The organism is Aliivibrio sp. S4MY1 (genome assembly GCF_028765545.1).
Taxonomy (GTDB): Bacteria; Pseudomonadota; Gammaproteobacteria; order Enterobacterales; family Vibrionaceae; genus Aliivibrio.
The window spans coordinates 1-54,703 of sequence record NZ_JARACP010000021.1 but is presented as its reverse complement, the minus strand read 5'-3'; the positions used below and the strand labels follow the sequence as shown (position 1 = coordinate 54,703).

Below are 54,703 nucleotides of genomic sequence, written 5' to 3'. Positions count from 1 at the left end.
TTGCCTTAATCACTGAAATTAAAGGCAAACTGACAACGCCGAGTGTAGCAAATCGTGTTGATGCAATTGTTATGCGAATGAACTAGCAGTTTTTCACTTAAGTACAGTTCCTAGTTCCATTTGATTTTCTGAATTTAAAAGTTAAGTAAATAGTAAATATAATAATAAAGCTATACGCCAGGCTAAAAAATAGCGAAAGAAATGTAATACCCAAAACGAAAATTGAAAAGCATCTCATTGTAATTTTCTTTCGTAGTCGTAATTCTTTTGCTGAGCGCCAAATACCTAAGAATACAAAGAAGCAATAAAACCCAATAAAGATGAATACAGTTTTTACCGCCCCTAGATATTTACCACTATCGACGGCACCTTGATATTCCACATAAGCTTTTGATAAAAAAATCAAAAGGCTTATCATAAATACCCCAAAAAACCAAAATGTTTTACCTACACCTAATTGACCCTTTGTCATTTTTGATTGATACATTGGAACAAATAACAAACCACAAATAACTGCAACAACAAACCCCATAATAACTCCAAAATGAGATAAATACTTAAATATTAAAACTTAAGATTAAGTCTCAATCTTTACATAATCGCATAGATTTTCATCAACCAAAGTTTATTACACCCAAAAAAATTCGCATAACGCCTGCATAACACGTTTGCTACTATGCAGATTAAACTGAATTTTACCGCCATAAACACAAAAACCAAAGACAAACCTACAATGCCGAATGTAGCAAATCGTGTTGATGCATTTGTTATGTAACAATTACCTCCAAAACATCAAAATAAATATTTTCCCGGACATTCAAGCATTTAACTTTAGCTCCTGTACCTAAAAGCACCTCCAATTCATAGCCTAAGGCTTGATTTGATGCATTACTGAAAACATATGCAGGTAACTTGCATGACTCAGAAATAGTGATAATCCACAAATGACGAGAATGATGCGTATCTGCATTTGAAGCTGCAATCATAGAGCAAAAAGATGTTGATAATGGTTTTGATAATACAAATTCAGTATCTAAAATTGGCTCACCATTAATATCTGTAAGAGGAAAAATTCCACCATGAAATAATTTTTGGCCTTGTGATAATTGCTGTCCATTATTCCGAAGTTCTTTTTCTACAGCGTCGAGACAACAATTTTCAGGATCATTTCTATATTTATTTATACTTGGAACATCCTTTAAATACAGCATTTGTCGCTTACACTGTTTATAGGATTTTGCCAAACTAAGTTCATCCGCAACAGCTTCTTGTATACCTCCGTGTGAGCGCCTATAAGCGATAAAATCGGCATAATCATCCGCGGATTCTATTATAGAGTGCAGATAACCTGTTCCTTCAAATCCAGATTCACTAACCGGATAAATATCTATAAGTGGTAAAATAGAATTAGCCATAAAACCTCAAAATTATATAAGAACCTGATTTTGTTACATAACATTTAATTATACCCATCACATTCGTAATCTCTACCGAATATATTCCACCACCACAATAACACCATATTCTACTTTAAAACCAACTACCTAACAGCCAAAATTCCATAAAATAAACAAACAATATACGATAATGGTTCGTATATCCCACTTTTTGATCTTGCTCCATGTAATTGATTAAAATAACAATTCCAACAAAATTCTATATGCCTTACAAATATGCGAACCCACATTGCAGGCCAAATTTCAGCAACTACAATTCAATCATCATCTATTCACCAATAAAGTTACAATCATGGACATCCCACTAGATCTTAAACCAGACTCACAACGCTTCACTGACCAAATACGAATTTTCATACGTAGCCGTGCAATGGCCTACAATACCGAAAAACAATACATCTACTGGATAAGCTGTTTTATTCGGCACAATAATTACACATCAAAAGATGCTATTGATGCTTTTGATATTCCTGAATATCTTGATCATCTTGTTGTAAAACAAAATGTATCTCCCAATACTCAAAAAACAGCATTAAATGCTCTAGTTTTCTTATGCCGAGAGTTTTTACAACAATCTGTTGATAGCTTAGATTTTAAGCGCTCAAAAAAAGCGACTAAGCTGCCAACAGTGTTTACTCACAATGAAGCAATGGCTGTAATAAACGAACTAAAGCATCCGACAAAGCTCATTGCACAACTTATGTATGGTAGTGGGCTACGAATTAATGAGGCTTTGCGCTTAAGAGTTGATGACATTGACTTAATACACAAAACACTCACTGTACGTAGCGGAAAAGGTAACAAAGACAGAACAACCGTACTTCCTGAAAGTATAATAAAAGAACTTAAAATACAATTATCCTTTGTAAAACAACAACATCAAATGGATGCTATTAATGGTGATGATGAAGTTTACCTTCCTTTTGCTATTGCAGATAAATACCCACATAGAGCCAAAAGCTATGGGTGGCAGTATGTATTTCCATCAAAACAAATCAGTAAAGATCCCCGTTCAGGAAAGCGGCGACGACATCACATACTAGATCGAAGTGTACAAAAACAAGTAACAACAGCGATCAGAACTGTAAAAATAGACAAAAAAGCCAGCAGTCATACGTTTAGACACAGCTTTGCTACAAGGATTTTAGAGCGTGGAGGTGACTTAAGAACAATACAAGAATTATTGGGTCATTCTGATATCAAAACGACCCAAATTTATACGCATGTAATTGGTTTGCACTTTTCAGGGACAAAGAGTCCACTCGATTTTGACTAAATAATTTCTAAAAACTACATATCATATTGGCGATGCTTTAATGAGTAAAAAATAGCTTTTACTGCTTTCGCCAAAAAAATCACTGAGATAATAACCAAAACTTTACTAACAATAAAATCAGGGGCTAAATATGAAACAATGGCAAAAAAAGCACCAATCAGTGCCGATAACATCCACTCTTTTTGCATGTTTACATTACCAATCTAACCATTTCAATGCCCGAACCTTTCACTGCATCGACTTTTTCAGTAATAGTTCCATCAACAGACAGAATATCCGCTTCAATTTGCTCAGAAAGCCAAACCGATTTTGCATCCATAGTAACAAGCTCATCCCAATGACGGTTAATTGCATTGGCTAAACGTACTGTTGCAGCTAAAGGTGAATAAATATTATCAATTTTTGGTTCATATTGCTCAGAAATAGCAAATACCAACTCGTCAGAAAAAGACCAACTCTCAGCCAATTTTGAACCAAGAATGGCACTATCTGTACCAATGGTTGAGCGTTGCGCTGACACTTTAGAACTGCCCGTTTCCATTTTTTCAAAAATAGCCGGAACTTGATCTGCCATCACCGTGTAAATCATTAAATCACCGATATTATGCAGCATACCAGCCGTAAAAGCAGCATTAGGGTTTACATCACAACTTTGAGCAATAGCCTTACTTAATATAGCAACTTCAAATGTCTCTTGCCAAAATTCTTCTAAATCTATCACTTCAACATAAGGAAATGCACTGACTAATGACGATGCAATAATTAGTGTTTTTAATGGTTCAAGTCCAAGACGAACAACCGCTTGGTCAACTGATGACACACTTTTACCACGAGAAAAATGTGCAGAGTTCGCTAAACGAATAACACGAGCACTAACCACTTGTTCCATTGAAATAGTACGAGATAACTCTTGAAGTTCTACTTCTGGGTCATTCACAAGTTCCATCATCTCACGGATCACTTTAGGGATCTTTGGTAGCTCATGAGCATGACTTAAAATTTCATTTTGTTCCATTTTCTTCTCCACAACAGTCGCTACTTTTTCTTTTTCATCACAGCAACCGTAAAGCGGCTGGTGCAAACTAAGCGTTCTCGTTGATCTTTAATTTCAATTAGCCAAACTTGAGTGGTTGCACCTAAATGCACCGGTTTTGCTTTAGCGTAAACAGTGCCTTCTCGGACTGCTCGAATATGATTGGCATTAATATCCAACCCTACACAATATTTTGTTTCATCGATACACCAGTTAGCAGCAATAGATGCAACAGACTCAGCTAACGCAACAGAAGCTCCCCCATGTAGCATTCCTAACGGTTGATGCACCACGGAATTTACAGGCATTGATGCTGTAATAGAATCTGCATCGTAATGGCAATATTCGATATTTAATACTTCCATTAATGTATTACGAGATGTGGCGTTTAATATAGCCAAATCCATCGGACGCTTCCAAATACTCATAACTTAGCCTCTAGTGCATGTGCTTATTGTGTCTTGTGCCATTTTACACTCAACAATCCAGATCAAAAACACATTTTCACTTGTTGTCAGCTTTTAGTAGCTGATAAACTTCACAAAATTTTCTTCTTCTATCTACATAGGCTTTATATGTTAAATAAAAGCATGATCACTAATTTAATCTCACTACTCTTGTTAGCAATCGGTTACTACATGCAACAAAATACTCTGTACTATATTGGCTTATTTGCCTTCTCTGGTGCGCTTACTAACTGGCTTGCCATTCATATGTTGTTTGAGAAGGTACCGGGATTATACGGCTCTGGTGTTATTCCTGCACGATTCGAAGAATTTAAAGCCAGTATTAAACGTTTAATGATGGAGCAATTTTTCACTAAAACTAACGTAGATAAGTTTTTATCAAAAGAAATGGCATCGGCGACTAACATTAATCTAGAGCCTGTGATTGAAAAAATTGACTTATCGCCGGCGTTTGATTCTCTGGTCGAAGTCATTATGAACTCTCAATTTGGCGGCATGCTAGCAATGATGGGGGGTAGCGAAGCAATTCAACCGATGCGTGAACCTTTCATCGAGAAAATGAAGTTTTCAATTACAGAAATAAGTCAGCAAGATCAATTTAAGCAGGCTTTAAAAGAAGAACTGGAAAGCCCAGCAATGATGGATGACATCCAAATTACGATTGAAGAGATTATTGATCAAAGATTAAATGAACTGACACCAAAATTAGTGAAAGAAATGGTGCAGGATATGATTAAGAAGCACCTAGGCTGGCTTGTTGTTTGGGGCGGGATCTTTGGTGGCGTGATTGGTTTACTCTCAACGCTTATCTAATCTTCATTTCATCGAATACAAAAATGCCAGCACGAATGCTGGCATTTTATTAGGTATCGGATAACAACAGATCACTTCTATTAATTAGTGAAGCGGAGCTTGTGTTGCGTTAAACTTGCCAAAGTGCGCTTCTAACGCTTCAGGAGTTAGTTCTCCTGCTTCTTCAAGACGCTTTAGCTCTGCAACAATCGCTTTTTGCTCTTCGATTGAGGGCAATGCCACTTCAGGTTTATCCGATTCTTGCTGAATCATATCTTGCAGTTCTTTTTCAAAATCACTCATGATTATTTTCTCAATTCATATAAAACAACTGATGTTATTCTACAAGAAATCGCATAAAAAGGTAAACCTAAGCGAGCGCTTATACTTTAAATGCACCAACTAATTGATCTAATCGTTGTGAAAGCGCATTTAATTGCTGACTTGAATCGGCAAGTTCTTGAGCTGTTGCCGTGGTTAACTCATTAATACCATTAATCTCTTCGATATTTTGATTAATCGTATACACCACGGTTGATTGCTCTTCTGTTGCAGTGGCAACTTGCGTATTCATATCTGAAATATCGGTGATACTTAACGCAATTCCTGCTAAAACATCTGTTGCAGTATCTGCTGATTGAACACCACGCGCGGTTACTGCATGGCTTGCTTCCATTGCTGTTACAGCATTCTGTGCTTCAGTTTGCAACTGATCAATCATCTTCTGAATTTCATCGGTAGATTCTGAAGTGCGGCTTGCTAGTTGACGGACTTCATCAGCAACCACGGCAAATCCACGTCCATGTTCACCAGCGCGTGCGGCTTCAATGGCTGCATTCAATGCTAATAGATTGGTTTGATCTGAAATACCACGAATTACATCTAGGATTGAGCCAATGTCTTGTGTGGTTCCTGCAAGTTGTTCCACCACATGGCTCACTTGAACTAAATCACCTTCAAGTTGCGTAATTGCATCACGAGATTCAATAACGGTTTGACGACCCTCTTGCGTGCTTACTTCTGCCTTACTTGCTGATTGCGCTGCGCTTGCGGCATTAGAGGCGATCTCATGAATTGTTGACCCCATTTGGTTAATAGCGGTTACTACTTGCAGGGTTTGATCGCGCTGCATTTCACTGTTATCACGTGTTGATGTTGCTTTAAGTGCAACATTTTCAGCAGTGGTATGCAGTACATGCCCAGTTTCAACAACTTCAGAAACCGTTGCATGAATTTTCTCAACAAATCCATTAAAGCCTTTTGATAGCTCAGCAATCTCATCGTTACCTTTGACTTCGATACGATGAGTTAAATCTCCTTCACCTTCGCCAAGTTCACAGAAACGGCGTGCTAGCTCTTTAATCTTATTAGTAATTGAGCCTGCGCCCCAAATTGCCAACGTTATAAATACCGCAATGATGCCCACAATCCACATAATAATGTCTTGAGTTGAGGCATAAAGGCTTTCAAATACTTCATCAACGGGCACTTCGGCTACAATAAACCACTCCATTGATGGGATATAATGAGAGGCTATAAAGATCTCTTTTCCATTTTTGTTGATACGGCTTAAATTGAAGCTCTGTTTGGTAAGTAAAACTGAGGCTTCTTGAGAACCAACCACATCACTAATCGATTGTTTCCCCATAATGCTATTACTTTTATGGATCTTAATGTCACCATTACCATCCATTAAATAAACAAACCCGGTTTTTTCTATTGTGAATCCATTAAGCAGCGCTACCATGTCATCGAGTGATTTTGAAAAACCAGCCATAGATACGCCATTCAATTGTTGAAAGTTAACAAAGAGTTTAACCTCACCGTTTTGCTCTGTGAATACATTTAGCATTCGCTCAGGGCCACCTTGAGTAAACCCAAAGAACCAACCATCTTGCTGTTGATTTAATTGACGTAAAAATCCATCTTGGTTCCAATAATACGCATTATTACGGTTAGCGACCGAAGCGTCATTCAATTGATACTGCTGCTTTAATTGATTCAATTGCTTAATAAGAATGGTTTGGTTTTCAGGAGAAGTTGTTGGATCAGAAATGGCATCAATAATGAAACTGTTATTGGCCATTTGCTCTGCCGCAGAAGAGATCACCGCGACTTCTTTATCCACCTCTCCGCCTATTTGGTTGAGAATGGTTGGTAGTTCGAGAGTGGTTAAACGCTCATCTAGTGTTTCGAATGCTTTTTTTTGGGCAACAATACCCACAAGTGAAGTCGATGCAATAATCGCGATTACGATACCGGTTACGAGTTTCTGTTTTATTGTTAGATTAATCATAATTTTTCCACAGCTAAAATAGACCTTTTATATAACGACTACCAACCACATTTCTTTAATAAATAGTTACAATTTAATTCATTCGCTAAATAGTTGAATAATCATAATTAAACCTCATATTATTAGGAACTAATGTGATTTTCATCGGTCACAAAGAAATAATTACTACGTAATCCAGAAAATGGGTGATATATGCCAGCGTTAAAAATTCAACAATTACAAACTTATCTTGAATCTCAAGTCATTGGTCAGCCTGCATTAGTGAAGCAGTTATTAATAGCCCTTCTTGCTGATGGCCACATTTTAGTTGAAGGTCCTCCTGGCCTTGCTAAGACGCGTGCCGTGAAAATTTTGGCCGATTCTATTGAAGGGGATTTCCACCGTATTCAATTTACCCCAGATCTCTTGCCTTCAGATTTAACGGGGACGGATATTTATCGCCAAGAGACCGGAGAGTTTACCTTCCAACCGGGTCCTATCTTTAATTCATTGGTGTTAGCCGATGAGATCAACCGTGCCCCTGCTAAAGTGCAAGCGGCAATGTTAGAAGCAATGGCTGAAAAACAGATCACTGCAGGTCGTAATACGTATCAATTACCAGAGCTATTTTTGGTAATGGCGACACAGAACCCAATTGAACAAGAAGGGACATACCCTCTTCCAGAAGCGCAACTTGACCGTTTCTTAATGCATTTGGATGTTGATTATCCGGGCGCTGAAGACGAATTGGCGATTCTGCGTTTAAACCGTGGTGAAGCCTTAGGTGAACAAGCTGAGAAACCACAGCCTTTAGCGCAAAGTGAAATATTTAAAGCGCGTAAAGAAGTGTTGTCGATTTATATGGCGCCTGAGATTGAGCAATACATTATCCGTATTACGATGGCGACTCGTAAGCCAGAACAATACTGCCAAGACTTAGCGAAACAATTAGAGATGGGCGTGAGTCCTCGTGCAACGTTAGCGCTTGATCGCTGTGCACGTGCACATGCGTGGTTAGCAGGTCGTGATTTTGTTAGCCCTGAAGATGTGCAAGCGATGGCTTACCCTGTGTTACGTCACCGTCTGTTGTTAAGCTTCCAAGCACAAGCGGAAGGGACAACTGCAAATAAAGTGGTTGAACGATTATTACAAATGGTTGCGGCTTCTTAACGTCGTAAAGTAATTATATGAAAAAGACTACTCTATCGCTGCCACCACACAGTAATGGCGTTACCTTGTCACTTAATGAATTGGTTCACTACAAAAACCATTCATTACAGTGGCTACCGCCGTCTCAATCTGTGTGGTCAAAAATGAATGGCAGTCACCAAAGCCGACAAAAAGGCCGCGGCATGGATTTCTCAGAAGTACGTCAATACCAACCGGGCGATGATATTCGCTCGATTGATTGGCGCGTGACCGCACGTACCGGGAAACCTCACACCAAGCTCTACAGTGAAGAGCGTGAACAACCAATCATGCTGTTTATTGATGTCAGTGACACTATGCGTTTTGGCTCTCAACTGCTATTTAAATCTGTACAAGCTGCGCATTTTGCTAGTTTATTAAGTTGGATAACGTTAGCAGCAAAAGATCGCGTCGGTGGGATCATCTTTGATGGCATTTCAACGCTCGATTGCAAGCCCTCTTCTCGTCAGAAGGTCGTGTTACAGTTTCTTCAAAAAATCATTGAGAAACATAACACCAATAGTAACTCTGAACCTCAGGATACAGCGCAACAAGTCAGCTCATTTGTTAAAGGGTTAAGCCAGTTGCAACGTTTATGTCCTAAAGGCAGTGAGATTGTGATTATCAGCGATTTTTATGCCCTGACCAATGAGTGTAAGGCAATATTCAGCCAACTAAGTAAACATAATCGTATTCAGTTTGTGATGATAAGTGATCCTTTAGAACAAGGCTCAACGCGTTTTAATGGCACAGAATATGTCTCTGATAACAAACGTTCTGCATGGCTTGATTTCTCTTCATCGTCGACGAAAAAGGCATTAGAACAACAAGCTAATCTTCATAAAGCCTATGTTCAAAATATGGCGATGCAATTGGGTATTAAATTACACAGCTTGTCTTCAGGCTTGCCGTTATTATCGCAACTGACGTCTTCACAAGATCCATCACAACAAGATAAAGGAGTCATGTAATGTCTTTATCTTCAACCCAACAAGCACCAGCAAGCAATGTATTGCCATTGGCGGATATTCATTTACCTGCTGCGCCATCGTGGGGGTTATCTCTCACGGGGCATGGGCTTATCGTCTGTATGTTATTACTGGTTATTGCCGTAGTTTGGTTTATACGTCGTCAACGTCAAAAAAGCGTATTAAAACGACTTGCCTTACAACAGTTATCGCAGCTAACACCACAACAAACCAGTGACATTGCGCGTTTATTAAAACAAGCCGCGTTAAGTCACTTTCCTCGTGAGCGCATTGCATCACTGCATGGGCTAGCGTGGTGGCATTTTGTTGAGCAGCAACTCCCCGTGAAAAAACAAGCCAATGTTCATTTCTCATCTCGTGCAGAAATGTTAGAACTAGCTTTATACGGACAACAGCCTTTATCAGAAACTAATCAACAACGTTTCTATGATGATGTGCGTTATTGGCTATCTCATGCTTTACCGGTAAAAAAAGTAATAGCGACAACATCAACAAAAGGACATCAACATGCTTGAATTCGTTTGGTGGTGGGCATGGTTTTTATTACCTATTCCCTTCCTGTTTTACTTTTTTGTGCCTGAAAAAGACGTAGGTACTGCTATTCATCTTCCTCGACTGCCAGAGCAAGGGGAATATAAGCAACCGAATAAACGCATTAATATCGGTTTATTGTCTGTCGCTTGGCTGTTATTGATTACCGCGTTAGCTCGTCCGGTATGGTATGGCGATCCGGTTGATATTCAGCCAGAACACCGTGACATGATGTTAGTGGTCGATTTGTCTGGCTCAATGGCGGAAGAAGATATGCAAACTGAGAGCGGTGATTTTGTAGATCGCTTAACCGCAGTTAAAAAAGTCGTGTCTGATTTTATTGATGAGCGTAAAGGCGACCGTCTTGGGTTAGTACTGTTTGGCGATCACGCTTATCTACAAACCCCACTCACCTTTGATAGAAAAACAGTCGAAGAACAACTGGATCGTACAGTTCTTGGTTTAGTCGGACAAATGACTGCAATGGGTGAAGGCTTAGGGCTCGCGACCAAAACCTTTATTGAAAGCAATGCTCCGCAACGCACGATTATTCTACTCAGTGATGGTGGAAATACTGCCGGTGTATTAGAGCCATTAGAAGCAGCGCAACTTGCCAAAGACAATAACGCCAAGATTTATACTATTGGCATTGGTGCCGGTGAAATGCAAGTTCGTGGTTTCTTTGGTAAACAAACCGTCAATACTGCGCGTGATTTGGATGAGAAAACCTTGACTGAAATCGCAACCATGACGGGCGGGCAATATTTCCGTGCACGTAATGCCGATGAGCTAGCACAGATCTACCAAACCATCGACAAACTAGAGCCCATTACTCAAGCAACACAAACCTGGCGACCACATGAAGAGTGGTTCCGCTACCCGTTAATGGGCTATCTATTTTTCTTCTTTATTATTGTGGGAATAAGAAAGCGTCATGGCTAATTTTACTTTTCTCTATCCACTGTGGTTTTTAGCCCTTATCCCTCTTGCGGTATTGGTTTTAATCCAACGTAAAAACAAAAACACCACAGGGTTGATTGCTCCGCACATTGCCAAGCAATTGGGAATGACTCAAAAGACACAAGGCAATGGCTTTACGCTTGGCTTAGTTCTCGCGTGGTTATGTGTGACTACCGCCCTCGCGGGGCCAAGTTTTGGTTATAAAGACTCGCCGAGTTTTCAGCTCTCTGGTGCGCGAGTACTCGTGATGGATATGTCTCGCTCTATGTATGCGACCGACGTAAAACCGAATCGCCTAACCCAAGAGAAATACAAAGCAAAAGATCTACTGCCCTATTGGAAAGAAGGCATGACAGGGTTAGTCGCTTATGGTGCAGACAGTTACTTAGTGAGCCCACTAACTGAAGATAGCCAAACGCTTAATAACTTAATCACGAATCTATCGCCAGAGATCATGCCTTATAAAGGTAAAGGCAGTAACTTGTTAGCCGCGGTTGAACAAAGTATTGAAATGATGACCAAATCAGGCCATCAACAAGGTGACATCATTGTTTTGACTGATGGGATCTCAAACCAACAGCTCGATAAAGTGATGAGTCGCGTTAAAGGCACCAAATGGCGCATCAGTTTATTAGGTATAGGAACTAAAAATGGCGCGCCAATTGAATTACCTTCTGGTCAGTTGCTCACCGATGCTTCAGGTAAAACGGTTGTCGCTACACTGGATTCCGACCCACTAGTAACACTGGCGCAAGCAACCAATGGTGTAGCGCAGCTTATTCAGTCGGATAACAGTGATATTGAAACCATTGCACGCTTAACCAAAACGCCTTTAGAGCAAGTAACACAAAACAGTGAGACTCAAGTGAACAGCCGTGCTAATCATGGTTATTGGCTGCTTTTCCCATTGGTACTGTTCTCACTGCTTTGTTTTAGAAAAGGAATGTTCTTAGCGCTTCTATTTGTGTTGTTGCCAGTTGATAAATCCATGGCAAGTACTGAACTATCAACTACATTGCTTTCTGATGATTACACTGCACATCAACAATTTGAGCAAAAGAATTATCAAGCAGCAAGTGAGCAGTTCAAATCCAAACAATGGAAAGGAGCCGCTCAATATAAGGCTGGAGATTATAAAGGCGCGATTGAGAGCCTAACGGGTCTTGAAGATACTCAATCTCAATATAATCTTGCTAATGCTTTAGCGCAAAATGGTCAACTGGAAGAAGCAAAAGAGAAGTACGAGTCTTTATTAAAAACTGCCCCTGATATGAAAGATGCGAAGAAGAATCTTGATATCGTCAATAAAGCGCTAGAGCAAAAACAGCAACAGCAAGACGATAAAAATAAACAATCGGATCAAAATAAAGACGACAAGCAAGATAAAAAACAAGATAAACAAAACCAAGAGAATAAAGACAGCAAAGAAGGCTCTGAGCAATCTTCAGACTCATCTCAAGATTCACAGCAGAATCAGCAGAATCAGCAGAATCAGCAGAATCAGCAGAAAAATGAATCTGAATCGGATGATAAATCACAGTCTGATAAACAAGATAAGTCAGATGCTTCTTCTCAAGAGCAGCAACAAAAAGATCAAGCTAAAAAGGAACAAGAGAAGAAAGACAAAGAGCAAGCCGCACAAGCTCGTGATAAAGAAGATAAACAACCTAAATCGGACGAAGAAAAAGAGCGACAAGCTCAAATGCAATCACAACAAGCAAAAGCCGACAGTGACGCCATTAAAACCGATCCTCGTCTACAAAAATTAGAGCAATCTGGCGCAAAAGAAGATGAACTGCTGCGCGCCCTATTGTATCTGCAAGCAAAACAACAAGAAGCACCACAAGCTTCTGAGAATGAATGGTAATAAAAATGAGTATAAGACAAATCAGTCCCTACTCTACTGTAAAGAGTTCGACAATGAAGGCTTCTATGAAAAAGACAACGCTAATCAAAAAAGTGATCTTATTTACGACCTTATGCGTTAGTGGTATTTCGGCAAGTTACGCTCAAGCCATTGCGACGGTGAGTAAAAATCAAATCACTGAAAACGAAGTAATTCAATTAATGGTGTCTATTGATAAAAGTGTAGATCAAAGTACATTTGACCCTAGCCAACTTGCACCAGATTTTCGCAGTGGCCAAATTGGTTTTAAAGAATCCTATTTGAATAATAATGGTAATACAAGTAAGTACAGTCAATGGACTGTTTCTATCATTCCAACCAAAATGGGCTCGTTAACCATTCCGAGTATGAATGTCGCTGGTGAGCAAACTAATCCAATAACGATTCGTGTAACTAAAGACGCCACAGCTCCAAAGAGCAGTGACGTAATTAAAGTAAGCGGTGAGCTAACAAAAGATGAATTGTATGAAGGTGAGACTGCTCAATTTGATGCCAAGATTGCTATCTTTGCCGATATTCGTCGTTTAAAAGATCCTAACATCATTACTCCACAAGGGAATGGTATCGAGTTCTCTCCTATTGGTGAAAGCAAACAATATCAAACCGTGATTGATGGCCTGCAAGCAACCGTGGTTGAACAAGCGTTTAGTGTTAGTGCAAATCAAGCTGGTCAATTAAGCTTTGATGGCTTAGCTTTTACGGGTGGATTAGTTCAAACCGAACGTTATGGTCGTAGCACCAAATTAATCCCACTAAACATTACCCCTAAACAGTATCAATTAACCGTATTAGCAAAACCTGCTGATTTCACTGGCACTTGGTTACCGACTACGGATTTAAAATTAGGGCAACAATGGTTAGTTGATGGTAAACCATTATCAAATACCACAATAGAAGCAGGCACTGCTATTACTCGTCAAATAACCCTAATGATGGAAGATGTCCCACCAGAGAAATTACCAAAGCTTGATATTGATTATCCTAAATCGGTTCGCATGTACGATGAGAAACCCCTAATAGGTAAAGACAGCCAAGGCAATAGTGTGATGACCATTAAGCAAGTAATCATCCCTCATACAGGTGGCACGGTTAAATTACCTGCAGTTTCGATTCAGTGGTGGAACAGCACTACACGAAAATCTGAGACAGCAACACTCGATTCACTGACGTTAACAGTAACACCAAGTACTCAAGTTAATGAGCAAAAGATCGAGAGCCAAACAAATGCTCAACCAGAAACCACAATAAAGCGTGAAGTTGATCATGGTTTTTGGCCATATACTACACTCGCTTTTGCTCTTTTATGGATATTAACGGCAATTGGTTGGGCAATAAGCCGAACAAAAGTAAAGGCAATAAACACATCTACCAATCAAAAAAGTATAGTGATAGGTAATGGCAGTAAAGCACTTATCTCTGCTTTAAAACAAAATAATACAATTCTTGCTCATCAGATCCTTGCAGACCACAATGACCAGTGGGCTAAACAAGGGATTGACGTTGCTGTTATTAAAGAACTCATCACACAATTAAGCCAACAACAATATGCAAGAAATACGAGCAATAGCTCTACAAAACAAATAATTAGCGATATCGAAAAGAAATTATCATCGACAAGTCAGTCATCAAACCCAATATCTGAACTTGAAAGATTATAACGAATTTTAATTTCCTTATTTTAAGGCGGAACAGCATTTAATTGTCCGCCTTTTTTTCACCTTTGATTCTGACGCTTTATGTACCCTTAATCTTTCTGTACCCCTTATCTGCTCTCACTTCTTTATTTATAGTGCAAATTAATCTATTACCTGAGGCTTTGCTTCTTTGCGCAAACGATCTCCCTCAAATATTCACATAATAATCTATGTATTCTCGCACTATCTTTCATTTACCATTGACATCTGAGTCAGAAAACACAATTATCAACCTATCAAATGTTCACTACCATCGCATTTGCTCATAAAAATTAGCATGATGGCAGCGAGACGGACTTTCAAAGAAGATGCTAAATAGCATGTGATCAGTAAGGGTAAGTAGTATGACAACTAAATTAGAACAACTTCGTAAACTAACAACAGTAGTAGCAGACACCGGTGATATTGAAGCAATCGCAAAATACACGCCAGAAGATGCAACCACTAACCCTTCTCTAATTTTAAAAGCAGCTCAAATCGCAGAATATGCTCCGCTGATTGACGCTTCAATCGCTTATGCAAAAGCACAAAGCAACGATAAAGCACAACAGGTACAAGATACATGTGACATGCTTGCGGTTAGCATCGGTAAAGAAATCCTAAAAGTAGTTCCAGGTCGTATCTCTACTGAAGTAGACGCTTGTCTTTCTTACGACACTGAAGGCAGCATTGCAAAAGCGCGCCAACTGATCAAAATGTACAACGATGCAGGCATCACTAACGATCGCATTCTTATTAAACTGGCTTCAACGTGGGAAGGTATCCGTGCGGCTGAAGTTCTAGAAAAAGAAGGCATCAACTGTAACCTAACGCTTCTTTTCTCTTTCGCTCAAGCGCGCGCATGTGCTGAAGCTGGCGTGTTCTTAATCTCTCCTTTTGTTGGTCGCATCATGGACTGGTACAAAGCAAAAGAAGGCCGTGATTTCGAAGCATCTGAAGATCCAGGCGTTATCTCTGTTGCTGGTATCTACAACTACTACAAAGAACACGGCTACAACACAGTAGTAATGGGCGCAAGCTTCCGTAACATTGGTGAGATCCTTGAGCTTGCGGGTTGTGACCGTCTAACTATCAGCCCTGACTTACTTCAACAGCTTGAAGAAGCAACTGGCGAAGTGGTTGAGAAACTGATTGATACTAACGGCAACAAAGAACGCCCAGCAGCAATGACTCACGCTGAATTCTTATGGGATCACAACCAAGACGCAATGGCTGTTGAGAAACTGGCTGAAGGCATCCGTAACTTTGCGGTTGACCAAGGTAAGCTAGAAGACATGATCGCTGCTAAGCTATAAAACTAGAAACTAGAAACTAGAAACTAGAACGCTTCGCTACTATAAGAGCAAAAGCAATCACGTTATAAGTAACACTCTCAACGTGCGTATTCCATGCTCTTATTAGTTTCTAAAAGCGAAGCTCTATAGTTTCTAGCTCATCACCCTATTCAAATCGGGTTGAACCTCTCAATCCTTCATTTTAAAATATTCGAGTTAATCATTATGAACCGACCTTCTCTAACAAATAAGTATTTAGCTAATGCTATTCGTGCTCTAAGCATGGACGGCGTACAACAAGCAAACTCTGGTCACCCTGGCGCACCAATGGGCATGGCTGACATCGCTGAAGTTCTTTGGCGCTCACACCTAAACCATAACCCTGCAAACCCTGAATGGGCTGATCGCGACCGTTTTATTCTTTCTAACGGCCATGGCTCTATGCTAATTTATTCTCTGCTTCACCTAGCAGGTTATGAGCTACCAATTGAAGAGCTTAGAAACTTCCGTCAACTGCATTCAAAAACACCAGGGCACCCTGAGTATGGCTATGCACCAGGAATAGAAACAACAACAGGTCCTCTAGGCCAAGGCATCACCAATGCGGTTGGCATGGCAATGGCTGAAAAAGCATTAGCAGCACAATTCAATAAAGAAGGCCACGATATCGTTGACCACTTCACTTATGCATTCATGGGTGATGGCTGTCTGATGGAAGGTATCTCTCACGAAGCGTGTTCTCTAGCGGGTACATTAGGTCTTGGTAAGCTGGTTGCTTTCTGGGATGACAACGGTATCTCTATCGATGGTGAAGTTGAAGGTTGGTTCTCTGACGACACACCTAAACGTTTTGAAGCGTATGGTTGGCATGTAATTCCTGCTGTCGATGGTCACGATGCTGACGCAATCAACGCAGCAATCGTAGCTGCTAAAGCTGATCCTCGCCCTACTCTGATTTGCACTAAAACTATCATCGGTTTTGGTTCTCCAAACAAGCAAGGTACACACGACTGTCACGGTGCTCCACTAGGCGCTGAAGAAATTAAAGCAGCGAAAGCACAATTAGGTTGGGAGCACGGCGCATTTGAAATTCCGCAAGAAGTTTACGCAGAATGGGACGCGAAAGAAGCAGGCGCAGCTAAGGAAGCGTCGTGGAACGAGAAATTTGCAGCTTATGAAGCAGCATACCCAGAGCTTGCAGCCGAGTTTACTCGCCGCGTAAACGGTGATTTACCTGCTGAGTGGGAAGAGAAAGCATCGGCAATCATTGCTGATCTTCAAGCTAATCCTGCAAACATCGCATCACGTAAAGCGTCTCAAAATGCACTAGAAGCGTTTGGTGCTATGTTACCTGAATTCATGGGTGGCTCTGCTGACCTTGCACCATCTAACCTAACTATGTGGTCTGGTTCTAAGTCACTAACTGCTGAAGATTTCTCTGGTAACTACATTCACTACGGTGTGCGTGAGTTTGGTATGACGGCTATCATGAACGGTATTGCTCTGCACGGTGGTTTCGTACCATACGGCGCAACGTTCCTAATGTTCATGGAATACGCTCGTAACGCAATGCGTATGGCTGCACTGATGAAAGTGCAAAATATCCAAGTATACACACACGATTCTATCGGTCTTGGCGAAGATGGTCCTACTCACCAACCGGTTGAGCAAATCGCTTCTCTACGTCTGACTCCAAACATGAGCACATGGCGTCCATGTGACCAAGTTGAATCTGCAGTAGCTTGGAAACTAGCGATTGAACGTCGTGATGGTCCATCTGCACTTATCTTCTCTCGTCAAAATCTTGCACAACAAAATCGTGATGCAGAGCAAGTGGCTAACATCGCTAAAGGTGGCTACATTCTTAAAGATTGTGAAGGCCAACCTGAGCTAATCTTTATCGCTACAGGCTCTGAAGTCCAGCTTGCGGTTGAAGCAGCAGCTCAGCTAACAGCGGAAGGCAAAGCGGTACGTGTTGTATCAATGCCAGCAACAGATGCATTTGATAAGCAAGATGAAGATTACCGTGAATCAGTACTTCCATCAGCAGTAACAAAACGTGTTGCTATTGAAGCGGGTATTGCTGACTTCTGGTTCAAATACGTTGGTTTAAACGGCAAGATCATCGGTATGACAACGTTTGGCGAATCAGCACCTGCTGAACAATTATTTGAAATGTTTGGTTTCACTACTGAAAATGCAGTGAAAACAGCAAAAGAGTTGTTAGCTTAATCAGTAATATTTAGGTTGATAACAGCCTGAAGAAAAAAGCCTCATATTTCTATGAAAGAAAATGAGGCTTTTTATATGAACTCTTTTATTAATTATTTTTTTAACTTTCATTAAATAGTGATGTTCGTCGAATATTTTTAATTATTTTTCACTACTATCATTTATAGTTTCATACAATTCTTTTAATAGTCCAGAATCTATATTAACTAGCCCATTAGAAAGATAAATATAATTACCTTCTGTTACACTTAGTAATATATTTCTCCTTATCATTTCACTGTCTTTTGATTCTTTATTTTGAAAATGAAAGTGTTGTATTTTTTCGTAAACCATTTCAGATATTTGATCTATCTGCTCTTGCGTTAAACAAACACGAGACATCCCAACTTCAGGCCTTGATTCTTTTGACAACACTTCTAATCTTAGTTTTTCAGTGAACAGTTTATCAAGCTTAGAACCTTCAAAAAAAGTGTAATATGGTGGCGTAAGAAAGGCCGGATCCCCGTCAGAACGAAGCTCTATTAAACCCATAATTTCTAATGATCTTAAATAGATATAAACACTTTGCTCTGTTAAACCATTTTCTTTTGCAACATCATCAACCGGACGCCCTTTAACATGAATTTCATAAAAGAAGTCGTAAATATATGGGTGATTAAAGAATACTTCATCTAAGACTTCGGTTCTCGTCCCTTCTTCTCGGTTATGGATATCTCGAGCTATTTGAGATAACTCTTCAATATTAGTATTTAATACGGTTGCATATTCCATCAATTTATCAATACCAATAGAGTTACTATGAAAATGACGTTTTAATGTTGAAATCGGCACATTAACCTTTAATGACAGTTCATTATAAGTAAGATCATTTTCTTTTAACTTAACCCGTAATGCATTAAGTAATAAGCTTGCACAAAACCCCATAACTACTTCCTTAATGTTATTTAACTATTAAAATTAACGTTACTTTATATTGTTTAAAAATACCAGTTCAGTTTCATTTTTTGACCTTACCAAACTCAAAAACTAAACCATAAGTCTTATATAACTATTAAATATTGCGGTTTCTACTGGTAAAAGGTTACAAATATGTTGCACCGTCAAGTTTATGACGGACTAATTATAATAATGTCAGTTCCTGCTTAGATAAGCATTTTTTATACACGGAAGTCATTTATGCGGACAAATCGTACAAGGATGTCAATGCTATCTCGCTTCATAGGTTGTACTCTTATACTAGCTCAACCAACGTTTGCAGAAGAAGCAAAAGACTCTACATCTGAAAATGAAATTATAACATCAGAAGAGACTATTACGGACAACTCAGCAACTGCATGGGGAGGATCACTCTCTTTAGGTTATGACAGCAATTTCTTTCAAGCCTCTGATTACCGCTCAAGCAGAGCTTTATCATTTCACGGCTCGTTATATTTTGGTTTTTGGAAAAGTTACTCACTTTATACCAGCAGTGGTGGTTATCGAACTCTTCAAGGCGCAGAAGGTTTTTACTCAACAGATACTGTCGTCGGCTTATCCAAGTCATCAATACTGACTTTTGGAGAAAGTGGTAATGTTTCAATTAGTGGCCAGTTCTCGATACCAACGTCTCAATCTTCACAAGATAACTTTTTAAATACGGCTTTTCGGGTTCAAACACCGATTTCATTCAAACTTGCTGATGTCGGCATAACCGTAGCGCCAAGAATACGGAAAAATTTTCATCAATACACAACGTCACCCAGTGGAAATGTCAATATTTCATGGGCTTTAGGCCTATTACTTGCCGCAAATTACACCTATGGAGATGCTTTCTTCTCTGCATCTGCATTGGGCGGCACCTCAATTAACTACAACGGGCGCTGGGCGGATGGCTACAGTTACGGAGGCAGCCTAACTACAGGTTATAACTTACGTGATGATTTATCTCTATCTCTAACACTGGCCTCCTCTGGCGTATATACCGATGCTGCACAAGGAACACTAGGCAGCTTTGATATTTTTGATGAAGCAAAAGCAACCTACTCTTTAGGACTGACTTACTCCTTTTAAGGAAGAAAAAAATAATAACAGGATGTGAACATTATGATATTTAGAAAACTTTCATTAGCCGCGGCCATTACCGCAACTCTGACTGGGTGTGCTCCAGAAGAGCAAGAATATGATGCATTAGAAAAAGATGTTACAGAAGTTCAGGTTCAAGATCTTCGTCTTGATGGACGCTGGTTTTATGCGCCAACTACGGGTGCTGCACCTCGCTTTGCCGTAACTCAATTTCCTTTTTTACAAGGTATGGGCCGTTATGTAGAGCTTTGTTTTTCTGACGAAGGTTTAGAAGTTCGTGGGTACGACAATAACAACCCAGATCTTTTATTACCTAAAGATAAGAATGGCTACTGTTTACCACAAGATCAAAATAACATTGGTTCAGACGACCAAGTTAACTTCCCTCACGTTATGACCATCCCTGGTAGCTATGCAAAGTATCAATGTCGAGAAGACAGCTACGGTGATTGTACTAACACGGAAGAGAAGGATTCAGATCCAAACCTTGGCAACACCACCTTTAGAAACAATACTCACTTTACGCCAAGCCCAGAATCGACACTAGTTAGTGACTTAAACTGGGACGAGTTATATGGAACCAAAGACGGCTTAGCACCTCAAGGTTCACCAGAAGTGATCTCGTGGGAGTTTGATCCAAAGAAAGGGGTATTAAACTTCGAGCTTGAGCAAACATTTAAGATCAATTTTGACAAACTATCTCGCTATATGGATTGGTCAGCAATGGAAGAAGAGATGGCAAAAGGCTCATTCAAATCTCGCTTCTATTACTCTCTTGTTCATGAAAGTCACTTAGCGTCTGAAGATTACACCCCTATTGTTTACCCTGGTGGAGATGATGATGACTTTGGTTTCTTTACAACAACAACATTAAAACTCGACCCTATTACTAATAAATACAACGATATAACCTATCTAAATCGCTTTAATCCATCAAAAAGCAGCATCGACTATTACCTTTCTGACAATTTCTTTGAAGATAAAAACAAGATTTACCTTGATGCTACCATTGAAACTATCAATAAAATGAACTTAACACTGAATGTGCTTGAGCCTAACAGTGGAAAGCCACACATTAAGATTGTTAATAAAACAGAAGGTATGGGTATTCATGCAGGAGATTTGCGTTATAACGTGATCAACCTTGTTGATGAGCCTCTTGATAATGGCTTATTAGGTTATGGTCCATCCATTGCTAACCCAAGAACCGGTGAAATTATTAAAGCGCATGTAAACCAATACTCGGGCGTAGCTCGTACTGGATCATCATACTACTGGAATAATTTAGTCCGTTTATACAACAATAAACAATTAGCAAATGTGGATTATTTTGTGCCTGCAGAAAAACCCGTCGTTCCTGATGAAGCACCTGAAGAAGAAGCAGACGTTGAAAATCAGCAAGTTAAACAAGCAATGAATAATCAAGTTGTTAGGCAACTTGAAGCAAATCGAATTGTAAATGAAGATCCTTATGGCTCTCAACTAGCTCAATATATTGAACCAATTCAGGATAATTATTCTCTTCCTCCTATTCAACTTAATCACCTTAATCCAGTTCATGACCACTCTAGTTTTGAAGATGTAGCTAAAGCGGACATGCAACGACTTCAACTTTGGTCAGAAAATAGCGTATACCCTGTTGAAGCAATGTGGATTTCAGCTACACAAAAAACCATGCTTGAAAATCTGAATTTATCAGACACTTATTTCACAGAAATTTATGATGGTGATCATCTACAAGCCAAAGTATTAAAAAAATGGAAGCAACTATCTCCAGATCTACAAAGAAAAGCGGCAGATATGCTTACTATCACCACTTACACTAATACCTTAGTGCATGAAATAGGACATAACCTTGGGTTGCGTCATAACTTCAAAGGATCTAACGATTCGAAAAACTATTTATCGCCAGAGCAAGCTGAAGCATTAGGTATCAATGGTATTCCGGCATATAGCTCAACAATGGATTACGCACCAAGCATGTTTGATGAGATCCCTACGTGGGGACTTTATGATGTCGCTGCATTTAAATTTGCTTACGGCCGTAAAGTAGATGTAATCGACTTTTCACCATCACCGCAAGTAGACAAACCAGAAGATCTTATTGAGCAAGCACCTGAGTTCATCGCTCCTGATGATCGTGAATTAACAGAAGAAGAACAAGCACAATTAAGTGCATGGGAAAATACTCAAGAAATCCTTGCTCAATACGAAACATGGGACAATTATTTAGCAATTCACAATGCACAAACAATGCAGTATAGAAGCTATCAAAACTTTACCTCTAGTGGAGTTATATCTCATTTAAATGTCAGTAACCCTTATATAACATGTACAGAAGTTAAACAGCTTGGAGATATCAATAGTGATGGCTCTGATATGTCTAAGTATACTTGTGATTTAACTAAATTTGACCAACTGGCATTACAAGAACATCAAGCGGACGCTGTTAAATATGGTGTTATGCATTATTTTAAACAAGTTGAAGATCAAAATGTTAATAGCAAATTTGAACGTGTTGATTTTGACTTCTGTACCGATGGAAATGTAAGCCTGAACAGTGACTGTAACCGTTTTGATGAAGGTACCAACTTAGAAGAAATCGTTCTTTATAAATGGCAGCGTTACCTTGATAACTACGAAAATACGAACGCAGGGATCTTAAGTGACTCAGGGTTGACAACAAATAATTATATCCGATACATTCAAAGCCGTTTTTCATTCATGAACGAAATTCGAGAAGTAATCGAAGATACTGAACTTCAAGATAACTTTTTTTCTAAATTAGGATATACAAGGCCAACAGATAAACCCCTTGATTTTTTTGGTTTCATTTCTGAATCAGATTGTCGAATTGGTAAGACAAACGACTTATGGTATTGTGAATACGGAAATGCAACAAAACAAGCCGCAAGTTTCTTTTTAAGTGTATTAAAAACACCAGAGCATCAATGTATTATCGAAACAAAAGAAAGCACAGATCCTGAAGCCGCTGTTATCGAGAGCCAACTTGTTTCTTTTGGTGATTATTTATCATTAAAATTAAGACGTCACATCCCTGAAGATTATGATATTTCTTCAGCCTCTTGTTTTGATGATGTCATTCAAGAAGCAATCGCAATAGTAAATAATGATCGCGACACAGGAAACTTCACGCAAGCAACACTGGAGACCAAAGGTGGCAAATTTTTAAACTCGGTAAGTAGCTTTTCTCCAGATAATAACTACTCTAACTCAGTATCAACATTAGGCATCTGGCCAGATAAAGCTTTATCTTCATACTTCTTAGCCCGTCGTTATACTTTACGCTACACTGATGAGCCAAGCTTTGCTGCACTAATGGATTGGCCAGGAGTTAAGCAAGAGTTTGATAATATAATGGAGCACTTGGTTGCAGGCACCCCACTTGCTTCACCAGTTGAAATGATTAACAGCAAAGGTGAAACAATCATTCCTGAAATACCAGTAAATCTCCACTTTACTGATAAGTTGGAAGCTTTACCTCCTATGCCATGTGGTATTACCGATTTTTTAAATATATCGTGCTCTGCTCGTGCAGACATACCTACGATGCTGATCGCAATGGCAGCAAACAATATTCAATCTACTGATTATGACGTTCGTGAGCGTTCACTTAACCAATTTAACAGTTGGGTAAAAGAGACAGATAACTATTATCTACCAGACGAAAATATAACTTTCGTATTAAATAATAAAAAATACGCAGCGACTCAAGAAAATACGCTTGCTTGGAAATACGCTCATCAACTAGATACACTTTCACCAAGTGAGTTAACAACAACTTTTGCTGCATACACAAGGGCTGAATTACAAACGGTTCTTAATTCATGGGATAAATTCCTAAATATGACACCAGTATATCAAACTGTTATTGCGTTCAAAAATCATGAGTTAATTCGTTCAATGTCAAACGAAGTGAAACCTGTTGTAGATCAACTCCATGGTTGGGGTTTCGAAACATTAACAAATGATGCGCTAAACTATGGTATTAATACCGTGCTTGGTATATTAATCGAGAATGGCGCTCTAACTCAGTTAGATAATGGGGATTTTAAAGAAGAAGCAACAGGCAAAGAATATCCTATTAATGACATTATTGATATAACTGTTTACCTTCAACTTATTTACCATAGAGACCTTGATAATTTTGATTTGATTCAAACCGTTGCCCAAAATTATCAAGAGCAAATAGAGTCAGCGATAGAACCTCGAGAAGTTACTTTATGGGAACAAGATCCTTTGTTAATAAAGGCCTACTTAGATAATGATTTCCGTGTAATTGACAGTAATTATCAAAAAATCAAAGAGACTCTAAATAGACTTCCTACAGTAGTGATACGCTACTAGGAGCTTTTAACACAAACAAAAGCCAGCATAATTGCTGGCTTTCTTCATCTCAAATAATAAAAATATAACCTAAGAGTTAATCTGCCCTTGTTACTCTATTCCTGCCATTTTCTTTAGATAAATATAACGTTCAATCTGCAAGCTTATACGCTTCATAAAATGAAATATCAAATTCAGCAATTCTTATTTTTTCCGCTTTCGCTTCTAATTGCTGATAACTGTACGACTTGAATAACCTCATCACCTTTTTTATGCCCGTAAGTATCATTAATACATTTAAAGTGATCAATATCGATAATCAACAAAGCATGAGCTCTCATTATTTTTAAACATTTTTCATAAAAATCAATATGATATAATCCTATCATACGATCACATTGCAATAAATGCTTACGTCGATTGTAGTTCATCCACAAAAAGAAAATACTCAGTGAAAATAACAACGATGGTAGTAACAGCACCTTTAATCATATCAATGATAGAATTTTATAAAGTGAGACCTTATCTCAATTTAAAAAATTAAAGTGAATATAAGCAGAAATAGCATTCAGCAAGTAAATTCATCAAACCATCACAATGACCACGCAAATATATTCCGTTAAAACAAACAACACTTTAAATCTTTGATAAATAATCAATTAATTATCAATTGTTATTTTTATGAGGGATAAGTTTACCTTCTGTTAAAAAAACATGTTATGGTTTAGGGGAATGAAGTTGAAAGGAGAAGGATTACCATGAAACCTGAATTTATATATAAGGTACCCGCTGAGCTAGGAACAGAAGGCCAAGCAACTGCAGAAAGAGAAGCAGAAACACTTTACTCTGAACTATTGGGGAAAGGTGCTCGAAACATGACCGAAATTAAGGTAGAGCTAAGAGACTCTAACGTTGTTTCAAGTTGGGTAATTGATGGCGAAAGATACTATAATAACTAATTATTTTATCGCTATCCCAAATGGAAAGAGGCCACTTATTTGTGGCCCTTTTCCTTTTTAGATTATTCAGAAACTGTAGCTGATGCTAATATATTCAGTACATTTGATACCTTATCAAGGGCAATATCACACCCTTCAATACCATGACGTTCTTTTAAATACCTAGGGTTATTATAAACTAACCACACTTTTTGATTTTCATCTTGTGTAACAAGTACTTTCTGTGGCAAATCAATTGCAACCTCTTGTTCACATTGCATCAAAAGAGTCCCTACTTTCGGATTGCCAAAAATAATAACTTCTGTTGGCCTTAAATCCATATTTACACTTTTTGCATTTTTCTGGTGATCTACTCTTAAAAATAAAGTAAAGCCCTTACTTTTTGCAATAGACTCAAATCTATCTGCTGTTTCTTTTACAGAATATGTACTTTCATATTTAATAAGGCTCTCTTCTGCACTTACTGAAAAAGAAGTAACAAAAACAGCTACAACAAACGAAATATATTTAATCATTATTATTCCTTTAAATTTTTATCATCTTTAATTGAAGTACCGCATGAAGCATTTTCATGAATATGAAAACCATGTAAACCTTGTGGCAAGCCTAATAAAGATGGAGTAAATACTACACCATAGTCATTTTTCTCTGCTGATATATAACCTACTGTATTTCCAGACTCTAAATCTTTCATTTCAATAGATAGAGCCGCTGAATTAGCTCCTGCAGATACAGCTAATAATGTAGTTAGTAACAGTTTATTAAACATGAAATTATCCTTAATTTATCACTTATCAATCGATTTTTTCGATTAACCTATTACCTATATTTTCGTCCCACCAAACTACAAAAGAGCTAATTTTAGCGTCCTTTGGTATTCCATCTAGATTAACTCGCTTACTCTTCTCATCCCACCAATGACTAAAAAGATGTTGTTTATTAATACCAATAATTAATGATTCTTTACTATCTAGCGTAACAGCAATTGCTTCGATATCAGGTGAAACGTTAATATCTGGATAATGTGCTTGGACCTCACCATAGGAAGACCCTAATCCTATATTAGATATGGTTTTAAGCTTACTACTTGCAATAAGAACCCTCTCAACATTACTATCTAAATTGTTGTTAACCTTAGGTGTCACTGTCAAAATATGCTCACCTGATAAATCGTATATTTCATAATCATCAAATTCGTCTTCTAAAAACTCACCATAATTTGTCACCATTTTTATCTGATTTGACGGTATTAACTCCATTATGTCATTAATTGACATGCCTTTTTTAATAGGGCAAACAGAATAATCAGTGATTAAAAAATTATCAAATTCATAATCTTTTGCGATGGTATGAAACGAAAATATAAAAAGTAAAAAGCAACTCAATTTACTAAGCCATTTCATAAAATATCCTTTATAGAAATCTAGATTCAAAAGCAGGTAGCAAACTCTGTTGCTAATTTTTACTTAAAATTTGAATAGAACTGATTTTTTTATCAAATCCTTGCGCGTTCCCCTTACCATTTTTACGAGTATAGTATCCACCTTCATAATTTTTATTTTCATAAAAACGAACAGTCCAACCAACTGGTATCAGAAAAGATGACATAGAATCGTTAAAATTATGTCGAGTTAAATCTGATTCATTTCCAGTAATATTTAATGCTATCCCTCTCTGAAATTTATCACTATAAATAGTTAAAGATTTATAGCTTTCGCTCATACCCGTTAAGTAAGATACGCTACAACTAGCATCCTTCGGTTTACAGAAAATACTATTTCCACCTTGCTTTATTTCACAACGCTTACCTACTTTATAACGAGCTATATCTTCTGTAATCCCAACATCAGCAAAAATATCATTGAATGGCTGAAGCGTGCAAACATACACTTCTTGTCCATTATTTGAATTAAAAGCGGCATTAGATATAGAGGAGAAACTGAGAAGAGTAATAAGCATATATATTTTTTTCATAAATATTCTTCTTATAGCAAATCATTTACTATTTTTAAGGTATTAATGATAAATGTTAACCTTTGGTAGCGTTTATCACTAGAATTACACTTAATTGTGCTCATTGATAATAATTTACTCTTTCAATTTTGAAAAGAAATAAATCTAAATGATTCGTATTTATATGCGTTAGTTAATAAAAATTTTCCTTCAGAACCTCCCTTATTAACAACTACTACCTAAGTATAGGCTCATTTATATCTGGAAAATAAAAACTTGGATCTGCGTAGTCATTTTGTAGTCATTAGCCTTTTTTAGGCCAAAAAAAAGGCCGCTAAATGCGACCTTTCATTATTCGTTATTTCCGAAGTATCGAGCTATCACTCTTTACCGTAAACGTTGTTCTCTTGCTCTTGTACTCGGATGAAAGTAGTACGCTTAGTTAGCTCTTTAAGCTGCGCTGCGCCTACGTATGTACAAGTTGAACGTACACCGCCAAGGATGTCAGAAATCGTATTATGAACAGTACCACGGTATGGTAATAGTACGGTTTTTCCTTCAGCTGCACGGTACTTAGCAACACCACCTGAGTGCTTGTCCATAGCGCTTTGTGAAGACATTCCATAGAATTTCATGAACTGCTTACCATCTTGCTCGATAACTTCACCGCCTGACTCTTCGTGGCCTGCTAGCATACCACCGAGCATTACGAAATCAGCACCACCACCGAACGCTTTAGACACATCACCAGCACAAGAACAACCGCCGTCACCAATAATACGACCACCAAGGCCGTGTGCTGCGTCAGCACATTCAATGATTGCAGAAAGTTGCGGGTAACCCACACCTGTTTTAACACGAGTAGTACATACAGAGCCAGGGCCAATACCTACTTTAACAATATCTGCACCAGCTAGGATAAGTTCTTCAACCATATCACCAGTTACAACATTACCAGCAGAGATCACTTTGTCTGGGAATTGTGCACGTACTTTCTCTACGTATTGAACTAAATGCTCAGAGTAACCGTTTGCGATATCGATACAAATAAAGATCAAGTCATCTGTTAATGCCATGATATCTTTTGTCTTTTGGAAATCAGCTTCAGATGTACCCGTAGAAACCATTGAATTTTTAAGAACAGATGCATCGTTCTCTTTTACAAAACCAGCCCAATCTTCAACAGTGTAGTGTTTATGTATCGCCGTCATTACGCCGTGCTCAGAAAGTGCTTTAGCCATAGCGAAACTACCAACAGAATCCATATTAGCTGCAATTACCGGCGTACCAGACCATTGACGTCCACTATGTTTGAATGTAAACTCGCGGGTTAATTCGACTTGAGAGCGACTTTTCAGTGTTGAACGCTTAGGACGAAACAGTACATCTTTGAAGCCTAACTTTAATTCTTGTTCGATACGCATGATAAATTCCTCGTATTATCGATAGTGGCTCTACTATCTCTTGTTGCCTTTGGCAGAAGGCAGTTAACAAACCAAGATAGCAGGCACAAAAAAACCGGGGCGCTGGCAGGCGCTCCGGTTTTCAGTATTATAGGGCCCGAAACTTATTCTGCAAGTCTGATAATTCAATTTTTTTTGTGATACTATTGACAAATCTGCAAACAAAAGCCACCAAACAGCACATACCACCCATAGCTAACAAAGATTCAGAATATAACTCTAATTAGTTTTGCACAAACGGCAGTTTATTCGGAGCGACATTCCCGTGAAGATTAACGATCCCCTTCAAAAGTAAACGTTTGCGGCAATCGTTAAAAAAACCAAAGTGATCTATATCGCACTTTTTTAATCGATTGATGAGCGTTAATGAAAAAACTTGTGATATAATCTCGGAAAATTCACTTATTAACTGATCTTTAATTCATGAAGTTTCCTGGCCAACGTAAGTCTAAACACTATTTTCCTGTTCACACTCGCGATCCATTAGTGAATCAAATCAAACAAACGCCTAAACTTGAACGCACCCACCTTATTGGTGTAGGTCAAACCATCGTAGATATTGAAGCTAAAGTCGATGATGATTTCTTAGCACGTCACCAGTTAAGTAAAGGTCATTCACTGGTTCTTGAAGAATCAAAAGCAGAAGCTTTATATAAAGAACTGTTTGAAAGAAACTTGATCAGTCATGAGTATCCTGGCGATACCATTGGTAACACCCTTCATAACTACTCTGTTCTCGCAGACAGCAAGTCTATTCTGCTTGGTGTAATGAGTGAAAATATCAAAATCGGTTCTTACGCTTATCGTTACTTATGTAACACAACAAGCCGAATGGACTTAGACCATCTACAACCAGTTCAAGGCCCTATCGGTCGTTGTTACACCTTGATTTCTGAAGATGGCGAACGTACGTTTGCGATCAATGAAGGTGATATGAACCAGCTTTGCCCTGCTCACGTTCCAGAGCATATCTTTGAAAAAGCCTCTGCTTTAGTGATTTCTTCTTATCTAGTTCGTGGTAAAGAAGGCGATCCTATGATGGATGCAGTGCGTAAGGCAATTGACTGTGCAAAATCTCATAACGTTCCTGTTGTCCTAACGTTAGGCACTAAATACGTTATTGAAGGCAAAGCAGAGTGGTGGCAAGCTTTCTTAAAAGAAAATGTAACGGTTGTTGCGATGAATGAAGAAGAAGCAGAAGCCCTTACTGGTGAGAAAGATCCCCTACTAGCCGCAGATAAAGCGTTAGAATGGGTTGATTTAGTACTTTGTACTGCTGGCCCTGTTGGTTTATACATGGCAGGCTTTACAGAAGAAAGCATTAAACGCGAAACGGATAAGCCACTTCTTCCTGGTAACATCCCTGAATTCAACCGTTTTGAATACAGCCGTCCAATGATGAAAACACAATGTACTAAGCCTATTAAAGTGTCTTCTCACATAGCCCCTTACATGGGTGGCCCAATGGAGATTAAAAACACTAATGGTGCAGGCGATGCAGCATTATCTGCTTTACTTCATGACATGGCAGCAAATTACTACCATAAAGAGAATGTGCCAAACTCAAGCAAGCATGACGCAGAGTATTTAACCTACTCTTCTTTCTCTCAAATTTGTAAGTACTCAAACCGTGCAAGCTACGAAGTATTAACTCAACACTCACCACGTTTGTCTAAATCAATGCCTGAACGTGAAGATTGTTTAGAAGAAGCCTACTGGGAACGTTAATTTTCTCAAGCTTACGTTGAACAGGTAATAAAAAATCCGACATAATAAGTCGGATTTTTTTATGTCTCTTAGAGGCAATTACTTATGTACGGTATAGAACCTTTGCATTATGCACATTATGATACAGTTAGGCCATGGAGAAAATCATCCTCAAGTCTTCTGAAGAGCTTGAAGTCAATTTATGCTCTGGAACACCCGCTCTTACAAGCTTATGATGCGTTTCAGTAACGGCATCAATGTCGTTATCCAAATCTATGTAATTGAAATTTTTCCATTCTGCATTTGGATATGCATTCAAGATACACTGAAAATATGGCAAGTCGATATCATTTACTGAGTGTCCTATGACAAAGATATCAGTCACAGAACCATAGCCTTCCAATTGAGCTCGATTGCGCTCTAAGATTGCATCTACTGGTTTATGAAACACTCCAGATACAGAAGAAGCACTTCTTTGAGACTCTTCGAACCATGGCTCATCACGTGAGGAAGTGTTTACTGTAGAACTAGCACCACGACCATGCCCAAAAATTATGTTTCTGCGTACTTTTCCATGGATATGTAAGATATCATCGTCATGAATTCCATAGACATCTTGTAGCGTGGTTGTGTAGTTGAAGTTGACAAACTTAAAGTCACTTGGGAACTCAATCAACCTTGTTGCTACACTAACGTCAACGGAACCAATCCATTCTTTAAATGCGTTTGTAATGTCATCAACCAACTCTTCTCTCTTGTTCGAGATCTCATCCTCAAACCCATACAAAAGAGTATGATCATCAGCCATTTCTTCTAAAGAAGGCTGCCATGCGGCATTGTCATGAAAGTTATCATGATTAAATGAACCTAAAGATTCTTCAAAATTTGTCCACTCTGCATCTTCATCACAAAAGTCATCAAAATACTGAATATGATCTTCCAAAGAACGATTGTATTGATCATAAAAATACCAATAGCTAGTCGGTAGGCGGTTCCATATATCAAACCCATTACCAATGATAACTAACGTGCTCATAAATTATCCCACAATAAATTTTAATTTAATCATGCTGCTACATACTCTCTATGTGAGTAACCCTAAAAATACTTAGTGATTGCACTCATGGAAGTAATTGTGTCCATGCTTGTTGAACTGTTTAACCGCTTCTCTAACAACCCTTGGAGCGGGTTCAGCTGTACACCCTTCAAATGTACATTTAAATTGCAATATTTTTCCTGAGCCAACAACTACTTCATGTGCATCTTGTGGGTTACACAATGCTTCGACAACACTAGGAGCTAATGCTGCTAAGCTATTTTTCTCTGTAACCACTTGTCCTGCACAAGCAGGACAACCGGTAGGCTTTTTACCAGCTCTTCTTGCAACGGAAATAGCCCAACGGTGGTCACATACAGAACACTTCCAGTTGATAATGGCATTGCTACCAGCTGATAACTTAGACAAATCTAAACTGCATTTAGAAACGTCTACTTCTTGTAATAATTTAGGGTGAGTAGCAGCTACACTTTCGGAAAACGATACTTTTCGAGTCTCGACATAAAATTTATTCGTAGCATCCAAACAAGATAATTCTTCAATTTTGTCTCGCCCCAAATAACTAAGAACACTGTTGATTACCTGCAATACAACTTTATGTTTCCCATTCAATACATCTTTTTGAGATGTACCTTTTTTGGCGAATGGAATGTATAGATCCATGTTAGGAATCTCTTCTAACCCCTCTTCTCGTACACGAATAACTCTATAACCCTCGCTCTTAAATACTGCACCTTTTTCCGTATCGCTTTTCGCTTTGTCCTCACCTTTGTGGTAATGATAACCATCTACTTCCAAAGCAATTGGAGAATCCAGATTCAATATTATGTCTGACTCTTTATCGAGAATTTTTCCTCTAAATTCAACAATCTCACTCCCAAGTATTGCTTCAAGCTCTTTATATAGAAGTACTTCTATAAATGACGATTGGCTACTACATCGCGAACAAATAACTCCTTTGTTACGCAAGTACACCGGAGACTTGGAAAAGTGCCCTTTCTCACAACGCCAATGCACCGAGGTTGTGTAATTTAGTGGTATATCTTCAGGAGGATGCGGGTTTTTCTTATTATCAGGAACATCAACTTGTGCGTAACAATATTGATCAAGAAGTGATGGATTGTCTGCAACTGATCCATTTATTGCTGCTGAGTTGACTCTGCGTGTCTTGGTGGATTTTTCATTTTGACAATGACTACACCCAGTAACCATATCTAAGAATACTCTAGGGTATCTCATGTCAAGCTTCCCACAGCTTCTACATTTATGAAGGAGCTTTAGCTTTTTGTGACCAAGAATTATCTCTTTTGCTTTTTCGTGCTCAGATTCATCTAAGTATTCCAGCAATCCTTGATCTTCTAGCTTCGTGTAATAGCTATCTTTGATATGAACACGCTGCCCAGTACAACAAGGACAGTTTGGGTGAGTTACACGCCCATCTACAGTCTGTTCCCAAACATGATAATCAACATCACCGCATTGCCATTGCACTAAAATATCGGAACGGCGAGATACAGTTTCAGGTGAGTACGGAAACTCATATTCATCTACTGTTTTCACCCATGTTTTGGCTATTTCAGGCTCCAATGTAGCTAAAGAGCCATTCTTGCGAATTCGCCCTTGTAACTTTAAAAAATCAATATGTTCTTTACAGCGCTTTTGGCAAGGTTCTGAATCACAATAAACAACCTGATGTACCCCTTTCATCTTCGATGGAGAGGATAAAAAGATTTCACCGCATTTAGGATTAGAGCATTCAAACAGATATTGAGAACTCTCCGTTGGTAATACTTCTGTTACAGGTTTTTCGTTTTGCTCTGAGTACCATTTAGCAATGTCAGGTCTCTTTACCAGCAAGTTATCTGTTGGAGTCGCTTTAGTTTTTGCCATATCAGTTTCTTATCGTTAGTCAGGTTTAGTTCAATGGAACTCTATCTTTCTCTTTTAGTCGCTGCTGTAGTCTAGGGTTAAGTGGTCCCATGAACTTACACGACTTATCTTCATCACCACGAAATGAGCTACATGCTACGAAGAGTCTCTTGTTTTTGCTATTTGCTCGCACAACTTTCGGGGCTTTGCAGTTAGGACAAAGTTGAAATCTAGATTTACAACTAATGCACTCACCGTACTTGTCTTTTTTGATAGCAATACCACCACAATCATCACAATCAACTGCTTCAGTAAGACACCCAAGACCAGTAGAGCACTCATACACTCCCCATGCTCCCCACTTCGGTTTCATGTATCCTGTTTTACACTTAGGACATTTTCTGGCAGCAAGCTTCTCTGGGGTAAAGTGCTCTGACACAATGTTCAATTCATATTCAGGGCTAAGAAGCTCTAAAACAAACTCTGAGGGTTCTTTAGGATCAGCTATCAGATAGCATCGTTTTTTTGCTCTGGTAATGGCTACGTAGAATAGACGACGTTCTTCAGCATGTGGATAAACATCGATCGTCGGCATCAATGCGCTGACTATTTCGTTTTCTTTTCTTTCAGTTGGAAATCCAAAAAATCCCTGATTTAAATCCAAGATAAAACAATAATCAGCTTCAAGACCTTTGGAGCCATGTAATGTCCAAAAATCCATGTTGTTGAAGCCACGATATTTGCTAAACCTTTCCTTGGCAGCATTCTTCGTCTTGTTGTATCTAGACAGAATGCCAATAGAAGCTTGTGGGTCTTCTTTGTAGATTTCAAGTATGGTTCTTTCAACTACATTCAACGTGGCTTGTAACGGATCTTTCTCATCGTCTTGATTGTCCATTAGATAGACTTCTGAACTAGTAACTTGAGTATGAGTAACAATATCCTTTTCGTACTGCTCTGGGTTCTTCATTACAAACCCACCAGCAGTATCCGCAATACTGTTGTTGTAGCGAAATGTCTTTTGCAGCATAGCTAGTGCGTGATTGCCTAGCTTTTCTTTAAACCTAGTCGTGTACTCTAGCTTACCACCAGTAAATGCATAGATTGCCTGCCAGTCATCTCCAACAACCGTTAAACTGCTGTCTTTTGCTTTGAGCAATTCATGTAAGAAGTTCCAGCGTGATACGGAGATATCTTGGAACTCGTCAACTAATATGTACTTCCACTTAGGCTCGAACATGCCATCACGAAGATAATCCGTCGCTAATAGAATCATATCGTCGTAATCAATCTGGTTTCTACTTCTAAGCTCGGCAACATATGCTTGACGTAAACTCTCAATCAACAACATATGACTTTTAGTGTTTTGAACTCCAGCTTTTTCGAGACGAGATTGAATTTCATAGCCTTCGATAGCTTCTGAACGAACAGCAGACAACGTAGCACTTAACTCATTAACTGCATTCTTGATAAAATCCTGTTGCGTAACAGCAGCGATGATTTGATCTTTCGAAATTGGATTCAACTCAACTTCATAATCAACAAGTTGTCTTTCTAGCTCTGACTCCAGCTCACCATCACACCAATTGTAATGGAATGTTTTAACCAACCTTGTCCCCATTTCTTCATGGAGTGCAATCTTCTCTTCAATCTGTTGGTTATACTTGATTTTGTTGATGCCAGCTCTGGTATTACCGTCTTTGTCGATACCAAAGTGTTCAATGAAAACATTCGTATCCCTAACTTGGAAATCAGGATGGTACGGAAAGCCAATGTCCTTACCAATCTCATTTCCATAATTTGGTTCATATTTGTAGTTAACACCGTTTTTGAACAGCCAGTTACCAACTAGTACTTCTTGATAACCTTTAACTTCTACACCATTAAGCGTGATGTATTTCTTGCCTTTTAGAGCTTCCTGATGAGCTTCTTCAGACTCGGCTAAGAATGGGTTATATGCATAGTAAACAGTTTCGATAAATGCATTTAGGTTATCCTCGCTGTCTTCTATGAACGTCACCAACCAATTGTTGATGAACTCCTTTCGAGCCCCATCTTTTCTTAATCGACTCATTCTGAGCTTTTTGAATTCCTCAACAGACATTTTCTGGGCTTTTGCGATTATCTGATAACCACGACTGTGGAATGTTGAGATTTGTTTATCTAAGTCATATGAGATGTTTGCTTTTTTGAGCCTTTCTTTGGAGCGGGCTTTTAGTTCTTTTGCTGCTTCACTCCCATATGCTAAAACCATCACTTCGTCAGGCTTTGCTAAACCACGCTCCAAGATATCTGTTGTTTTAGCGACCATAACTGATGTTTTACCAGTACCCGCTGCCGCAAGCACCATGTTGTAATCATCATGCTGTACAACTGACAAACGTTGTTCTGGGGTTAATGGATTGCTCTCAATGCTGTCGTAAAACGCTTCACGACCTTTTAGTACTCTGCTGGTATGAATAGCTCTTAACGATTCAGCAGACTTCGATACTGGGCTGAGTTCAGCCAGCTTTTTCATTCTATCGAAATATTCTTGCGATATGTGAGAATTCCAAGATTCACTGTTCTTGTTAAACAAGCGAACCATTGGCTCAATGATAGACTGAACTTCGGAGATTTTTGATTCACGAAGATACTGACCAACAGCTGCTTTTGAAAACTTACTGTATGTATCTATGATCTTCGTCTCTATAAATGACTTGATGGTGAAATTGATAGTGTTGAACTGCGGGATTGCTTTTAGATGACTAAGACCACTGACATTAATAACCCCACTATCCGTAGTTATCTCCAACTTATGTCCAAGTAATGAACGCTCTATCGTACAAAAACCGAGTATTTCTGAGTAATTCACCCTTTGAGTACCGGACTTGTAAACAATCTTGAGAGAGTGCTTTCCAAGCACAATTCCTTTGCAACTACCCAGTAAATTAACTCTCGATTTGACGATCTGCTGTGCCATTCAAAATTCCTGTGTCTATGAACAGGTTAATCATGCCATAGATCACACACTCAATGAACAGGAATTCATATATTTCACAGTTATGATTGCTGAATTTTCAGTTAGTTATCAATCTATCAACAACCCATCTAGAATTTGCTGGTCAATATCTCTGATAAGACTTTTAACCAACTCTATTAGATCGATTACATCCTGCTGAGATACATCAACAGAGAACCCATCTGATTTTTTTCCATTGCGATGCACAATGTCATGTCTAACGAAAACAGACGGTCTTAGTTGATCCAATTTATCCTCTGGAAAATCACAGGCCAGAACTTTTTGGTACAGGTCTTTTACGGTATCAATGTTATGGAATGAGATTTTATCGATTTCCGTATTTAGCGTCTTATCAAGTGTGTCCAAAAACGCAAACACGTCTTTCTTAGCTAATTTCTCTTTGAAAACCTGATGTGATTCAACAAACCGACGTTTAACTGCACTTCGGTTTAACACATGGCTTTTCATTGTGTCAGATAGATACGCTTCCATCGCAGTTATCACACTGGCAAACACCATTCTTTGTAGTGTCGCATTTTCTGTTGTTTCATTTAGAACAGCTAGCTCACCCAAAGAAGTACAAAAGTTCTGATGAAACTTTGTTTCTCCTGCCTGGACTTCAGCAATATCATCAAAATCGGTAACCCATCCACCGTTAACTATATCGGTGATATCAAGCACACACTCTGATTCATCATCGCAATGTTCCAACAAAACCACAGCATAAGTTTCAACATACTTACATGGGAATATAGTACCAGCAAACCCTTGATTTTTATCATAAACACTATGAAATACAGATAACATGAATGACAGTAGTGGCTCACCATCAATAATCACTTTAGGATTAAAGTAATCGGTATCGAAATCTGCATTCAACTTATCAAATGCTTTGGGAAGTGTTTGCAGCCAATCTTGAAAACTATGACTCTCAACAATTTTTAAGTCAGCTGAAATTTGTTCAACATCATCAACATAGATGCTATCGGGGTTATTTTTACATAACTCCAAGGTTTCTTTCATTTCCAAGATCCAAGAACTTTTAACTTCATTGAAATCTTGTTCAGCGGATCTCAAATCGTATCCAGCCAGTTGCAAACGTCTTTTCAGCGTTTTTGCATCGATCTTGTATCCGATGAAATCTTGTTGATCTTCATCATCGTTAACTTCTCGTACCCTATCTTGCTTAGTGAAAAACCATTCGTCATATGTGTTTTTCCAAGATAGAAGCTCTTGGTTGTTGATGTTTATGTCTGCAAAACTTCCCATAAATTAAACCTCGAATTACATCACTACTTTGATCTGAGCAATTTCAGCTTCATAATCATCCGACTTAATTACTGGAAAATTATGTTCTCGCTCCATCACGGACATTGGATTCGATTCTTTAAGTATCAGATAGCTCTTTGCTAATTTATATGAATCTTCCGTTATGTAAGGAAATCCAACATCGTTATACTCGTAGGCATCTCTAGGGTCATTGAGCTGGGTCGGACTCGACAAATATTTTGACAGATTTGCTTTCAGCTCATCTACGTTATCATACAACTTATTCCATGCTATTGTTTTTAAACCAATTCCAGACGAGACTGTCATTAGTTTTACTTTATTAGATAAGAAATAAGCTCTTAAAATACGCTCATCGACAACTGGCACATTTGCAAACTGATGACCTACAAAAATGCTACTACTGTTTAATATGCACTGAGCAAATTTGTAGTCTTTGTTCTTATCGTAAGTCCAATCTAAACGTTCAAAAATCTCTTCAATGTTGTCTTGTAAGAACGCTGTTTTCCTAATCACTTGTTCACCAGCATGCTGCAAAATTTCTGAAGTACGATACTTCGAAATTTCTGAATCTGTTGTAACAATAGACTTAGCCTCGCCTACTATGATCAGGTCGTCAATTCTTGCCAACAAATCAAACTCTTCTTCTTTGCCCGCACCTAGTTTTATTCGTCTCGACAACCCTTTATCGTAGTCGTCGATAAACTCATTACTATCAAGAGCATCATTAAGTTCTTCTATGATTGTTTCTTCATAGGTGTAACCTTTTTCACGAAGATCAATGCCAAACTCATCAGCCCACCTCTCAACAAGCCTAAACACTGATGGAGCACCTAATGCGCTTGTCATTAATGCGTACTCACCTTTGCTAGTTTTAACTAGTGGTTGGCACCATAGGTCGCTAGTTGGGGATGGCTTTATGGTTAGAAAATCTACGATCTTTTCAACTTTTAGTGCATCTACACCCGTAGAGTCAGTCAGCGCACGCTTCAAAGAAAACGCTTGCACTGTTGGACAAAACTCACACAACTTGTTTATGTTGAAAGCACTATCATCATCTGGAAACTTACGCTGAGCATCATTTGCCATAAGCATTAATGATCGCATTACTTCAAGTGCTTCGGATATAGAAAAGCCTTTTCCATAATCATCAGTTAACCACTTTTCTGGATAGTGAGATTGCAGATCAAACTCTCTAATTCTCCATTGAGTATTCCACGTAATGAGATCGTCTCCACCATCTTTAATGGACATTACTGAAGCAATCCGTTTCTTATTCTGTCTTCTAATCACGGGGAACTTATCGTCAAGAAACTTAGCTTTATTACCGCCTTGCATAGCCATCAATGTGCTATGACCAGATAATCTAGCTTTTCGATTAGCACTATTTAAAAACGCAAGCTCATATGCCGAGGATGGTTGTTTAATCGAGAAGAACTTCTGCTCTTTGTCCATCTCGACTAAATCAAAATCTGACCAAATAACACATTGCCATAAGTGTGTATAAGTCCAGTACAACTGGGACAACCAAGATTCTTGCATCACAAAACTGATTTCATCTAGGGGTGCTTCAGAAATATCTAATTTCTTTCTTTTAGAAATGTTATATAGACAGTTTCGTATAGCAAGCTGAGCACCATCTACAGCACCATGTGCTAACTCTGCTAACTCATGCTTGTTACCCGTGATATTTGCGTCTAGTAGAACTGATTGGGTGTTAGTTATGTTCTGCTGTTTTGCCAATTTGAGTGCCACAGCAATTGTTCTGTTAGCATTAGCAACATATGACAGCATTAATCGTTCATAAGATGTTTTCGGAGCCTTTAAGTATAAGTCATCTAATGTTGAACGAACTTCACTTAAGACGCTGTCAATAATGACACCGGCTTTATAAACTCTTTTGTCTCGCTCTGATGCATCTGCTTCTACTTTTGCCCACTCTTGATTCCACTTGTCTAACTTAAAGTCATTTCTAGTTGGCGGTTTAATTTTGTTCTTGATTATTTTTTCAACAAACAGGTCTTTTACTTCATCAGCCATTGGATCAATTCCTTATTTTTATGATGCATATGATACCAGTGTATTAACCTGCTTCATATCAGATAGTTACGTAAACAGACTTTCAGTCATGATATGCATCTTTTGGTATTTCATTGATACAAGCCAGAGATTCACATTCTATTTAATGGCATGATTTAGAAGATATTATGGGAGGGATTATGGCGGACTTATACACTAACAGCAGTTCGAAACAGGACTTCATTCGACATGGACTCATCACCAGCGTTGAAGACGGTATGGACGTGTTTATAGCTTCTGCTTTCTTTACTGAATCAAGTGTTATCGACGAGCTGGTACAAAAAGGATGTCATATCAGGATCGTTGTTCGACTTGGTTTTCCAACGCTACCAGCAGCCCTAGAAAAGCTGCTCAGTCACGACAAACTAGAAGCTCGATTTTTCACCAGTAATTCGTTTCATCCTAAGTTCTACATCTTTGGTGACAAGAAAGTACTGCTTGGATCAGCTAACCTTACCCGCTCAGCACTTTTATCAAACCAAGAAGTAATGGTTAGTCTTCAATCTGACGATCATAGATTTGACGAACTAAAATCATTGTTCTCTGATTACTGGGAAGAAGCATCTGTTCTAACCAAAGATGCGATTAAAGACTATCGAAGCATCTACAACAAATTCGGGAAATTGGAGTCCTTGGTAAAGCAACTAGACGACAGCGTTACTGACACTCTCGGCGACAAAAACTTTTCAAATATTAGCCGTGGAAAGAAAAAAACCAACAAAAAATCAATCTTCCAAGACACTTACTACAAGTCTTATCAAGAGTCCGTTTATGCGTTTCGCTGTATCGAAGAAGTCTACAACACGTTTGAACGGAAAGTCGATGAAAGCAACATCCCATTGAGACTTGAAATCGATTCATTCTTTAGCTTTGTTCGAGATAAACATGCGTCTACAGATATTTGGAAAAGACAGCCCGTTGGTTGGACGGAGAATCAAAAATCTCATATCAAATCTCTTATAGATGAGTGGCTAACCATACATTGGAAACACTTTGAAGACACGATTGTACCTACGAACTATCCACTGATTCTTCGAGTATTTGGTTCAGTACAATCTATTAAAACTGCGTCAATGCATGACATTGTGGAAGCACTATGTGTTCTGCACTCTTTCCATGACAGATTTAGATTCTACAAAGGTGGTCTACCCACTTTGAAGACGGCTTTCATTGAAGCGAATGAAGAGACACAAGTTAAGAAAACCCTTTGTTACCTGCTCTATGGTACTGGCGATATAGTCACTCGCATGTCGAACTGCACCCACGATTCAGAGTATGAGTTAAACGAGTTTGGACCAGCAAATGTACAAGAACTGATAGGTTGGATAAACAAAGAAAATCTTCCTGTCATCAACGGTCGAACGACCAAAGTACTGAGATACTTTGGTTTCGAAGTTAAGCAGCTTGGTGAATAGAAGATGACTATTTGATAGTTATTAGCAAGTTACACACCTTTCAGTGGTACATAATGCATATGAACTGTACAATACACGGTTCATATGCCTAGATGTTGAGATATAAATGGAAATCTTTGCTACCCCACCTTTTGTTGCTATCGCTTGGATCTGCACTGTTGTTAGCTGTGTTTATGCTTTTGTTCAAAAAAGCAATGTAACCAAGATTACGCAGAAATTCGATAATCTAAACACTACTAACAATGAGCTAAAAGTTGAAAACAGTACGCTACAACAAAAGTTCGAATCTTTGGAAGTTTCATACAATTCATTGCAAGTTCAAAACACTTCTTTAGAACAGAAAATCGTCGAAATCGAAAAGAACGATATCCACGATAACTATCAAGAAGTGCACCAAAACGGCCAGAACAACTTTAACCAAGGCGTAATCAAAGGCGACTTTGTTTACAACAAATAAGAGTTCTAGGCTTGTCTATGTGTGAAACAAGATTTGATATTCAAAACATTGAAGGTGACTTCTACAATGTAGAGTCTCCAGAAAATAACGTTGACTCCATTATTAACGTTATCATTGGTGATATTGCATCTGCCAACGTGAGAATAGATCGAACTGATCGGTCGTTTCCCGCAAATGTTACGACGAAGATAAACCACAACATGCTCAAGACTAAGCGTCGTATTGTCTTGCAGTACAAATCGTATTCATCCCATATTGAAAAAGCCTACACTCTTGCAGAACAAAACATAATCAATGGAAAACAAACTGCAATGGAATTGCTTAATGAAATGTACTGCAATTCATTAGATAAGTATGGCATTGACTCATTTGAACCCGACATAGAGCAAGTACGGCAGCACGCAGACGACATCATAAGCGATGTTATCAAGCAGCTCAGAAAGTTTGTGTATAGCTCAGCCAATGTAACTCAATACAAAGAACAAGTAGAAATTGGGCTAAACGTTGTTGTTGCACATGGTTTTGTTGAATGCTGCGTACTGGAGAATCCTAACAATGCTACCAACTAAAGGCTCTCACCCAGAGATGAATGTGCTCTACATTGGTGGCTTTATCTTGAAAAAGCTTCATGAGCGCAAAAGAAAGCGTATGACGATCACACAGCTAATGAAAGTCGGCACTAAAGAGCTTTCTGTGTCCGTAGACCACATAATTCTAGCGTTGGATTGGCTGTATATCATTTCTGCTATTGGCTACGATAGCAAAGAGGTTTTTATCAATGAAGCTACTTAGATTTCTCTTAGATATCGACGGTGTAGAAACACGAGAGATACCGTTTTTAGACAACTTAAATATCATCACGAGTAAAAAGAAATCTGACGCACCTGGTAACAGCGTTGGTAAGTCAACTTTAGGTCGAATTCTCGACTACTTGTTTGATGGCTCAATTAGCCCAATCTACATTGATGATGAGTTTCAAACTCCAAAGCAAGAGATTGAACAGCTTTTCACAAACAGTGAAGTATACGTATCGCTTGAGTACCTTGGTCTAAACAATCAGTACAGTGTTATTAAGCGCAGACTATCTACTGATACTACACTGCAAAACTACATTTTGAACGGGCAAGAAGTAACAAGCAAAGAATACATCGCGCACATTATGGGTAGTATTTTTAACGTCTACTCTGCTAAACCAACGATCAGAAAACTTGCTCCGAAGTTCTTTAGAACAACGCAACACCGTATGACAAAGACTGTTAACTTTGACAACGGTAGGAACGTTAGTAAATCCGATATCAACACGGTTTTTCTGTATCTGTTCAACTTTGATGACACTGAGATACTCAGTAAAATCCACAGACTAAAGACCACCATCAAGGGTTATGATAAAAATCTGAAAGCCTTTAATAGTGTCATTTCTCAAGACAAGATTGTCGGCTCAGTCTCTAAAATAAAGAAAGAAATCGCTAAGTTAGAAAAGTCTTTATTATCGTCTGAAAAAGGCATTGATAAGCTAGAAATCGTATCAAAAATCAACACGATAGATGACGAGCAGAACTCACTTTCTTACCAGATTCTTTCTTTAGATTTAAAAATCAAGAACATAATTAAGACCAATGAAATACTAAAGACTAGTGAACAGCATCATTTGCTCGATGAACTGCGAACTATCTACGAGTATGCGTCTGTAAAGATAGAATCTACTCTTGAAGATTATCAACAAGCACTCGCTTTCCATGATCATCTGTTGAGCACCAAACGAGAGTTTGTGTCGCATGGACTAGATAAACTGCAACAGCAGCATGAAAAAGCAACTATCAAATTCGGCCAGTTAAAAAATCAGAAGCAAAGCCTATTCGATGAACTAAAGTCGAAAAAGAAAATAGAAGAGATATCTGACACGATGAAGGAAATTGGTAAGCTCGATAAAGAGTTAGCCAAACTAACAGCCATTATCGACAAAAAGGATGATATCGACTCAAAGCTAATACTTGAGCAACAAAGCTTAACTGAATTAGCTGGCGAGCTTGAAACTGAGCTCAACAACGTAACCTCTTTTGAAGAAAAGTATATTGAAAACTTCAAAGACTACACACGCGATTTCTACGGAGTTGAGTACAACTTCAGTCTTCATTTAGATCAAGAAAAGGGTGAATGCTCGCCACATGTCGACGACGTAGAATCAAACAACGAGGGTGGATTAAAAAGACTGGAAGTTGTTACATTTGATTTAGCATACATCAAGACTGTTTGTGACCAACAAGCATTAAGACCTAACTTTGTCTTACATGATTCGATTGATGAAATCGATATACAGCACGTTCGTAAAATGTTTGATGAATCAATTCAACTATCAGGACAACACATTGTTTCTATGTTGTCAGATAAGCTTGTTGAGCAAGATTACACCAAATACAAAGAGTTCATCATCCTTGAGCTATCTCAGGACAACAAATTCTTCAAGATATAACATTCGAGGCTGCCAAAACAGGCAGCCTACTCTCTTCCCCTTCAATGCACCTATGGTGCACTCTAGTATCATCTTCACGCAAACATGAAGATTCCATAATCAACTAACAGAATATTACACAGATTGATGTATGGTGTTGATTTCAAGCCAATTTGTAGCGTTCATACTTGCTTTGTTGAGTTCAGGTATAGATGATTTGAAAGTGCATTAAATATCTCTCCAATGGGAGAATTTCTCACATGGCAAATCAATGGGATTTCTGAGCTTGAAAGCTGAAATGAGCTGTGCCACTAAACAGATAGCGAACTTGGTGAGAATTGTGATATTGCGGACTTGGAACTAATCATGGAAAAACGCCATCTATATCGTAAGAAGCTAGAAATAGTTTGCCAAATCCCACGCGCACGCAAATAGATGTTCTAACAATGTTTGGGTCTTTTTCTGGTTTTTCAACCAAGTTATAGATACCCTAAAAAGGAACCACACGGTTCCTTTTAGATCTCGTACTTAGCAACGATATATTCGATTTTTTCATCGAATTCTTTTTTCGCAGCATCGATTTCACTGAAAGCGCCAATCAAATTCAACTTACCGCAAACGTAATCACCAAAGGTTTCGAGCTCTTCGATTTTAGACTCTAGCAACTTTTCAAAACGGTCTGTAGGCGTGTGTGTAATGTTATCTAAACTACAGATTGTATTTTCAATGGCAATGTGCTCATTCGATAGTTCATCTAACACATATAATAGATATTCAATGAAAGCTTGTTCGTTATATTTTGATGGAAAATTAATTTCAATTTCTTGTTTATAATTATGGTACATGGTTTTCCTTATTTGATTTTCCGTAGAGTTGATACAAAAATTTCTTCTATGTCGTCTGGCGTTAGTACTTCTAACAGTTTACGACGCCAGACTATGTTGTTTTCAACTGGTGTGATATTGTATTTAAAACACACCGCACGGAACTGTCTATAATTTAACTTACTTAAAAAATGGTCTATCGACTTATAATCGGTCATATAATTTCTCTCTCAGTTATCTTTGATTTATTATAAAATACATCTGTGTATCTTAAACAAATTAGCTAATTGTATGGTATACAGATAACTTCGAACTATTTAAAATAGATGGGGCTAAGTTGTCCCAATCAAGATCCATATATCCAGTTTGGTCACTATTCATTGGAGCCGCAGTGATTGCAGCACGTGAAATAACACCGACAATTGGATGTAGTGATTTTGAATCCACTGAATTTACTTGATAAGCCAAACCATCTACACCTTTTTCGAAATCATAAGGGCTATAAACTAAACTACTAATTTCTACATCACCCAACTGCTTCTTAGCACCAATGACGATATAGTCTTCAATCGCGTTTTTATCATGAACCAAAATAACACCAGATATTAGCTTGTATTTGTGCTCGTCGATTTTAGTAGCAAAACTAGACGACAGAAGCAGATTAAACGCTCGCCCACCTGCGACTACATAAGATCCAGTGATACCAGTATTTTTCTCAATATCTGCGATAGCAGTATGAACTTCACCATACAAACTACGACCTTGTTCAAATTTAGATACACTATCATCGATAATAATGTCATATCCGATCGAAGAGATTTTAATTAAACGATCTACGATATCTTTGTTAATATCTTCAGCAATTTGGTCTGCTAGATTATCAGTCACTACGGTTTCTGGTAGACCTAACGAAGCCATATCTTGTAGTGTTTCAGTCGCTACTTCTGTTTTTAGTTTTTTTGATTTAACCTCACTCTGCCAACGGTCGAACGTAAATTGGAATTGTCTCCAACCACTACCATCATCAGGTTGTTCATCTGTCAGTTTAAATCCATATGCTGTAGCAATTGGCTGAGTCGTCGGCTGATACGAAACAATGTCTGTAAACAAAAGTGGATAAACTCTCTTCTGGACACTAACAATATCGGGTAATCCGGTTACAATACTCATTTATTTTTCTCCTTTTTAGATGGTAAAACATTCTTTTTCTGTTCTGCTGGTTTATTCTTTTCATACAATTTCTTCATTAATGTTCTTTCAAAAAAGTTCATACAAACTCCATAAAAATAAGGCGGCACCGGACGTAGTAACCGCCTGCTAAGGAACGGTAATGCAAATACCGTTTTATTTGTTCATTAGATTAGAAATAAACTCTAAATCGTCTTTATCATCAACGCGAAGCTTTCGACCAAATCCAGTATCTAAGAAACGTTTTTTAGATTCTTTACGACGACGCTTTAAAAACTGACTCATCGTTTCTTTTGGTTTCTCGTATGTTGATTCGGATAACGTACTATTCCAAGTATGTTTAAATTCGTTTAGTGATTTCACTACTTCACCATACTGGATTCTACAATGGCAACTAGGTTGTCAAAATCGGAATTAAATTTATTAATGCTTTCTTCAACTTCAATTAAAATATCTAGCTCAGTAATCATTTGATCGAATTGCTCAAGATACTGAAGTGTGATTTCTTTGTGTTTCTTCAGCGTGTCTAAACATGCTTTATATGGACACAATGGATTTTCAAAATCAACTAACGAAATGTTTATTTGATACGCTTGATTAGATTTTTCCAACAACGTTGTTAGCTCAATTTTCTTACTTTGTAGATGCTGTTTTTGTTCCACTAATTCCATTTTTCCATTCCTTGTATGTTTTAATTCGTTTCTTTTTACCAACCACATCTGGACCTTTGTTTGTAATAGAACCACTTCTTTTTCCAGCAGCAATATCGGTTGGTTCACCCGCAGCATCACCCGCGACCATTGCTTCGAGCACATCTTCTAAATGTTTATTTTTAACAACTGGTACTGTTGTAGTTGTTTCAATAATTGTTGCTTCTGACAATTCCATCATCCAGCCTTACTGCTTAAATCAGCAGAAGTACCACCAACAATGACAGCCATTACAGCTGCTAAAGCATCGATTATTTGATTAACTTCGCCTGATGCTCGAGCTTTGCGGAGCATTGTAACTGCGCGCATGTTATCTAAATCAGATGAGTTATCTCGAATTACTTTGGTTAACGAAACTAGTGTTTTGTTAATCTGTTTCAAATCACTCATGATTTTGGTTGCTGCACCAACTAACGCAACATCAGTTGAAGTTTCATGAATGTGTGCAGCTTCGTATAATGTGTTAAACAAAGCGATTTGTGCCCATTGGTCTGATACGTATTTTGTCTCCAACATAGCTACAAACTTTGCTTGTTTTGCTAATGGAGTGTTCAAGTCCATGTGTTTGGTCTTTTGTTCCATTAAATGGAACTCAAACTCCAACGATTCATCATTGTTTGATTCGAATAACGTTCCTGATTCGAAAATCATTTTTCGAACTTCAGCTTTTGCTTCATTAACTGAGTTCTTTAAATACGTATCTGATTCAATTGATTCGTTTATTTCCGTAATATAATCGCTAAAACGTATCATTATGAGTTCCTCCAGTCCGTTTTAATAAACTTCCACATTGGCATAATTTTGCTCTCTTTGATGGAAACTGATGTTTCTTTTGGTTTTTGTTTTTCTTTCCAGTCTTGGTACATGTCTTTATCGTCAACTGATTTCATCTTATTTAGAAAATCACTTAAGCTAATTCCATCATCATTTATAAGATGCTTTAGCAACTCGATTGTTGGTTTTGAAATATCGATTTCAGTATCATTTAAATGACCATCGCCATCTTTATCAAACATACGACTGAACTGACTAACCATACTCTTTACTTGTAAATCACCATCTACTTCTGCCTGTGCAACTTTATCCAAAACAGCCTTTTGCCATGGTGTTAATCCGTCTATTTCAATGCCACTGAAGTAGTTTTCGTTAAAGACAGTGCTAACAACTTCTTTTGATGGTTTTGTTCCTAGTTTGTCAATCAAACGTTTCTTAATATCAACATACTCACTACCCGACTCATAATCTTCAGGATTGATTTTATGTCTGTTGTACATCTCTTCACGGCGAGCAAGTTTAATTAAATCACGAATAGTTAGATTATCAATAAACTGATCATCCACTCCTGCGTGCATTACTATCTTCAATATATCTTGGAAATAGGTATCCATTTTTTCTCCTAAACACTTTGTTTTCTTATATGTATTTATCTTCATCCTCAGGAGACTTATTCAAATTTAAATAATTTTTCAATAAATAAAATAAAAAGGAGAAACAAATGATATCTAAAGAAGATATTAGAAAAATTGTATTAACGTATTTTTTGGATGGAAAGTTGATTGAGTTATCTAAAGAACTTCAAATTAATTACCAATCAATTAACACAGCCGTGCGTAGACTTGAGCTACAAGATTTTAAAAAAGAGATATCAACTATTCCAAACGGGTATTTTGATTACTACATTCGTTGTTTTCAAAACCGAATAAAATACAGCGTTGCAAAAGACTTATTAGGAGGCTTACATGATACATTTTAATTGTAATTTTGGTCATGTGGAAAAGAACGTACAAAACAAGTTTAATAAACAATCAATACTACAAACACTTAAAAATCAGAACAGAGAATTATTTGATCGTTTGTTGGTAGATAAACTAAACGGACTTGATACGTGGATTGAGTTAAATGAAATTGAAAAATGTATTCCTGAAACACCTAAGAAACGTGTTTCTACAAATTTGGTTTACTTGAAATGTGGAAGTTATAAAAAGCTGATTTCACAAAACTATGACATGAATGGTTTAGATGGAATTGAACTAAAACTTCATATCACTGACTTGCTGGAAAACAGTAGCTTAAGTTTACCACAGTACGAAGAATTAAATGGAATTGTATACGAACTTTCTTATAAAAACCTGTTTAGCTCAGTCAACATATTTGAGGTGACGTATGAAAAAATTTAATTTGGATATTTTAAAGCCCAAAAGTAAGAAAATTATTTTACCGCAATCTGGTGTATCGGTAACAGTCACATTGCCCCGTGTTAAAGATAGTTATAACAAAGAGAAATTATCTAATTACGATAACTACATCGATGTTGACTTTAGTAAACTAAGTATCGTTGATAGCGAATATATACTAATGACCATTTATTCTGAGCAAACTGACGTGTTGTGGACCCATTACGCTGAATGTGCAGAATGCGGTGCTGAAGTAGTTTCAACCTACAACACTGATGATGCGCAAATCGGCACTATTCCGGATAACAAAATAAATGTGTTTGATGGATTAGATATTGTCTTGAAATATCCAACGAACGAAGACATTTCGAAATATCGCGCAGAGTGCGATGATCAGACGATTGATGTTTTGCACAAAATTGTTCAATCAGTGTTCTACAACGGTGAAGAAGTCTTAGTTGATGATGTTCATGCTTTTGTCGATAACTTGCCAAACAGTGTTGTTGGAAAAGTAGCTGGTTTTTTGAACAACCAACCAACGGTACTGTTTGATGTGAATGTTGCGTGTGAATGTGGGAACAAGAGTGCTGAAACCATTACATTTGCGGAGCATTTGTCATGAAGAATTATGTACCAGTTGAATTACAACAACTTCGAGGTTCAAAGTCTCCTGAGACATTGAAGTTAGATAAACTAAGAAATGCGTTCAAAGTGCTTGACGTTGATACAAATAATGAAGCACCCGAAGTGACCGAAACTACAAGTTCTGGTGTTAACGACACTGATCAGAAAGATTTCATCGCAATGCAATACCCATCAAACATCAGCCACCTACCTAGTATGTTCTTTTTGCGAGCCGTGGAAATTAATACCGCAAGCCAGGCTTATTATGGTGATATGCGGAACGCGTTTACACAGCAAGATGCTGCAATTAACAACAATGATCCTGATTTTGGTGAACTCGTTGTATCGATGATGCTACCGATACCAGAGTCTTTTAACGACAACATTAAACATAGTGTAGATGGATCTACTGACACTTTAGCTGGTGAATCATACAAAGCAGCACTTGCAGCTGGTGTTAGTCTGTCAGATAACGGGAGTGCTGTGGATAAAATTCGCGGTCTGGGAGATATTGGTAAAAGCTTCTTATCATCCGCATTAGGTTTAGCACAACGTGGGGCGATTCAAGGAAACGCTGAACAAGCCATTCTTAATGCATCTAATCGTGTATTGGGCGATATTTCTACAACTTCTTACAAAGGAACAGGTTTACGTCAGCTCACGCTAGCATACAAGTTTATGCCGCAGACTGTTGGTGAATTAAAAGGCGTTGCTAACATCATTAACGCTTTTAAGCTTTTTTCCATGGCACGTAAGAATAGTACCAATACTTTAGAAACATATGACGGTAATGCGTACGAGAGCGCAAGTAAGCTGAATTTACTGCACGCTCCACCAGTGTGGTTTATCCAAGAAATCAATTTAGCCAAAGGATCTCGATTCACCAACCTTTTCAATATGGGTCCATGTGCTATCAGTGCTGTTAACGTCAACAACACACCAGACAATTTGTACAAAACTTTTGTTGGAACTGCTGGAGACCCAGTAAGTATCGAAGTGAGTGTTACGTTTGAAGAACTAATTCCGATGTATCAGGAAACATACAAAGCAGATATGGAGCGCACCAGCAAAGTTAATTCGAACGGGATGGTGACGTAATGGACGACAAACAAGTAAAACAAATAATTAATAAACTCGATGCGATGTTTTTTCAGAAAGAAGAAGTTTCTGAAATTCAAAGTGCTCAGTTCAATCAAACTATTAGCACAATGAAACGTGTTGGTGATAAATCAAACAACATACTATCTGCTATCAACAAATCCATAGTTTCTTCAAATGAAGTGCTAATCGATTCAGTAGACCGTCTAATAGAAAAAGTACGTGAATTAAACGTTACTAAAGCACCTGTAGTCACTCCGGTTAATAACAATGTTGTTGTTGATAATAACTCTATTGCAGACAAAATGGATTCAACCAGACGCACCACGGAGCTACAGCAGCGTGAACGTTTGAAGAAAAGTCAGAAGACGGAGCAGAAGTTTTTCACAAAACTGATTAGTCAAGTGATTAGCGCAGGGATCAACACCGGACAACGTATTATTAAACAACTGACAAAAATGGTCATGCTGCAAAGTATTATGACTGCATTTTCTGGTGCTATTAGTACAGCGATGAAAGCATTATTACCAGCCATCATACTTTTTGATAAGACTATTGGTAGACTAATAAATCCATTACTCGATTCTTTTATAGACGCTGGTAAAGCTGGTGTTGGTAAACTTAGTACTAAAGTATCCAAACCAGATATTGATATTGACGTTAAAGGATTAGGACGCCAATTAAGCACAATGTTGGGAACCACTATGCGGAGTGTTATTACTTCTGTTGGACCAAGACTTGTAGCTTTAGCAAATCCGGTGTCTCTCGTGATTGGAGCCGTCGCATCACTTGGTTATGGCATGTACAAACTATTTGAAGATGAGTTTGATAAGATCTTTTCTAGTGTGAAGAGTTTGTTAATCGACCCTGAACGATTGAGCAATTTAATGGCTCCAGTAGTTGCTTGGTTCGATAATATTGTGTCTAGTGTAACTGGTACGTTTAGCAATTTAACCAATCAGTTTGTTTCTAACCTAACTGAGTTAAAAGACAATGCGGTTCAGTTTTTTGCAGATTTGGGAATCACGAAATTCTTTAATACGTTCTTTAACACGGTACTAGGTGTCTGGAATGGAATAATTAGCACGTTCCTGAATATCCCTGACTATCTAAGCAAACTGAATATCAAGATGGATCAGTTGATCCTGAACATGAAGCTAAGTCTCCAAAACACCATCAACGGGCTTATTGATAATGTAAATGCAGTTAGTTCGAAACTTGGATTGGAAATCGATCAGATTAGTCTCGTTGATGATGCAGACAAAGCCCAACAAAAGCTGTTGGAAGCTGAAGCAGAACTTAATAAACGTATCAGCGAGCGTAACAACACTGAGTATGTCCAAGAAACTGCAAAGTTTGTAGCAGACGGTGTTAGTGATACTGCTAAAAAGACAGTGGACGGACTAAAAGACTCTGCTGATTTGGTAGTTGATATGACTACAGAATTCGTGAAAGAAACTGGATTAAAGATACGTGACGCGAAAAATGGATTTTCGGAAAGTTTACTTGATCTGTCTGATGATATTAACAGTCTGGGTATCGAATCGCCCGATTTTAAACCAGTCAACGACCGTCCCGATTTAGGCAGTATGGTCAGTAAGCAAGCCACTCAGACTGAAAAAACAGCTATGGAAGTTCAGAACAATCAAAACACCAATTTATTGAACAACATCAACAATAGTAATAACACGACAATTTCTACCAACAATAACTCTAACACGACCATCATGGGCAAGAATCTATTTGGCGACCATGTTAGTACGAGACCAAGAGGAGGTGTCCATTGATTCCTAATTTTAAAACCTTTATCAGTGAATTAAACAATAATGACGTGGCACGTAGTAACTTGTATCTCGTGGTACTACCGCCATTAAGCAACATCATGTCTATCGATAGCGTCGTTGGACTACCACCAGAAGATAATTTGTTGTCCGGTGTCACTAATGTTGTTGATAGTGCTGGTGATTTAGTAAGTGCTGTCGGTTCGGGTGATCCGTTACAAATGGTGGGTGCGGCTGCTGGTGCGGTGGTTCCATTTACTGGGCTTGGTGGTACTGGAAATGATGCGTTAACTTCGTTGGCGGGTTTGATAGAGAATGGAAAACTCAGCGTTTTTGCTAAAAGCTGTAATATTCCTGGTATGGAACTAGATGCTTCAATCAGTCATGTTACTGGCAAAAGCCGAATTGATATCCACGGTAAGTCTTATCAAAGGTTTAGTGTGACGTTTTACTGCTCAGCCGGATATCCTGAAAGACGTTTATTGAGTCATTGGATGGAAAGCATCTACAATAGTTCCACGCAAAGACAAGCATTTCTAGCAACTGTCCAGAAACCTATCGAGATATGGACGCTGTCCCGTCGTCACCTACCCACATCTATAACTCGTCTGAAGAACTGTATTCCAACTAGAATTGGTGACGTGCAGCTGAGTTATGAGAATAACAACGAGGTTGCCACGTTCGAATGCGAATTCTTGGCCGAAAAAGTTGAATACGCTACAGATATCAATTCTGCATTAGAGCTTGCGCGTGAAAGTGCTTCGTTGGTTTCTAACATCACTTCGCTATAAATATTATTGAAAATTGTTAATTATTCTATCTATGTGGTTTTGTTACCACGCCCTTTTTAGATGGTTTTTAGTCCGGGTTCTTTTTTGCTCGGACTTTTTTTTGCGTTGAACTTGGGTCAGCCAAACCATTTGATTGCCAATTCCTTTGTGCTTCTAAGATATTTCAGATAGGAATATGCAGGTTATATCAACATGTGGGTTTTGTAATTAAATGAAACTACTTCAGCTATAAATTCTACTAAATATTAGGCGGGACGCCACAAATGTAGTTAATGCTCGCTGTGCTCGCAAGCGACTTCGTCGCATTTTAGCCCGAGGGGCTTATGCTAAACGCAGTGTTAGAATTATCGAGTGAAGCGCAGCGGAACGAGATTTGGATGAGCGCAGCGAATCCAATTACGTCGAGGACGAAAACCTACCAGCGTCCAGCAGGTGAATAATTATTTCATCTATAATATATTTGTTCCGGTTAGGTTGGTTGGTAAAACCATTATACTAAGTAAAATAATAATTTTAAACATGAATGTGGTAATAATTTTTAAAACAAACTTTAGTTTACAAACAATAAAGGGGAGCTACCCCTTTTTATTAATTCAATTTAATTTAATTTAACCTCATCTAACAGATCATAATAACCATCTACCATCAAAAAATCATACTTATCATAATTTCTATATAATTCACCTATCATCTGATCATCGGAAAATTCTTCCCTAACGACATTAATAACATTTTTCTTAAATTCATTTACATGGTCCCAAATCCAACTATCTCTATCTAATTTACTTCCATTTTCAGAACACTCTTCACACATCACCTCAATACTAATCGACAAATTATTCAAATAATCTTCAATCATCTTTTCTTTCAATAAAGCACTATTATATTTTTTCATTTTTAATTCCTCTTCGTTGTTGATGAAAAGAGTATCTCATGGAAAAAATTATTTTAAACAAAGATTGAAATAAAACTCAAAAAAGCCACTTAACCGCATGATTTTAAAGGAATTTAAATTGATAAAAACAATATCTACAACCAAATACATCTAGGACGATTTCTTTGAATGTCGTAAAAACACATTATTTTTAATGAGTACTAGATGGTCTATACCTAAATCCAGAAGCTACCAGTATCACTCCAGTCACTTATAGATCATCCAGCTAATAAATCCTATTGCTAGTACCTAAAAGGTGTAGTGGATAGCTACCAGACATCACCAGATGTGTTTAGTAAGACTAAAAGACGATTTAGATGAAATAACACATATGGGCGAAGCCCCTGCGCTTGCGCATTACTAAATGCTACTAGATGGGACTAAATGAACTACTAGAAGAG

At 38.1% G+C, this 54,703-nt stretch carries 53 protein-coding genes; 25 read left to right on the top strand and 28 right to left on the bottom strand.

All coding sequences use genetic code 11. From position 1 onward, the window contains the following. Positions 1–97 precede the first annotated feature (97 nt). Both PVK71_RS17980 and PVK71_RS17975 read right to left on the bottom strand, forming a co-directional pair. On the bottom strand, positions 98–532 hold the full coding sequence (locus tag PVK71_RS17980) for a hypothetical protein (protein WP_274420465.1): 435 nt from the start codon (positions 530–532) through the stop codon (positions 98–100). A 235-nt stretch (positions 533–767) separates the two neighbouring features. Further along, entirely contained in the window at positions 768–1,415 is a 648-nt protein-coding gene (locus tag PVK71_RS17975) for a hypothetical protein (protein WP_274420462.1), read from the bottom strand. 334 nt (positions 1,416–1,749) lie between these two features. Between PVK71_RS17975 and PVK71_RS17970 the strand changes: the two genes are divergently transcribed. Then, positions 1,750–2,733 carry an integron integrase gene (locus PVK71_RS17970; RefSeq protein ID WP_274420460.1) on the top strand — a complete coding sequence of 328 codons (984 nt, stop codon included), beginning with the start codon at positions 1,750–1,752 and terminating at the stop codon, positions 2,731–2,733. 14 nt (positions 2,734–2,747) lie between these two features. Here PVK71_RS17970 and PVK71_RS17965 read toward each other — a convergent pair whose 3' ends face one another. The 3 genes from PVK71_RS17965 to PVK71_RS17955 are packed head-to-tail and all read right to left on the bottom strand — an operon-like array spanning position 2,748 to position 4,194. Further along, positions 2,748–2,921 (bottom strand): hypothetical protein, encoded by a 174-nt coding sequence (locus PVK71_RS17965; RefSeq protein ID WP_274420458.1) that lies wholly within the window; start codon positions 2,919–2,921, stop codon positions 2,748–2,750. A gap of 2 nt (positions 2,922–2,923) precedes the next feature. Then, entirely contained in the window at positions 2,924–3,748 is an 825-nt protein-coding gene (locus tag PVK71_RS17960; protein WP_274420457.1) for an HDOD domain-containing protein, read from the bottom strand. Positions 3,749–3,768: 20 nt separating this feature from the next. Further along, on the bottom strand, positions 3,769–4,194 hold the full coding sequence (locus PVK71_RS17955; RefSeq protein WP_274420455.1) for a hotdog fold thioesterase: 426 nt from the start codon (positions 4,192–4,194) through the stop codon (positions 3,769–3,771). Between the two features lie 147 nt (positions 4,195–4,341). Here PVK71_RS17955 and PVK71_RS17950 point away from each other — a divergent pair, with 147 nt between their 5' ends. Continuing rightward, positions 4,342–5,046, top strand: a complete 705-nt coding sequence (locus PVK71_RS17950; RefSeq protein WP_274420453.1) for a DUF445 family protein — start codon at positions 4,342–4,344, stop codon at positions 5,044–5,046. 84 nt (positions 5,047–5,130) lie between these two features. Here PVK71_RS17950 and PVK71_RS17945 read toward each other — a convergent pair whose 3' ends face one another. Both PVK71_RS17945 and PVK71_RS17940 read right to left on the bottom strand, forming a co-directional pair. Continuing rightward, positions 5,131–5,328 carry a restriction endonuclease subunit S gene (locus PVK71_RS17945; protein WP_274420452.1) on the bottom strand — a complete coding sequence of 66 codons (198 nt, stop codon included), beginning with the start codon at positions 5,326–5,328 and terminating at the stop codon, positions 5,131–5,133. Between the two features lie 79 nt (positions 5,329–5,407). Further along, a complete protein-coding gene (locus PVK71_RS17940; protein WP_274420451.1) occupies positions 5,408–7,321 on the bottom strand; it encodes a methyl-accepting chemotaxis protein in 1,914 nt (637 codons plus the stop codon). 192 nt (positions 7,322–7,513) lie between these two features. Here PVK71_RS17940 and PVK71_RS17935 point away from each other — a divergent pair, with 192 nt between their 5' ends. From PVK71_RS17935 to tkt, 8 genes are all read left to right on the top strand, one after another. Then, the gene (locus PVK71_RS17935; RefSeq protein WP_065593597.1) at positions 7,514–8,470 is read left to right on the top strand and encodes an AAA family ATPase; all 957 of its coding nucleotides are present in this window, start codon (positions 7,514–7,516) and stop codon (positions 8,468–8,470) included. A 17-nt stretch (positions 8,471–8,487) separates the two neighbouring features. Continuing rightward, positions 8,488–9,459 carry a DUF58 domain-containing protein gene (locus PVK71_RS17930; RefSeq protein WP_274420450.1) on the top strand — a complete coding sequence of 324 codons (972 nt, stop codon included), beginning with the start codon at positions 8,488–8,490 and terminating at the stop codon, positions 9,457–9,459. Then, entirely contained in the window at positions 9,459–9,992 is a 534-nt protein-coding gene (locus PVK71_RS17925) for a DUF4381 domain-containing protein (RefSeq protein ID WP_274420448.1), read from the top strand. Before PVK71_RS17930 ends, PVK71_RS17925 begins: the two co-directional genes overlap by 1 nt. Further along, positions 9,985–10,950, top strand: a complete 966-nt coding sequence (locus PVK71_RS17920) for a vWA domain-containing protein (RefSeq protein WP_274420446.1) — start codon at positions 9,985–9,987, stop codon at positions 10,948–10,950. The genes PVK71_RS17925 and PVK71_RS17920 overlap by 8 nt, the downstream gene beginning before the upstream one ends. After that, positions 10,943–12,835, top strand: coding sequence for a VWA domain-containing protein (locus tag PVK71_RS17915; protein ID WP_274420444.1), 1,893 nt, complete (start codon positions 10,943–10,945; stop codon positions 12,833–12,835). Before PVK71_RS17920 ends, PVK71_RS17915 begins: the two co-directional genes overlap by 8 nt. Positions 12,836–12,840: 5 nt before the next feature. Beyond that, on the top strand, positions 12,841–14,532 hold the full coding sequence (locus tag PVK71_RS17910) for a BatD family protein (protein ID WP_274421876.1): 1,692 nt from the start codon (positions 12,841–12,843) through the stop codon (positions 14,530–14,532). A gap of 380 nt (positions 14,533–14,912) precedes the next feature. After that, positions 14,913–15,863, top strand: coding sequence for a transaldolase (gene tal, locus PVK71_RS17905; protein WP_274420440.1), 951 nt, complete (start codon positions 14,913–14,915; stop codon positions 15,861–15,863). Positions 15,864–16,067: 204 nt separating this feature from the next. Then, a complete protein-coding gene (gene tkt, locus PVK71_RS17900) occupies positions 16,068–18,074 on the top strand; it encodes a transketolase (protein ID WP_274420438.1) in 2,007 nt (668 codons plus the stop codon). A gap of 141 nt (positions 18,075–18,215) precedes the next feature. On the opposite strand, the gene PVK71_RS17895 is transcribed toward tkt, so the two are convergent. After that, entirely contained in the window at positions 18,216–18,998 is a 783-nt protein-coding gene (locus tag PVK71_RS17895) for an XRE family transcriptional regulator (protein ID WP_274420436.1), read from the bottom strand. A gap of 279 nt (positions 18,999–19,277) precedes the next feature. Between PVK71_RS17895 and PVK71_RS17890 the strand changes: the two genes are divergently transcribed. After that, positions 19,278–20,123, top strand: coding sequence for a hypothetical protein (locus tag PVK71_RS17890; protein WP_274420434.1), 846 nt, complete (start codon positions 19,278–19,280; stop codon positions 20,121–20,123). A 33-nt stretch (positions 20,124–20,156) separates the two neighbouring features. Then, entirely contained in the window at positions 20,157–24,503 is a 4,347-nt protein-coding gene (locus PVK71_RS17885) for a zinc-dependent metalloprotease (RefSeq protein WP_274420432.1), read from the top strand. A 173-nt stretch (positions 24,504–24,676) separates the two neighbouring features. On the opposite strand, the gene PVK71_RS17880 is transcribed toward PVK71_RS17885, so the two are convergent. Beyond that, entirely contained in the window at positions 24,677–24,871 is a 195-nt protein-coding gene (locus PVK71_RS17880) for a GGDEF domain-containing protein (RefSeq protein ID WP_274420430.1), read from the bottom strand. Positions 24,872–25,240: 369 nt separating this feature from the next. Between PVK71_RS17880 and PVK71_RS17875 the strand changes: the two genes are divergently transcribed. After that, a complete protein-coding gene (locus PVK71_RS17875; protein WP_130043747.1) occupies positions 25,241–25,441 on the top strand; it encodes a hypothetical protein in 201 nt (66 codons plus the stop codon). Between the two features lie 62 nt (positions 25,442–25,503). On the opposite strand, the gene PVK71_RS17870 is transcribed toward PVK71_RS17875, so the two are convergent. The 5 genes from PVK71_RS17870 to PVK71_RS17850 all read right to left on the bottom strand — a co-directional run bounded on the left by PVK71_RS17870 (position 25,504) and on the right by PVK71_RS17850 (position 28,818). Continuing rightward, complete coding sequence (locus tag PVK71_RS17870; protein ID WP_274420427.1) at positions 25,504–25,956, bottom strand: DUF302 domain-containing protein; 453 nt, start codon at positions 25,954–25,956, stop codon at positions 25,504–25,506. A gap of 2 nt (positions 25,957–25,958) precedes the next feature. Beyond that, entirely contained in the window at positions 25,959–26,210 is a 252-nt protein-coding gene (locus PVK71_RS17865; RefSeq protein ID WP_274420425.1) for a hypothetical protein, read from the bottom strand. A 25-nt stretch (positions 26,211–26,235) separates the two neighbouring features. Continuing rightward, a complete protein-coding gene (locus tag PVK71_RS17860; protein ID WP_274420424.1) occupies positions 26,236–26,844 on the bottom strand; it encodes a hypothetical protein in 609 nt (202 codons plus the stop codon). Positions 26,845–26,896: 52 nt separating this feature from the next. Continuing rightward, entirely contained in the window at positions 26,897–27,415 is a 519-nt protein-coding gene (locus tag PVK71_RS17855) for a hypothetical protein (RefSeq protein WP_274420423.1), read from the bottom strand. 359 nt (positions 27,416–27,774) lie between these two features. Beyond that, on the bottom strand, positions 27,775–28,818 hold the full coding sequence (locus PVK71_RS17850; RefSeq protein ID WP_274420422.1) for a GMP reductase: 1,044 nt from the start codon (positions 28,816–28,818) through the stop codon (positions 27,775–27,777). A 462-nt stretch (positions 28,819–29,280) separates the two neighbouring features. Between PVK71_RS17850 and PVK71_RS17845 the strand changes: the two genes are divergently transcribed. Further along, entirely contained in the window at positions 29,281–30,585 is a 1,305-nt protein-coding gene (locus tag PVK71_RS17845) for an inosine/guanosine kinase (RefSeq protein ID WP_274420419.1), read from the top strand. A 127-nt stretch (positions 30,586–30,712) separates the two neighbouring features. Here PVK71_RS17845 and PVK71_RS17840 read toward each other — a convergent pair whose 3' ends face one another. The 5 genes from PVK71_RS17840 to PVK71_RS17820 form a co-directional block, all read right to left on the bottom strand. Continuing rightward, a complete protein-coding gene (locus tag PVK71_RS17840) occupies positions 30,713–31,600 on the bottom strand; it encodes a bacteriophage abortive infection AbiH family protein (protein ID WP_274420417.1) in 888 nt (295 codons plus the stop codon). A 72-nt stretch (positions 31,601–31,672) separates the two neighbouring features. Further along, entirely contained in the window at positions 31,673–33,511 is a 1,839-nt protein-coding gene (locus tag PVK71_RS17835) for a zinc-ribbon domain-containing protein (RefSeq protein WP_274420415.1), read from the bottom strand. A 25-nt stretch (positions 33,512–33,536) separates the two neighbouring features. Next, the gene (locus PVK71_RS17830; RefSeq protein WP_274420413.1) at positions 33,537–36,452 is read right to left on the bottom strand and encodes a UvrD-helicase domain-containing protein; all 2,916 of its coding nucleotides are present in this window, start codon (positions 36,450–36,452) and stop codon (positions 33,537–33,539) included. 108 nt (positions 36,453–36,560) lie between these two features. After that, entirely contained in the window at positions 36,561–37,760 is a 1,200-nt protein-coding gene (locus tag PVK71_RS17825) for a HEPN/Toprim-associated domain-containing protein (protein ID WP_274420411.1), read from the bottom strand. A gap of 15 nt (positions 37,761–37,775) precedes the next feature. Beyond that, positions 37,776–39,818 carry a hypothetical protein gene (locus PVK71_RS17820; RefSeq protein ID WP_274420409.1) on the bottom strand — a complete coding sequence of 681 codons (2,043 nt, stop codon included), beginning with the start codon at positions 39,816–39,818 and terminating at the stop codon, positions 37,776–37,778. 179 nt (positions 39,819–39,997) lie between these two features. Between PVK71_RS17820 and PVK71_RS17815 the strand changes: the two genes are divergently transcribed. From PVK71_RS17815 to PVK71_RS17795, 5 genes are all read left to right on the top strand, one after another. Beyond that, the gene (locus tag PVK71_RS17815; RefSeq protein WP_274420408.1) at positions 39,998–41,272 is read left to right on the top strand and encodes a phospholipase D family protein; all 1,275 of its coding nucleotides are present in this window, start codon (positions 39,998–40,000) and stop codon (positions 41,270–41,272) included. A gap of 106 nt (positions 41,273–41,378) precedes the next feature. After that, positions 41,379–41,729 carry a hypothetical protein gene (locus tag PVK71_RS17810; protein ID WP_274420406.1) on the top strand — a complete coding sequence of 117 codons (351 nt, stop codon included), beginning with the start codon at positions 41,379–41,381 and terminating at the stop codon, positions 41,727–41,729. Positions 41,730–41,929: 200 nt separating this feature from the next. Continuing rightward, a complete protein-coding gene (locus PVK71_RS17805; protein WP_238930035.1) occupies positions 41,930–42,298 on the top strand; it encodes a hypothetical protein in 369 nt (122 codons plus the stop codon). Beyond that, positions 42,285–42,521 carry an ABC-three component system middle component 6 gene (locus tag PVK71_RS17800; protein ID WP_019282689.1) on the top strand — a complete coding sequence of 79 codons (237 nt, stop codon included), beginning with the start codon at positions 42,285–42,287 and terminating at the stop codon, positions 42,519–42,521. The genes PVK71_RS17805 and PVK71_RS17800 overlap by 14 nt, the downstream gene beginning before the upstream one ends. Then, on the top strand, positions 42,508–44,199 hold the full coding sequence (locus PVK71_RS17795; RefSeq protein WP_274420398.1) for a DUF2326 domain-containing protein: 1,692 nt from the start codon (positions 42,508–42,510) through the stop codon (positions 44,197–44,199). Before PVK71_RS17800 ends, PVK71_RS17795 begins: the two co-directional genes overlap by 14 nt. A gap of 494 nt (positions 44,200–44,693) precedes the next feature. On the opposite strand, the gene PVK71_RS17790 is transcribed toward PVK71_RS17795, so the two are convergent. The 8 genes from PVK71_RS17790 to PVK71_RS17755 all read right to left on the bottom strand — a co-directional run bounded on the left by PVK71_RS17790 (position 44,694) and on the right by PVK71_RS17755 (position 48,288). Beyond that, positions 44,694–45,023, bottom strand: coding sequence for a hypothetical protein (locus PVK71_RS17790; RefSeq protein WP_274420396.1), 330 nt, complete (start codon positions 45,021–45,023; stop codon positions 44,694–44,696). Positions 45,024–45,031: 8 nt separating this feature from the next. Continuing rightward, positions 45,032–45,220 (bottom strand): hypothetical protein, encoded by a 189-nt coding sequence (locus PVK71_RS17785; protein WP_274420394.1) that lies wholly within the window; start codon positions 45,218–45,220, stop codon positions 45,032–45,034. 61 nt (positions 45,221–45,281) lie between these two features. Further along, a complete protein-coding gene (locus PVK71_RS17780) occupies positions 45,282–46,172 on the bottom strand; it encodes a hypothetical protein (RefSeq protein WP_274420392.1) in 891 nt (296 codons plus the stop codon). 174 nt (positions 46,173–46,346) lie between these two features. Next, entirely contained in the window at positions 46,347–46,553 is a 207-nt protein-coding gene (locus PVK71_RS17775) for a hypothetical protein (RefSeq protein ID WP_274420390.1), read from the bottom strand. Further along, on the bottom strand, positions 46,553–46,861 hold the full coding sequence (locus PVK71_RS17770; protein ID WP_274420388.1) for a hypothetical protein: 309 nt from the start codon (positions 46,859–46,861) through the stop codon (positions 46,553–46,555). The genes PVK71_RS17775 and PVK71_RS17770 overlap by 1 nt, the downstream gene beginning before the upstream one ends. Next, entirely contained in the window at positions 46,824–47,072 is a 249-nt protein-coding gene (locus PVK71_RS17765; RefSeq protein ID WP_274421873.1) for a hypothetical protein, read from the bottom strand. Before PVK71_RS17765 ends, PVK71_RS17770 begins: the two co-directional genes overlap by 38 nt. Before the next feature lie 5 nt (positions 47,073–47,077). Next, a complete protein-coding gene (locus PVK71_RS17760; protein WP_274420384.1) occupies positions 47,078–47,653 on the bottom strand; it encodes a hypothetical protein in 576 nt (191 codons plus the stop codon). Then, positions 47,653–48,288, bottom strand: a complete 636-nt coding sequence (locus PVK71_RS17755) for a hypothetical protein (RefSeq protein WP_274420382.1) — start codon at positions 48,286–48,288, stop codon at positions 47,653–47,655. Before PVK71_RS17755 ends, PVK71_RS17760 begins: the two co-directional genes overlap by 1 nt. A 107-nt stretch (positions 48,289–48,395) precedes the next feature. On the opposite strand from PVK71_RS17755, the gene PVK71_RS17750 reads away from it, so the two are divergent. Genes PVK71_RS17750 through PVK71_RS17725 form a run of 6 tightly spaced genes read left to right on the top strand, consistent with a single transcriptional unit; the run spans position 48,396 to position 53,368 of the window. Further along, positions 48,396–48,653, top strand: a complete 258-nt coding sequence (locus PVK71_RS17750; RefSeq protein ID WP_274420380.1) for a hypothetical protein — start codon at positions 48,396–48,398, stop codon at positions 48,651–48,653. Continuing rightward, on the top strand, positions 48,640–49,077 hold the full coding sequence (locus tag PVK71_RS17745) for a hypothetical protein (RefSeq protein ID WP_274420378.1): 438 nt from the start codon (positions 48,640–48,642) through the stop codon (positions 49,075–49,077). Before PVK71_RS17750 ends, PVK71_RS17745 begins: the two co-directional genes overlap by 14 nt. Next, positions 49,064–49,696 carry a T4 family baseplate hub assembly chaperone gene (locus PVK71_RS17740; protein WP_274420376.1) on the top strand — a complete coding sequence of 211 codons (633 nt, stop codon included), beginning with the start codon at positions 49,064–49,066 and terminating at the stop codon, positions 49,694–49,696. The genes PVK71_RS17745 and PVK71_RS17740 overlap by 14 nt, the downstream gene beginning before the upstream one ends. Next, positions 49,693–50,796: a baseplate tail-tube junction protein gene (locus tag PVK71_RS17735; protein WP_274420374.1), complete on the top strand. Its 1,104-nt coding sequence runs from the start codon at positions 49,693–49,695 to the stop codon at positions 50,794–50,796. The genes PVK71_RS17740 and PVK71_RS17735 overlap by 4 nt, the downstream gene beginning before the upstream one ends. Continuing rightward, on the top strand, positions 50,796–52,583 hold the full coding sequence (locus PVK71_RS17730) for a hypothetical protein (protein ID WP_274420371.1): 1,788 nt from the start codon (positions 50,796–50,798) through the stop codon (positions 52,581–52,583). Before PVK71_RS17735 ends, PVK71_RS17730 begins: the two co-directional genes overlap by 1 nt. Further along, positions 52,580–53,368, top strand: coding sequence for a hypothetical protein (locus tag PVK71_RS17725; protein WP_274420369.1), 789 nt, complete (start codon positions 52,580–52,582; stop codon positions 53,366–53,368). The genes PVK71_RS17730 and PVK71_RS17725 overlap by 4 nt, the downstream gene beginning before the upstream one ends. 598 nt (positions 53,369–53,966) lie before the next feature. Here the strand turns inward: PVK71_RS17725 and PVK71_RS17720 are convergent. Next, entirely contained in the window at positions 53,967–54,263 is a 297-nt protein-coding gene (locus PVK71_RS17720; protein WP_274420367.1) for a hypothetical protein, read from the bottom strand. Positions 54,264–54,703: the final 440 nt, after the last annotated feature.

Excerpts from the sequence above, each read along its gene's own strand:
- PVK71_RS17980 (WP_274420465.1), bottom strand. The coding sequence starts at position 532 with ATGGGGTTTGTTGTTGCAGTTATTTGTGGTTTGTTATTTGTTCCAATG.
- PVK71_RS17975 (WP_274420462.1), bottom strand. The coding sequence starts at position 1,415 with ATGGCTAATTCTATTTTACCACTTATAGATATTTATCCGGTTAGTGAA.
- PVK71_RS17970 (WP_274420460.1), top strand. The coding sequence starts at position 1,750 with ATGGACATCCCACTAGATCTTAAACCAGACTCACAACGCTTCACTGAC.
- PVK71_RS17965 (WP_274420458.1), bottom strand. The coding sequence starts at position 2,921 with ATGCAAAAAGAGTGGATGTTATCGGCACTGATTGGTGCTTTTTTTGCC.
- PVK71_RS17960 (WP_274420457.1), bottom strand. The coding sequence starts at position 3,748 with ATGGAACAAAATGAAATTTTAAGTCATGCTCATGAGCTACCAAAGATC.
- PVK71_RS17955 (WP_274420455.1), bottom strand. The coding sequence starts at position 4,194 with ATGAGTATTTGGAAGCGTCCGATGGATTTGGCTATATTAAACGCCACA.
- PVK71_RS17950 (WP_274420453.1), top strand. The coding sequence starts at position 4,342 with ATGTTAAATAAAAGCATGATCACTAATTTAATCTCACTACTCTTGTTA.
- PVK71_RS17945 (WP_274420452.1), bottom strand. The coding sequence starts at position 5,328 with ATGAGTGATTTTGAAAAAGAACTGCAAGATATGATTCAGCAAGAATCG.
- PVK71_RS17940 (WP_274420451.1), bottom strand. The coding sequence starts at position 7,321 with ATGATTAATCTAACAATAAAACAGAAACTCGTAACCGGTATCGTAATC.
- PVK71_RS17935 (WP_065593597.1), top strand. The coding sequence starts at position 7,514 with ATGCCAGCGTTAAAAATTCAACAATTACAAACTTATCTTGAATCTCAA.
- PVK71_RS17930 (WP_274420450.1), top strand. The coding sequence starts at position 8,488 with ATGAAAAAGACTACTCTATCGCTGCCACCACACAGTAATGGCGTTACC.
- PVK71_RS17925 (WP_274420448.1), top strand. The coding sequence starts at position 9,459 with ATGTCTTTATCTTCAACCCAACAAGCACCAGCAAGCAATGTATTGCCA.
- PVK71_RS17920 (WP_274420446.1), top strand. The coding sequence starts at position 9,985 with ATGCTTGAATTCGTTTGGTGGTGGGCATGGTTTTTATTACCTATTCCC.
- PVK71_RS17915 (WP_274420444.1), top strand. The coding sequence starts at position 10,943 with ATGGCTAATTTTACTTTTCTCTATCCACTGTGGTTTTTAGCCCTTATC.
- PVK71_RS17910 (WP_274421876.1), top strand. The coding sequence starts at position 12,841 with ATGAGTATAAGACAAATCAGTCCCTACTCTACTGTAAAGAGTTCGACA.
- tal (WP_274420440.1), top strand. The coding sequence starts at position 14,913 with ATGACAACTAAATTAGAACAACTTCGTAAACTAACAACAGTAGTAGCA.
- tkt (WP_274420438.1), top strand. The coding sequence starts at position 16,068 with ATGAACCGACCTTCTCTAACAAATAAGTATTTAGCTAATGCTATTCGT.
- PVK71_RS17895 (WP_274420436.1), bottom strand. The coding sequence starts at position 18,998 with ATGGGGTTTTGTGCAAGCTTATTACTTAATGCATTACGGGTTAAGTTA.
- PVK71_RS17890 (WP_274420434.1), top strand. The coding sequence starts at position 19,278 with ATGCTATCTCGCTTCATAGGTTGTACTCTTATACTAGCTCAACCAACG.
- PVK71_RS17885 (WP_274420432.1), top strand. The coding sequence starts at position 20,157 with ATGATATTTAGAAAACTTTCATTAGCCGCGGCCATTACCGCAACTCTG.
- PVK71_RS17880 (WP_274420430.1), bottom strand. The coding sequence starts at position 24,871 with ATGATAGGATTATATCATATTGATTTTTATGAAAAATGTTTAAAAATA.
- PVK71_RS17875 (WP_130043747.1), top strand. The coding sequence starts at position 25,241 with ATGAAACCTGAATTTATATATAAGGTACCCGCTGAGCTAGGAACAGAA.
- PVK71_RS17870 (WP_274420427.1), bottom strand. The coding sequence starts at position 25,956 with ATGATTAAATATATTTCGTTTGTTGTAGCTGTTTTTGTTACTTCTTTT.
- PVK71_RS17865 (WP_274420425.1), bottom strand. The coding sequence starts at position 26,210 with ATGTTTAATAAACTGTTACTAACTACATTATTAGCTGTATCTGCAGGA.
- PVK71_RS17860 (WP_274420424.1), bottom strand. The coding sequence starts at position 26,844 with ATGAAATGGCTTAGTAAATTGAGTTGCTTTTTACTTTTTATATTTTCG.
- PVK71_RS17855 (WP_274420423.1), bottom strand. The coding sequence starts at position 27,415 with ATGAAAAAAATATATATGCTTATTACTCTTCTCAGTTTCTCCTCTATA.
- PVK71_RS17850 (WP_274420422.1), bottom strand. The coding sequence starts at position 28,818 with ATGCGTATCGAACAAGAATTAAAGTTAGGCTTCAAAGATGTACTGTTT.
- PVK71_RS17845 (WP_274420419.1), top strand. The coding sequence starts at position 29,281 with ATGAAGTTTCCTGGCCAACGTAAGTCTAAACACTATTTTCCTGTTCAC.
- PVK71_RS17840 (WP_274420417.1), bottom strand. The coding sequence starts at position 31,600 with ATGAGCACGTTAGTTATCATTGGTAATGGGTTTGATATATGGAACCGC.
- PVK71_RS17835 (WP_274420415.1), bottom strand. The coding sequence starts at position 33,511 with ATGGCAAAAACTAAAGCGACTCCAACAGATAACTTGCTGGTAAAGAGA.
- PVK71_RS17830 (WP_274420413.1), bottom strand. The coding sequence starts at position 36,452 with ATGGCACAGCAGATCGTCAAATCGAGAGTTAATTTACTGGGTAGTTGC.
- PVK71_RS17825 (WP_274420411.1), bottom strand. The coding sequence starts at position 37,760 with ATGGGAAGTTTTGCAGACATAAACATCAACAACCAAGAGCTTCTATCT.
- PVK71_RS17820 (WP_274420409.1), bottom strand. The coding sequence starts at position 39,818 with ATGGCTGATGAAGTAAAAGACCTGTTTGTTGAAAAAATAATCAAGAAC.
- PVK71_RS17815 (WP_274420408.1), top strand. The coding sequence starts at position 39,998 with ATGGCGGACTTATACACTAACAGCAGTTCGAAACAGGACTTCATTCGA.
- PVK71_RS17810 (WP_274420406.1), top strand. The coding sequence starts at position 41,379 with ATGGAAATCTTTGCTACCCCACCTTTTGTTGCTATCGCTTGGATCTGC.
- PVK71_RS17805 (WP_238930035.1), top strand. The coding sequence starts at position 41,930 with ATGCTCAAGACTAAGCGTCGTATTGTCTTGCAGTACAAATCGTATTCA.
- PVK71_RS17800 (WP_019282689.1), top strand. The coding sequence starts at position 42,285 with ATGCTACCAACTAAAGGCTCTCACCCAGAGATGAATGTGCTCTACATT.
- PVK71_RS17795 (WP_274420398.1), top strand. The coding sequence starts at position 42,508 with ATGAAGCTACTTAGATTTCTCTTAGATATCGACGGTGTAGAAACACGA.
- PVK71_RS17790 (WP_274420396.1), bottom strand. The coding sequence starts at position 45,023 with ATGTACCATAATTATAAACAAGAAATTGAAATTAATTTTCCATCAAAA.
- PVK71_RS17785 (WP_274420394.1), bottom strand. The coding sequence starts at position 45,220 with ATGACCGATTATAAGTCGATAGACCATTTTTTAAGTAAGTTAAATTAT.
- PVK71_RS17780 (WP_274420392.1), bottom strand. The coding sequence starts at position 46,172 with ATGAGTATTGTAACCGGATTACCCGATATTGTTAGTGTCCAGAAGAGA.
- PVK71_RS17770 (WP_274420388.1), bottom strand. The coding sequence starts at position 46,861 with ATGGAATTAGTGGAACAAAAACAGCATCTACAAAGTAAGAAAATTGAG.
- PVK71_RS17760 (WP_274420384.1), bottom strand. The coding sequence starts at position 47,653 with ATGATACGTTTTAGCGATTATATTACGGAAATAAACGAATCAATTGAA.
- PVK71_RS17755 (WP_274420382.1), bottom strand. The coding sequence starts at position 48,288 with ATGGATACCTATTTCCAAGATATATTGAAGATAGTAATGCACGCAGGA.
- PVK71_RS17750 (WP_274420380.1), top strand. The coding sequence starts at position 48,396 with ATGATATCTAAAGAAGATATTAGAAAAATTGTATTAACGTATTTTTTG.
- PVK71_RS17745 (WP_274420378.1), top strand. The coding sequence starts at position 48,640 with ATGATACATTTTAATTGTAATTTTGGTCATGTGGAAAAGAACGTACAA.
- PVK71_RS17740 (WP_274420376.1), top strand. The coding sequence starts at position 49,064 with ATGAAAAAATTTAATTTGGATATTTTAAAGCCCAAAAGTAAGAAAATT.
- PVK71_RS17735 (WP_274420374.1), top strand. The coding sequence starts at position 49,693 with ATGAAGAATTATGTACCAGTTGAATTACAACAACTTCGAGGTTCAAAG.
- PVK71_RS17730 (WP_274420371.1), top strand. The coding sequence starts at position 50,796 with ATGGACGACAAACAAGTAAAACAAATAATTAATAAACTCGATGCGATG.
- PVK71_RS17720 (WP_274420367.1), bottom strand. The coding sequence starts at position 54,263 with ATGAAAAAATATAATAGTGCTTTATTGAAAGAAAAGATGATTGAAGAT.